This window comes from Zobellella aerophila (genome assembly GCF_039539325.1).
GTDB classification, from domain to species: Bacteria; Pseudomonadota; Gammaproteobacteria; order Enterobacterales; family Aeromonadaceae; genus Oceanimonas; species Oceanimonas aerophila.
This window is the reverse complement of the sequence record NZ_BAABCX010000008.1, coordinates 57,062-114,732: the sequence shown is the minus strand read 5'-3', so window position 1 is coordinate 114,732 and position 57,671 is coordinate 57,062. Positions and strand designations below refer to the sequence as shown.

Genomic DNA, 57,671 nt, shown 5'->3' with positions numbered 1-57,671 from the left:
CGATAGAGGGCACCTGGCCCTTGATGGTGGGCAGGATGGCCTTGTTGGGGTGGCTCAGGCGGGGGATGGCCGCCAGCAGCCCCCGGGTATAGGGGTGCAGGGGGCGTTCAAAAATATCATAGACACCGGCCTGCTCGGCACTGCGCCCGGCATACATCACCAGTACCTGGTCGCACACCTGGGCAACGACCCCCAGATCATGGGTAATAAAGATCACCGCCATACCGGTTTTTTCCTGCAGCGCTTTAATGAGATGGAGGATCTGTGCCTGAATGGTGACATCCAGCGCCGTGGTAGGTTCATCGCAGATCAGTAAGTCCGGCTCACAGGCGAGGGCCATGGCAATCATCACCCGCTGCCGCATGCCCCCGGACAACTGGTGAGGATAGGACTTCAGCCGGGCCTCGGCCTCCGGCAGCCCCACCTGCTGCAGCATCGCCAGGGCCGCCCGTTTTTGCGCCGCCTTGCCGAGCTCGGGCCTGTGCAATCGATATACCTCCATCAGCTGCCGCCCCACCGTATGCACCGGGTTCAGTGCCGTCATCGGCTCCTGAAAGATCATGGCTATCTTGTTGCCACGGATGTGATAGCGCCGTTCGGCACTCAGCGCCAGCAGATCCTGCCCCTGGAACAGGGCTCGCCCGGCCACCACCCGCCCCGCCGGCCTGGGCAGCAACCCCAACAGGCTGAGGGCGGTCACGCTCTTACCGCAACCGGACTCCCCCACCAGCCCCAGGGTCTGCCCCGGCAATACCGAGAAGCTGACGTCATCAACCACCCGAAAGGCCCCTTCTTCGGTGGTAAAGCTGACCGCCAGGTGTTCAACCGTTAACAGCGGGCCCATCAGGACTCCTTACGCCGCCAGGTTTCAACCACCTCCAGCACCGACTCATATTGCTTGCCGCCAGCCTTGAGCTCGTCCTGCAGCTTCGTATCAATCCAGAATAGTCCCCCAGTGCTGTAGGGATAGCCTTCCATCGGCCAAAACAAGGAGGGGGATTGCTTGGTTCCTTTCGAATCTGGCAACTTGACATAACGCCAGTAGGCTTCACGGGTATAGGGCACCTGATAGCCGGGGATAAAAATCGCCAGCTCATCTACCCGTCGCTGGATTTGCCGGGAAATCTTGGCCTTATCCTGTAACTCGAAGGTGATCCTGTAACTCTCAACCAGCTGATCCAGCAGGGGATCACTGATATTGAAAAGGTTGTTGGTCTGGGGCTTGTCGGCATTGACCGAATGAAAAAACTCCCAGTACTGGGGATAGAGGCCGCCGCCGCCCCAGCCCAACCAGGCGGCTTCATGATTTTTCTCCAGCATCACCTTGAAGCCAGTCGCCCCGTCCACCAGGTTCAGCTGCAGATCCAACCCCGCCTTGCGCGCCTCTTCCCGCAGTATCGCCAGCCGGGATGTGTGTTCCTGGGTGGTATAGGTCAGGGCCAGGCTCAGCCTGTCACCCTCGCCATTCATCAGGATGCCGCCGGGCCCCTGGCGGTCGTAGCCGGCGTCGGCAAACAGGGCTCGGGCCTTGGTGATATCGAACTCCCGGGCACGAATATCATAGTCGATAAAATCACCGTAGCCGGTGCCGAAGGTATGCATCCGCTCATAGTCCCCCCGCAAGATGGTGTCCAGCATGCGCTGCATGTTGATGGCATGGGCGATGCCCTGCCGCACCCGGATATCCCGCAGCCTGGGATGAGAGGTATTCAGGTGAATGCCCTGGGGACCTTGCTGTATATCGTTATAGAACCAGATACGGTTGATCAGGCCATTGCGATATTCCGGGGTGTCCGTCTTATCATGCCACCATTCGGGCAACACCAGGCCGAAGGTATCCACCTCGCCGCGCAGGAAATGGCGATAGGCAATGTTGAGATCCCGCACCACGGTCAGGCGAATCTCATCGACATTGAAGCGGTGCTGATAATAGGTCAGTTCATTACCCCACCAGTCATCCAGTCGCTTGAAGCCGATCAAGCGGCCACGTTTCACCTCATCGATGACATAGGCGCCGGTGACCGGCACCACGGCCCAGTTGTATTTGCGCACCCAATCGTCGCTCATTTCATAATAATGCCTGGGCTGAGGAGTCAGGCCGACGGTATTGAGCAACTCCTGCCGGCTCTTGGGCGAGCCCGCGGTCACCGAAATGGTGTGCTCGTCATATTTAGTGATATCAACGATTTCTTCGGTGTAGTAGTTGTTATACCAGGGCGCCCGTATTACCTCCGAGCGCATGAATTCCAGGGCAAATAGAAAGTCATCGGCGGTCACCGGCTGGCCATCGGACCAGCGCGCCCTAGGATTCAACTTGAAATACATGGTCTTGTGATCATCGCCGAAGGCCCAGTGGGTGGCCAGTGCCGGAATCGGCCTATCGGTATCCGGGTGCATACTGTACAGGCCCAGCTGGTTTTCCAGCACAAAAGAACGGAAGCCGCCGTTGGAGTCCGGCCCCACAGTGCGGAACGTCAGCGGGAAGCTGGTCATCATCATGTTGAACACCCCCCCCCGCTTAGCCTCGGGAGAGGCGAAGATGGGATCCTCATTATTGGTTTCCCATTGCAGGCCGGCCGGCAGTTCCGCGGCCAGCAGACCGAAGGCACAGCACCACACTGTGATTATCGACATGAGCTTTTTCATCATCTTCCCTGCCTATTCATAACGCGAAAAATGTTTGGGATCGAAGGCTTCCCGGATAGCCTCCCCGATAAAAGACACGGTAATCAACACCAAGGACACGGCGGTCACCACAGAGGCCACTATCCAGGGTGCATCCAGGTTATTCACCCCCTGGCGCAGCAACTCCCCCCAACTGGGGGTCGGCGGCGCCAGACCAAAGCCCAGATAGTCCAGCGCCGTCAGCAAAGAAATATTGGCCACCACGGTAAAAGGCGCCAGGGTGACTATCATCACCAGGGTATTGGGCAGGATGTGGTGAACGATGATACGGAGCAGTCCGGCGCCCTGGGCCCGGGCGGCAAGGATATAGTCCCGGGCTTTTTCCTTGTAGGTCAGGGTTCGCATATACCAGGTGATGCCCATCCAGCCGAACAGCACGTTGATGGCTACGAACAGGGTGAAGTTGGGTTGGGTCAGGGACACCAGTATCATGATCACGTATAAAAAGGGTACCTGTGACCAGATTTCGATAAACCTTTGAAAGATAAGATCAAACTTACCACCCAAAAATCCCATCAGGCAACCGATGATGACCCCTATGGTGTAGCTGGCGGTCAGGGCGATAAAGGCGAAGCCGACCGCGGTACGAAAACCGTAGACCAGGCGGGCCAATATGTCCCTCCCCGAATTGTCGGTGCCGAGGAAATGCCGGCTCTCCAGGCTGGGGGCATTGGGTGGAAAGCTGCCGGTGCTGTAATCCTGCTCATAGGGGCTCCAGGGCACAGGGGGCAGCAGCACCCAGTCGTCGGGCCGTTCGGCCAGCACCTTTTTCAGCTCCCGGTAGTTGGTTTCGTAGCGATAGCCGAGGCCAAAGGTATCGCCGGTGATCACAGCGCCATAAGTAGGGAAATAGATCCGGCCCTCGTACTTGACCAGCAGCGCCCGGTTGTTGGCCCACAGCTCGGCACAGAGCGCCAGCAGCACCATCAGGGCAAACAGGCAAAAGGCATAATAGCCCCGCTTGATAGCCCGGAAACGGCGTAGTTTCTTGCGGGTGAGTTCCGAGATCAAGCTAGCCATCGAAGCGCACCCGCGGATCCACCAGCGCCACACACATATCCGACAAGATATTGCCCACTAGCATCAGCAGCGAGGTGATCGCCAGTATGCCCATCACCACCGGATAATCCCGTTCCACCACGGCCTCGTAGCCCAGCAGACCCAGGCCGTCGATATTAAAGATCACCTCGATCAGAAAAGAACCGGCGAAAAACACCGAGATCACATTGCCGAAATGACTGGCGATGGGGATCAGGCTGTTGCGCAGGGCATGGCCGGTGACCGCCTTGTGAAACGGCAGCCCCTTGGCCACGGCGGTGCGTACATAATCGGCGGACAGATTTTCCAGCAGGCTGTTCTTCATGGTCATGGTAAGCACGGCAAAGTCCCCGATGGCATAGGCGATCAACGGCAGCAGGGCATGATGGAACAGGTTGAACGTCTTGGGCCAGAAGCCGTCCAGATAATCAAAATCATCACCGACAAAACCGCCCATCGGGAACCACCCCAGCTGGAAGGCGAACACCGTCAGCAGGAAGATGCCCACCACGTAGGCCGGCAGCGCATAACCGGCGTAGATCAGCATGGAGCTGATGCTGTCGAAACGGCTGTTATGTTTGAGCGCCTTGAGGATACCCAGCGGGATGGACACCAGATAGCTGAGGATAAAGGTGCTGATCCCGAAGAAAGCCGACACCGGCAGTCGTTCCTTGATCAACTCCCAGACCGGATCATAGTAGCGGGTCGAATGGCCCAGATCGAACCGTACCAGCTTGTTGAGCCACTCCCAGTAGGACTCAAATACCGGCTTGTCCAGACCGTAAAACTCCTTGAGTTCTTCGATTTGCTCTTCCGACAATACCTGGCCGCCACGGCTGGAGGAATACTGACTGGTTTCGCTGCCCGCCAGCTGCGACTGCATCAGCATGCGTTCGACCGGACCTCCGGGGACAAAACGGGTGATGGCGAACACCACCAGGGTAATGCCAATAAAGGTAGGTATCAGTAACAATAACCGGCGCAGAAAGTACTGGCCCATAGGTATCCTTATATGCCGAAAACATCCATGCCAGCCGGCTGCGGCTCAGGCGCCTGCCTCAAGACAGCCCGAGTCGAACACGCACCCATCTGGATCTTTGGCGAGCTGCAACTTCAGGCTACCAGCCGAACCTGGAGACCTAAGCCTACCCTATCTCATTAGGAATAAAGATAGCAAGATACGCACCAGCCTGATACGGCCGATGGCAGGCAGGGAAATTTACATTGACTCAGACGTCCAGACGGCTTAGCATCCACTGTTATTCGTTATGCTTGCATGACGTGTCTCTACTCTCATCTGTTATAGCAGTGAATAACAAGGCCGGAAGGGTTTACCTCCGATGATAAAACTAAGCGGTATCAGTAAAAAATATGGCGACGGTGACCAGGCCGTCTATGCCCTGAAAACGGTCGATCTGGAGATCGAAGCCGGCCAGATCATGGGCGTAATCGGTGAGTCGGGGGCGGGTAAAAGCACCCTGATCCGTTGCGTCAATATGCTGGAGCGCCCGACGCAGGGCTCTGTGGTGGTCGACGGTCAGGAGCTGACCGGCATGGACAACCGTGCCCTGGCCCGGAGCCGTCGTAAGATCGGCATGATCTTCCAGCATTTCAACCTGTTGTCTTCCCGCACCGTATTCGCCAATGTGGCCCTGCCCCTAGAGCTGGCGGGCATGGACAAGGCGGCCATCAAACAGCGGGTGGATGAACTGCTGGAGCTGGTCGGCCTGAGCCACAGAGCCAATGCCTACCCCAATGCCCTGTCCGGCGGCCAGAAGCAGCGGGTGGCGATCGCCCGGGCACTGGCTCCCAAACCCAAGGTATTGCTCTGTGACGAAGCCACCTCGGCGCTGGATCCTCAGACCACCCAGTCCATCCTTACCCTGCTCAAGGATATCAACCGCAAGCTGGGCCTGACCATCTTGCTGATCACCCATGAAATGCAGGTGGTCAAAAGCATCTGCGATCGGGTCGCCATCATCAACGACGGCGAGCTGATCGAACAGGGCGAGGTATCCTGGTTTTTTGCCAATGCCAAAACCGAGCTGGCCCGGCGCTTTATCGCCTCCACCATCCATCTGGAAATACCCGATGAATATCAGCAACGGCTGACGACGGAGCCGGCAGCAAATACTTTGCCCCTGGTACGCCTGGGCTTTACCGGTGAAACCGTCGACTCGCCGCTGATTTCCATATTAAGCCGCAGCTTCGAGGTGGATGTGACTATCCTCAGCGCCGATATCGAATATGCCGGTGGGGTCAAATTCGGCTTTATGCTGGCCGAGCTGGCCGGCGAGGCAGAACAGACCCAGGCGGCCATCGCCTATCTTCAAGAACATAAAATTCAGGTGGAGTTACTCGGTTATGTCCGATGCCATGATTAATCTGCTGTTGTCAGCCTTATGGGAAACCCTGATCATGACCTTCGGCTCGGGCGCCATCGCCTGTGTCCTGGGCATCCCCCTGGGTATCGCCCTGCATGTCACCAAAGACGGGCAGATTTGGGAAAACAAGGCCCTCAACAAGGTGCTGGGTACCATCATCAACATTGGCCGCTCCATTCCCTTCATCATCCTGTTGGTGGCCATCATTCCCTTTACCCGCCTGGTGGTCGGCACCAGTATCGGCACGGTCGCGGCCATAGTTCCACTGACCGTCGCCGCCATTCCCTTCGTCGCCCGCCTGGTGGAAGGGGCGCTGATGGAAGTGCCTAACGGCCTGGTCGAGGCGGCCCAGGCCATGGGCGCCAAGCGCAGCCAGATCATCACCAAGGTGTTGTTGGCCGAGGCCCTGCCCGGCATGCTCAACGGTATCATCATCACCCTGGTTACCCTGGTCAACTACTCCGCCATGGCCGGCGCCATCGGCGGCGGCGGCCTGGGGGACGTGGGCATCCGTTACGGTTATCAGCGTTTCGATCCGCAAATCATGCTGATCACCGTGGTGATGCTGGTGGTTCTGGTACAAATCATTCAAAGTATCGGCGAACGACTGGTCACCCATGTCGATCATCGCTAAATCATCTTAAGGAGCTCTGTCATGAAGTTGGGATTTAAATCATTGGCCACCGTCGGTGTACTGGCCTCCGCCCTGGCCCTCGCCGGCTGTGGAGAAGAAACCAAGGAAACCGCCAAGGAAGAAGCGGCCAAGCCGCTGCGCCTGGGGGTGATTGCCGGCTCCGAAGAACAGGTGGCCGAAATCGCCGTGCGCGTCGCCAAAGAGCAATACGACCTGGACGTAGAGCTGGTGTCATTCAGCGACTATGTCACCCCCAATGTGGCGCTAAACGACGGCAACCTGGATATCAACGCCTTCCAGCACAAGCCTTACCTGGACAAGCAGATCGCCGACCGGGGCTACACCCTGGTGCCCGTGGGCAACACCTTTGTTTATCCCATCGCCGGCTACTCGAAACAGATCCAGTCGCTGGATGAACTGGCGGACGGCGCTAAAGTCGCCGTACCCAACGACCCGACCAACCTGGGCCGTACCCTGCTGTTGCTGGAACAACAGGGCCTGATCGAAGTGCGTGACGAAGCCGGTCTGGAAGCTACCACCCTGGACATCACGGCCAACCCCAAAAACCTGCAGATCATCGAGCTGGAAGCACCTCAGCTGCCCCGCTCGCTGGAAGATGTCGCGCTGGCGGTGATCAATACCACCTATGCTTCGCAAATCGATCTGCTGCCTTCCCGTGACGGCCTGTTCGTGGAAGACAAGGAGTCGCCCTACGTCAACCTGATCGTATCCCGGGAAGACAACCAGGACGACGAGCGGATCAAAACCTTTGTCAAAGCCTATCAAAGCGAAGAAGTCTATCAGGCCGCACTGGAGCTGTTTAAAGGCGGCGTAGTCAAAGGCTGGTAAGCCAACACTATTGCAGCAAGGGTCACGCAAACTGGGAGTGGCCAAAGCCAAGCTGATGGTTGGTAGGCCATCTCGCACTATTACAGCAAGGTCACGGCAAGCCGTGGCCTTTTTTGTTTCTGCTGTCATAATTACCGTTTAATCTGCAAGCCAGGGGATTCTATGGAGAAGTGGTATCTGGCCCATTGCCGGCCCCGGGAGGAAGAAAGGGCGCAGCAAAACCTGAACAATCAGGGCGTTGAAGCCTACTACCCTCATGTGGAAATCGAGAAACTGGTTCGGGGAAAACGGGTGCAGCGCATTGAAGCCCTGTTTCCCGGCTATATCTTTCTCCGTACCGATCTGGAAATTACCAGTTCCGCCACCATCGGCTCGACCCGGGGCATACGCACCCTGGTGCGCTTCGGCACCTATCCCTGCGAGGTTCCGGGTCAACTGGTGTATGAACTGATGGCCCGGGCCGACAGCGACGAACTGCGGGGGGTGATGTCCACCCTGCCAAAAACAGGCGACAAAGTGGTGATCAGCCAGGGGCCCTTCCGCGGCCTGGAGGCCATCTATCAGGAGCCCGACGGCGAACAGCGCGCCATCCTGCTGCTGACCCTGCTGCACAAGGAAACCAAGGCCAGCATCGCCAATACCGACTACCAGGCCTCATAGGCCGCCTGTTCCAGAACCATCACACTGTGATGGCGCAGGGGTTGATAGTTCAGCAAGCCCAGGTCCGGCCGCCTGGGCCAGAACCAGCCGCCGGAGAGACTCAAGGGCAATTCGATCCCCAGCTTGACCCTGGACTCGTATTGCCGCTGGTTGTTACTCCTGAGGTCGGTCTGTATACGGAACCGTTGCCAGGGGGAATAGCTCAACGACCACTGGTGCGCCGCACTGGCCCGGTCATTGTCGCCACTACCCTGCAGGCTGAGGCGATGGCCCTGCCATTGATAGCGACTGACCGCCATGGTCAATCCCGACACAAACGGCATTCGTCCCTCTCCGAACCAGAGCAGGCCGGAAGCCGGCCTCTCCCATCCGTCCGGCCCATGGCGCCAGCCGGAAAACCGCCGGTAACGGCTGATACCCATGCGCCAATCGGGATGAGCCAATGCCAAAGTCACACCTGCCCGTCGGTGTTCGTACTCATCCTGATAGTCCACTACGGGGGCGACTTGAGCATGCCAAGCCCCGAGCAACGGCTGGCGGTAATTCAGCCCCAATTGATAGGTCAGCCGCTCTAACCGATAATCCACCCCCATTTCACCTTTCCAGCGACCTGATAACGGCAACGCCATCCGGCTGTTGAAGCGCAGGTCTTTATCGAACAGCGGCAGCTGATAATCCCAGCCCCAGGCTTCGGGCGAGATCCAGGGCAGGGCCGACAGCTGACGGGTCCCGAATAACAGGGTTTCATCGGTCAGGCTGCTGGTCTCCCGCTCCACAAACATATCCAGCCGATCTTCCGCAGCAGCCTTCATGGCTCCGGCCAGGGTCAGCATCATTTTTTCGTTTGCGGGCTGCTGGGGAGCAGACAGGGAAACGAGGGGAGGAAAAAGAGCTGGTGCCACCGCCGGGCCTGGCACTCGGATCCAGTCCCCTTGAACCAGCTCGGCCGTGCTTAGCTCGGCATTATAATCATCGCGTAACTGCTGTTCGCTCAGCCCATGGCGGCTGGCCAGCAAGACCCAGTCCTCGCCCTCGACAACCTGATACATCACCACAGGGAGCTCGAGCGGCCAGAGCGGGGGGCTCATCAACAACGACAGTGCAAAGAGGATACAGCGCATGTTTTTGCTTCCGTGGCTAACAGGCTTCATCCGATCGGGCTGCTGCACCGCTGGCTATCCCTGCAAGCCACACAGCAGCCGGTATTCTTCCAAAACATAAGTGTCGGTCATGCCACTCACGAAATCCAGCAACAGCCTGACCCGGAAATACCACTCTCGCTCCTGATCATTGTCAAAGCCTGGCGCCTGTCCGGCATTCCGCCGGTAGGCAGCCAGATGGCGGGGCGGTAATCGGTGATAGAGCCGCCGAAACACCAACCCCTTGGCATCCTGGCGTTGCCCCAAGCTGGTAAATTCGTCCGCCGACAGTGCCAGCAAGGGGGCAAAGGCATTCAGCACCCCCTTCAACGCCGCAAATCCGGCCAGCTCCAGGGCTTCGACCTCCCGTCGGTTGAAGACTCGCCGATGGGCGAAATCCTTTAGCCAGTGCAGCGCTTCGGCGGCCGGTCGCGCTACCGCCAGCAGCGGCTGAGCATGCGTGCCCTGCAGGATCGCCTGATGATGCAGCAGGTACTGCTCACTCACCAGGGGCAGTAAATCACGATTGAGGGCATGGCGGAAACGACCGAAGAAACCCGGCTCCCCCACCCTGGCCTGTTGCCATCGACGCACCAGATAAGCATTAGCTTCTCCATTAAGCGCTTGTTCCAGCTCGGCCAGGCTGAGTACCCCCCTGTCCACCGCGTCCTCCAGATCGGCGATGCCATAGGCCATATCGTCGGCCGCTTCCAGCAGATAGGTCAGGGGAAAGCGCCCGCCGGCCGTGGATGGAAATGATTGGTGCAGCTTGTGGACCAGCAGCCGTTCACTGAAGAAGTGCCCGGGTTTCTGCTGCCAGGACCCGGTCGTCCTGGGCTGATAGGCCCCGCGCGCGTATTTTTGCAGGGCGGCCAGCTGACTTAGTGTAAGGTTGAGTCCCTGTAGGCTGTGCAACAGCCGCAGGCTTTGGGCATTGCCCTCGAAGTGACATAAATCGGCCAGCAAGGCCGGCCACTGCAACGAAGGCGAGCCCACCGCCTGTTGGAACAACGGGGATAACTGACTGCCCAGCCAATCGATAATCACCGACTCACCGAAATGGCCAAACGGTGGATTGCCCACATCATGCAGCAGGCAGGCCATCTCCACCAGACTGATAAAAGCCTCCCGATCGACTTCAACAGGTATCTCCTGCAATACCTGCCGCGCCAGCTGCCGGCCAGTTTCTTTCACCTCCAGAGAATGGGTCAGCCGGCTGCGGACCGAGGCCTTGACGTCCAGGGGAAACACCTGGGTTTTCTGCTGCAGGCGCCGTACCGGCGAGCACTGTACTATGCGGCTGCGATCCTCCTCGATGGCCGCCAGCGCCGAACTGGTCGCACCATCCTCGGTATAGAAACGTTCGGCCAGGAACAGGTTGTGATAAGGATTCATTCTTTGCTCTCCAGCCATTGTCGCAGCGCAAGTAAATCCGGCGGCAGCTGGGTCTTCATGCTCTGGATCCAGCCCTCGACCTGCTCCCACCAGGCCGGCAATTCCGGACTCTGGATCTGTTGCGCCAGCTGCTGTATCCGTCTCAGGCCGATGGAACCCGCCGCCCCCTTGATCTTATGGGCTTCATCGACGATGCCGTCCTGCTCCCGTTCGGCCATAAAGGCATCCAGCCTGGCCAGATAATCCCCCGACATCTGCTCAAACAGGGTAACGCTGGACAGCAGCACGGCGGCGCCCACGGTCTCGGCATAATCATTGAGGAAGGCCAGATCCAGAACCTCGCCGCCGGCCGTCTCGGTGGCGGCCGGAGCGAGCCACTGTTTATGGCCGAAAAAACGGGCTAGGCAGGCCTTCAGGGCCTTGGAGGACAGCGGCTTGCTGATCGCATCATCCATGCCCTTGGCCAGGTACTCGCCTTTATCGCTGATCACATTGGCGGTCAGTGCCACCACAGGCGGCAGGGGTTCAGTCGCTTCGCTCCTGAGCCTAGCCGCAATATCAAAGCCGGTCATGTCCGGCAACTGGATATCGAGGAAGATCAGGTCGAAGCGCTGCCCCGCCAGGAAGGCAAAGGCTTCGGCACCATCCCGGGCTACCGTCACCCTATGGCCCAGCTTCTCCAGCAAGGCGCAGGCAACGGTAATATTCAGCTCCACATCCTCCACCAGCAGGACAGAAAGCGAAGGAATACCGGCCAGGCAAGGATCGTCCACCGGCGCCTGGGCCAGCGGCACACTGATAGTGATGCTGAAACAGGAGCCTTCGTCCGGCTCGCTGTCCAGCTCTATGGTACCGTGCATGGCCTCGACCAGCTGCTGGGAGACGGCCAGGCCGATACCGGTTCCGGTTGCATGCTTCTTGCCCTCCACCTGGAAGTACAGGCCGAAGATCTTCTGCTGCAACTCGACCGGAATACCGATGCCGGTATCCTCAATATCGAAACGCAGGGTGACTTCTCCCGGCTCCAGTTCGTCGGCCATGCAGCGGATGGTCACCCCTCCTTCATCGGTAAATTTCACCGCATTACCGACCAGGTTCCACAGCACCTGGCGCAACCGGGTACCGTCCGCCAGGATCCACTCGGGCATGTCACCATCCCGATCGAAATGCAAATACAGGCCTTTTTGTTCGGCCTGCAGCCGAGCCAAGCTTTCCAGATCATCGAGGAAGCCGGGGAAATCCATGGGCTCGGGCGCCAGTTCCAACCGGCTGCGATCCAGCTTATCCATATCGATAATATCGTTGAAGATATTACCCAAGGTCACGGCGCTGAAGTGGATGGTCTTGAGGTGTTGTCTCTGCTCTTGGCTGAGTTCGGAAGCCAACAGGATGCGGCTCAGGCCCACGATGCCGTTGAGCGGGGTACGCAGCTCATGGCTAATGGTGGATATGAAGGTGGTTTTATCCCGGCTCGCTTTTTCCAGCTCCTCCTGATATTGCTTACGTTCGGTAATATCCCGGCCAAACCCCAGCAGACCCAAGCGCTTGCCGCTGCGATCGAAGAAAGGCACCTTGCGCAACTCAAAACAGGCGGGCCGACCGTCCGGATAGACCAACCATTGTTCGTAGGTCTGGCTTTCATTACGGGCAAAGATCACCTTGTCGGTTTCCACCACCTTTTTGGCAACATCTTCCGGATAAACATCATAGGGAGTAAGGCCGATCAGCTCCCGCTCCTCCCGTCCAAGCAGGTTTTCCATGGCCCGGTTACAGCCGGAGAACTCCTCCTGTTCGTTACGGTAATAGACCAGATCCGGCGAGGTATCGATAAAGGAACGCAGTAATGCGGAGCGCTCCTGCAGCTCGACCTGAGCTCTTTCCCTTTGATATACCTCGTTTTCCATGTCCTCGATCGCCTGCTGCCGGGCGGCTTCGGCCTTATTGGTTTCCTCGATCTGGCGGTTGAGCAACAGGATTTTTTCCTGCAATTCATTGTTCAGTTCCAGATCCCGCTCCCGCATCTGCTGTAGGCGCTGAACCAGACGACTGAGGCGCTGCCGGGAGTCTTCCAGCTGATCCACAACCACCGACAGGAAGTAGACTGCCCAGGGGGTAACCAGGAGTCCAAAGAAAATGGAACGGACCAGATCCACACTCTCGACCGTACCTTTAAGAAACAGGGTGACAGCAACCTGGATAAAGACCGCCAGTAAGATAATGCAGGCAGCTAGCAGTACGCTGAAGCGCACAATGCCAAGCTTGGTCATTAAATCAACATAATATTGGGCCCAGGTTTTAATGGGTTTCATCTAGCAATCCTGTCTTAAAGGGCATGATGGCAGCATACCGGCTCCACTCCGGACTGTCATGTTGATGATAACGCGGGTGATGTCGATACCGGCAACATTAAATACTAGCTTGGCAGCAATAGACGTAACTTTGTCTCAGCTTATGTAAACAGCGCTCAAAAAAGGCTAGAAAAGAGAAGATATGCAGTTATAATGCATTTGTAATCACATGCTGACTAAAGCCCCTTCCTCGTGGTTGCACCTCCTTGGTGCAACCACGATACGGAAAAGTGTGAGATGGCTCGAAATCCAGACATGAAATGTTGTAATTTTACAACATAAAACCGTCAAATTTACATTATGCTGAGATTTCAACACCAACAAACAAATGAACCGCAAAAGCAATAAATTATAAGATTTATAACCAAACGAATCGGTTTTTCATTGAAATATTCTGCTTTGGACGTCAAAAGATCGGCCACCACACATTAGTTTCTTTAATTGACGTCACAAAAAAATCTCTATATTTTGGTAAATTAGCCACCAGTGGCAACGGACGCTTCAGAGCATGTCGTGCTGACAAAAGTAGTCGCTCGGCCCCAAGGCTAGAGCAATGGAGGAATGCAATGTCTCTTTATGACCCTACGCTTGAGAAGGATAACTGTGGATTCGGTTTAATCGCCCACACAGAAGGCGAAACCAGTCACAAACTTGTCCGACTCGCGATTTCGGCGTTGGATCGCATGCAGCACAGAGGCGGGATTGCCGCCGATGGCAAGACCGGTGACGGTTGCGGCTTGTTGATGCAAAAGCCAGATAGTTTTTTTCGCGCCGTCGCGGAAGATAAAGGATGGAACCTGGGTCGCCAGTATGCCGTAGGCATGCTGTTCCTGAATCCGGACCCCATTATCGCCGAACAGATCCGCCAGATCACCAATGAAGAACTGGAAAAAGAAACCCTCAGCCTGGTCGGCTGGCGGGAAGTTCCGGTAAACCCCAATGTGCTGGGAGAAATCGCTAAGGCCTCCCTGCCGCGCATCGAGCAGGTGTTCGTCAATGCCCCGACCGGCTGGTCGAGCAATGATCTGGAGCGACGCCTCTATATAGTGCGCCGCCGTATCGAAAAGCGAGTCAACGACGAATACTTCTATGTGGTCAGCCTGTCCAACCTGGTGATGACCTACAAGGGCCTGTGCATGCCCGCCGACCTGCCCCGGTTCTACCTGGATCTGGCGGATATCCGCATGCAATCGGCCATCTGTGTGTTCCACCAGCGCTTCTCGACCAATACCCAGCCGCGCTGGCCGCTGGCCCAGCCGTTCCGCTTCCTGGCACATAACGGTGAAATCAACACCATAGGCGGCAACCGTCAGTGGGCCCAGGCACGATCCTACAAGTTTGTATCGCCCCTGCTGCCCGACCTGAAAGAAGCGGCCCCCTATGTCAACACCCAGGGTTCCGACTCCTCCAGCCTGGATAACATGCTTGAGCTGTTCCTGGCTGGCGGCATGGACCTGTTCCGTGCCATGCGCCTGCTGATCCCGCCCGCCTGGCAGAAAAACCCGGCGATGGACGAAGATCTGCGCGCCTTCTACGACTTCAATTCCATGCACATGGAGCCCTGGGACGGCCCGGCCGGCATCGTGATGTCCGATGGCCGCTTCGCCGCCTGTGCCCTGGACCGTAATGGTCTGCGCCCGGCCCGCTTCGTGCGCACCAAAGATGGCTTTATCACCCTGGCCTCGGAAATCGGGATCTGGGACTACACCCCCGACGAAGTGCTGGAAAAAGGCCGGGTCGGCCCGGGTGAACTCTTTGTGGTCGATACCACTTCCGGCAAGACCTGGACCAGTTTCGAAATCGACGACGATCTCAAGACCCGCCATCCCTACAAGGAGTGGATGACCAAGCACAAGCGCCGTCTGACCCGTTTCGAAGATCTGCCTGACGACCAAGCCGGACAGGCAGAAATGGACGAAGTGACTCTGCGTACCTATCAGAAACAGTTCGGCTATTCGATGGAAGAGCTGGATCAAGTGATCCGGGTAATGGGTGAAAACGGCCAGGAAGCTGTCGGCTCCATGGGTGACGATGCCCCCATGGCGGTACTCTCCAGCCGTGCCCGCTCCGTTTATGACTATTTCCGGCAGATGTTTGCCCAGGTGACCAACCCGCCGATCGATCCGCTGCGGGAAAATCACGTCATGTCGCTGGCCACCATGATCGGCCGCGAGCAAAACGTCTTTAACGAGACCCATGGCCATGCCCACCGGGTGCAGTTTGATTCCCCCATACTACTGTACTCCGACTTCCATCAGCTGCTGGGACTGGAACAGACCCACTACAAACACAGCGTACTCGATCTGAACTATGCTGCCGAAGAAGGGCTGGAAGCGGCCATCCGCCGTCTGTGCGCCGAGGCCGTTGCCGAAGTGCGCGACGGCACCGTGCTGCTGGTGCTGTCCGATCGCAACATCGCCAAGGACAAACTGCCTATCCCGGCGGCCATGGCGGTGGGTGCCGTGCAGCGCACCCTGGTGGACAACGATCTGCGCTGCGACTCCAACATTATCGTGGAAACCGCCAGCACCCGGGATCCGCACCAGTTCGCCGTGCTGCTCGGCTTTGGCGCCACCGCCATCTATCCCTACCTGGCCTACGAAACCCTGGGCCGCATGGTCACCGATGGTGTGCTGAAAATGCCGCTGCGCGAAGCCCTGCTGAATTTCCGCAACAGCATCGACAAAGGCCTGTACAAGGTGATGTCCAAGATGGGCATCAGCACCGTCGCCTCCTACCGTTGTTCCCAGCTGTTCGAAGCCATCGGCCTCCATCAGGATGTGGTCGAGCTGTGCTTCAAGGGCGTATCCAGCCGGGTGCAGGGCGCCAGCTTCGAAGACTTCCAGCAGGACCTGTTCAACCTGAGCCGCGTCGCCTGGATTGCCCGCAAGCCCCTCAACCAGGGCGGCCTGCTCAAGTATGTACATGACGGCGAATACCACAGCTATAACCCGGATGTGGTCAACAGCCTGCAACAAGCGGTGCGCTCCGGCAGCTATGAGGATTACCGGACCTACGCCAAGCTGGTGAACGAACGTCCGGTCGCCATGCTGCGCGATTTGCTGCAGGTAAAAACCAGCGGCCAGGCCAGCCTGTCGCTGGATCAGGTTGAGCCGGCTTCGGATCTGTTCCCCCGCTTCGACAGCGCCGCCATGTCCATCGGCGCCCTGGGTCCGGAAGCTCACGAATCCCTGGCCATCGCCATGAACCGCCTCGGCGGCCAGAGCAACTCGGGTGAGGGCGGCGAGGATCCCCGCCGCTTCAACAGCCTGAGAAACTCCAAGATCAAGCAGGTGGCTTCCGGCCGCTTCGGCGTTACTCCCCATTACCTGATGAATGCCGAAGTCATTCAGATCAAGGTAGCCCAGGGTGCCAAGCCCGGTGAGGGCGGCCAGCTGCCCGGCCACAAGGTGACCGCCGAAATCGCCAAGCTGCGTTATGCGGTACCCGGCGTGACCCTGATTTCACCGCCGCCGCACCATGATATTTACTCCATCGAGGATTTGGCTCAGCTGATCTTCGATATCAAGCAGATCAACCCCAGCTGCCTGGTATCGGTCAAGCTGGTCTCCGAACCCGGTGTCGGTACCATCGCCACCGGTGTGGCCAAGGCCTATGCGGACCTGATCACCATCTCCGGCTACGACGGCGGTACCGGTGCCAGTCCCTTGTCGTCGGTGAAATACGCCGGCTCGCCCTGGGAGCTGGGTCTGGCCGAGACTCAACAGGCGCTGGTGGCCAACGGCCTGCGTCACAAGGTCCGGTTGCAGGTCGACGGTGGCCTGAAAACCGGCCTGGATATCGTCAAGGCCGCTATCCTCGGCGCCGAGAGCTTCGGCTTCGGCACCGGCCCCATGGTGGCCCTGGGCTGTAAATACCTGCGCATTTGTCATCTGAACAACTGCGCCACCGGGGTGGCCACCCAGGATGACAAGCTGCGCAAGGAGCACTTCCTTGGCCTGCCGGAAATGGTCGAGAACTACTTCAAGTTCATCGCCGAGGAAACCCGTGAGCTGATGGCCCAACTGGGGGTCGCCAAGCTGACCGACCTGATCGGCCGCACCGATCTGCTCGACATCATGCCCGGCCTGACCGCCAAGCAACAGAAGCTGGATCTGTCCGGCATCATTGTCAAACCCGAGCCCAAGCCGGGCCTGGGTGTGTTCTGCCAGGAAAGCAACCCCGGCTTCGACAAGGGCCCGCTCAACCTCAAGATCGTCGAGGATACCCTGGCCGCGGTCGAGAACAGTGCCGGTGGTGATTACTATTACGCCATCCGCAACACCGATCGCTCCGTGGGCGCCCGCCTGTCTGGTGAAATCGCCAAGCGCCACGGCAACCAGGGCATGGCCGCCGATCCGATACGGATCCACCTGGACGGTACCGCCGGACAGAGCTTTGGGGTATGGAACGCCGGCGGCCTGGAGCTGATCCTTACCGGCGATGCCAACGACTATGTGGGCAAGGGGATGACCGGCGGCAAGCTGGTCGTCAGATCTCATGTGGGTGTGTCTTTCCGCTCCCATGAAGCCACCTTGGTCGGCAACACCTGCCTGTACGGTGCCACCGGTGGTCACCTGTACGTCGCGGGCCGGGCCGGCGAACGCTTCGCGGTGCGCAACTCGGGTGCCATCGCCGTGGTCGAAGGCCTGGGCGATAACGGTTGTGAATACATGACCAGCGGCATAGTGACAGTACTGGGTCGCACCGGGGTGAACTTCGCCGCCGGTATGACGGGCGGTTTTGCCTATGTACTGGATGAAGACGATGACTTCCACCTCAGGACCAACTATGAACTGGTCGAGTTGCTGGGTCTCGACGAGCTGGTGATCCATCAGGAGCACCTGCGCGGCATCATCACCCAACATCTGCAGGAAACAGGCAGCGAACGGGCACAGCATATCTTGGCCAAATTTGACCAATATCTGCCCAAGTTCAAGCTGGTCAAGCCTAAATCCAGCGATGTTAAATCCCTGTTGGGCCACCAGAGCCGCTCTACCGCAGAGCTGCGGGTCCATGCGCAGTAAAGGAAAATAGTGATGAGCCAGAACGTATTTCAGTTTATAGACGTACAACGTGTCGACCCGCCCAAGAAGGCGATCGGCACCCGTAAAATCGAGTTCGTGGAGATCTACGAACCCTTTTCCGACAGCCAGGCCCAGATGCAGGCCGATCGCTGCCTGGATTGCGGGAACCCTTACTGCGAATGGAAATGTCCGGTACATAACTACATTCCCAACTGGCTGAAGCTGGCCAACGAGGGACGCATCTTCGAGGCAGCGGATCTGTGCCACCAGACCAACAGCCTACCCGAGGTCTGTGGCCGGGTCTGCCCCCAGGACCGGCTGTGTGAAGGCTCCTGTACCCTCAACGATCAGTTCGGCGCCGTGACTATCGGTAATATCGAAAAATATATTACCGACAAGGCGTTCGAGATGGGCTGGCGGCCGGACATGTCCCATGTGGTGAAGAATGACAAGAAGGTCGCGGTGATCGGCGCCGGCCCGGCCGGCCTGGCCTGTGCCGATATCCTGGTACGCAACGGTGTCACCCCCGTGGTGTTCGATCGCTACCCGGAAATCGGTGGCCTGCTGACCTTCGGTATCCCCTCCTTCAAGCTGGAGAAATCGGTGATGTCCCGTCGCCGGGAAATCTTCGAGGAAATGGGCATAGAGTTCCGCCTGGAAACCGAAATCGGCAAGGATGTCAGCTTCCAGTCGCTGCTGGACGACTATGACGCCGTGTTCCTGGGTGTCGGCACCTATAAGTACATGCGGGCAGGCCTGGCTAATGAGGATGCGAACGGCGTGTTCGATGCCCTGCCGTTCCTGATCTCCAACGCCAACCGGGTGCTGGGTTTCGAGAAACAGGCATCCGACTATATCGATATGAGCGGCAAGCGGGTGGTGGTACTGGGTGGCGGCGACACCGCCATGGACTGCGTGCGTACCTCTATCCGCCAGAATGCGGCCAACGTGGTCTGTGCCTATCGTCGGGACGAGGCCAACATGCCCGGTTCCCGTCGTGAGGTGCAGAATGCCCGGGAAGAAGGGGTGAACTTCATGTTCAACCTGCAGCCCACCGGCATTCAGGTGGATGCCGACGGCAAGGTCACCGGCGTGGAAGTGGTCACCACCCAGCTGGGTGAACCTGATGCCAACGGCCGCCGTCGTCCCGAGCCGGTCGCCGGCTCCGAGCAGGTGCTGCCCGCCGATGCGGTGATCATGGCGTTCGGTTTCCAGCCCCATGACCAGCCCTGGCTCAAGGACCATGATATCCAGGCAGACAGTTCCGGACGCATCGTCGCCCCCGAACAGGCCGACTTTGCCTATCAGACCAGCAACCCGAAAATCTTCGCCGGCGGCGACGCCGTGCGCGGTTCGGATCTGGTGGTCACCGCCATCGCCGAAGGCCGCAAGGCCGCCGAAGGCATCATGGACTATATCGGGGTGTAAGCGCGCTTCATCTCAGTAGCAAAGGCCGCTCATCGAGTGGCCTTTTTTTATGATGACTGCAAAATAGCCCTCACCAAAGCAGCCGGACAAAGGGCCCGCTCCGCCGACCCGCCGTGAATCCACCCATGGAGGCTCGGCCGCGCCATCCATGGCGCGGATGGTCGGCTGAGCAGATCCCTTTATCCTCCTGGGAGCACCGGCGTCGCCTGTGGGCACCGTCTCTGGACAACTCAGAGCCCAGAAAGAAGCAACAGAGAACGGCTCCCACAACCGTGACATACCAGGGCCGAAAAGTACTCCTGCCGTTCCGGCATTACCGCCATCCCTAGCGGTCAGATGTCATGTGCTGAGCGTACATGGGGCGAGCTTGCTTGCCGTGACGAGTTGTTTCAGCCTGACCGAACATCCAGTGAATATTCGCAGCAGGATGAAACGAAGAGTGTCATTAATCTGGGGCCGGTCGATGGAGCTGGCCCTTTGTCCGACGTTTACACAGTAATGAAATAAATCATCTTTTGTGTTCTTGGTATCAACACATGCTCAGATGTTTACTCAGATTGATATGAGAAGAGTGCCTTCAAATCGAACTCAGATCGGCCTTTTGTGTCTATGGTGGTAAACTCCCCATTATTTTCTTTGTGGGAGAATCCCTTATGACTATCGGCATTATTGGCGCCATGGAACAGGAAGTGGCCGAACTAAGAACCCAGCTGGGCAACCCCAATACCGTCACCGTCGCCGGCTGCGAGTTTTACCAGGGTAACCTAGCGGGCAAAGAGGTGGTGATCACCCGCTCCGGCATCGGCAAGGTCGCCGCCAGCATGGCCACCACCCTGCTGCTGGAACGCTTTCAGCCCGACTGCGTGATCAACACCGGTTCCGCCGGCGGCTTCGATCCCATCCTCCATGTGGGCGACGTGGTGGTATCCAGCGAAGTACGCTTCCATGACGTGGACGTCACCGCCTTTGGTTATGAAGCCGGGCAAATGGCCCAGCAGCCGGCCGCCTTTGTCGCCGATCAGGCGCTGATCGATCTGGCGAAACAGTGCCTGGCAGAACAGGCAGAGATCAACTCGGCGGTGGGCCTTATCTGCACCGGCGATCAATTTATGCACCGGGAAGATCAGCTGCAGAAGGCCGTTACCCAGTTCCCCACCATGAAGGCCTGCGAAATGGAGGCCGCGGCCATCGCCCAGGTCTGCCATCAATTCAACGTGCCTTTCGTGGTGGTCCGCGCCCTGTCGGACATCGCCGGCAAGGAACAGGCCGAATCCTTCGAAGCCTTTTTAGCAGTGGCCGCCCGCCATTCCTCAAAAATGGTGCTGGCCATGCTGGCCCGACTAGAAGGCTGAGCCGGATGCGCCTGGTCAAACCGGGGCCGGTCAACCGGCTGCTTGTCGCACTGCTGCTGCCTGTCCAGCCGGTTGCGGCGGAGGAAGCCAGGCGTATTGTCAGCCTGACGCCCCATATCACCGAGATGCTCTATGCGATAGGGGCCGGCGAGCAGGTAGTGGCGACAGACGAAGCCAGCGACTACCCGGCCGAAGCCCGTGCCCTGCCCAAGGTGGCCAACTACCGCTCCCTGAACCTGGAACAGATCCTGGCCCTGCGGCCGGATCTGGTGGTTGCCTGGCAAAGCGCCCAGGCCCTGCAGGTTCAGCCACTGGAAAAACTGGGCATCCCCGTTGCCTTCTCCGAGCCGAAAAACCTGCTGAGCCTGGCCGATGAGCTGGAATATCTGGGCGAGCTCACCGGTCACCGGGAGCAGGCCCGGGAAGTGGCCCTCGACTACCGTCAACAGCTGGCACAACTCGAAGCCGAGTATAGTCATAAGATGCCGGTCTCCGTGTTTTATCAGCTCGGCTCTCCCCCCTTGATGTCGGTCAACGCCAGCACCTGGATGGGCCAGGCGGTGAAGCTCTGCGGCGGCACCAATATCCTGGCTGATAGCCCGATCCCCTATCCCCAGGTCGGTACCGAATTTGTGCTGATGCAGGATCCCCAGGTGATATTGGGAGAAAGTACCGACCAGCTGCTGAGCCTGTGGCAGCAATGGCCGGAGCTGCAGGCGGTGCGTCATGGTCAGTTGTGGCCGGTGGATACGGTGCGACTGCACCGCTTTACCCCGCGTACGCCGACGGGCATCCGAGACTTGTGCGAAAAGCTCGAGCTGGCAAGACAACACCCCGTCTCGCCACCATGACATGATGGTGCCTCCCCTCAGTCCTCACATACAAGGGCGCACCTATTTTTTGAGGTAAAGACAATTGCCACCGCTGGTTGATTCCGTGTTCTACTGGAGTGATTTATTCGGCACCGCCGTATTCGCCTTCTCGGGCGTGCTGGTGGCGGGCCGGCTGCGCATGGACGGCTTTGGGGTAATTGTGCTGGCGGCGGTCACCGCCATCGGCGGCGGCACCATCAGGGATCTGATTATCGGCGCCGAACAGGTGTTCTGGGTAGCCGACTCCGTCTATCTGTGGGTGATACTGGTCACCGCCTTGCTGGGGCAGTATATCGCCCGGCTGCCCCGGCGCCTGCCCTGGTATATGTTACCCCTGGCCGATGCCTTCGGGCTGGCGCTGTTTACCATTATCGGTACCGAGAAGGCCCTGTCCCACGGCACCTCGGAAATGGTGGCGGTGGTGATGGGAGTAATGACCGGGGTCGCCGGCGGCATGATCCGGGATGTGCTGGCACGGGAAGTGCCTATGGTGCTACAGCGGGAAATCTACGCCACCGCCTGTATTCTCGGCGGCATCCTCTACACAGGCGCCCTGGCCCTGAACCTGGCGCCGCTGCTAGCCACCCTGGCAGGCATGATCGGCACCTTTGCGCTGCGGGTGGCGGCCATTCGCTGGCACCTGTCCCTGCCGGCCTTTTCCCTGCATAGATAAAAAAGGCCTCTAAGAGGCCTTTCATGATATTAAGCGACCGTCACCCGGGCAAACTTGCGCTTACCGACCTGATAGACCGCCTGGCCGGCGCTCACCACCAGCTTGCCGTCCTCCAGCTTTTCGCCGTCCTGCTTGACCGCCCCCTGCTTGATCATGCGCAGGGCTTCGGAGGTCGAGCCCACCAGCCCCGCATCTTTCAAGAGGTTGGCGATGGCGATGCCTTCCTCCCCGGCCGTCAGGGTCACCTCGGCGATATCCTCGGGGATGGCATTTTTCTGGAAACGCAGCACAAAATCCTGATGGGCCTGCTCGGCGGCGGCCTCGTCGTGATAGCGGCTGATGATTTCCTTGGCCAGCAGGATCTTGATATCTCGCGGGTTGACGCCCTCGGCCACCTGATCCCGCAGGCTGGCCAGTTCGTCCAGGCTGCGGCGGGAAAGCAGCTCGAAGTAGCGCCACATCAGCTCATCGGACAGCGACATGATTTTGCCGAACATCTGTTCCGGAGCCTCGTCCACGCCGATATAGTTACCGGCGGACTTGGACATCTTTTTCACCCCGTCCAGACCTTCCAGCAGCGGCATGGTCAATACCACCTGAGCCGGCTGCCCCGCCTCCTTCTGCAGCTCACGACCCATTAGCAGGTTGAATTTCTGATCCGTACCGCCCAGTTCCACATCGGCCTTCAAGGCCACCGAATCATAGCCCTGCAGCAACGGATACATAAATTCATGAATGGCGATAGACTGACCCGAAGCATAGCGCTTTTTAAAATCATCCCGCTCCAGCATGCGGGCGACCGTCAGCTTGGAGGCCAGCTTGATCATCCCGGTGGCACCCAGTTCGGCCAGCCAGCTGGAGTTATAGACGATCTGGGTTTTATTGGGATCAAGCACTTTAAAAGCTTGTTCGGCATAGGTTTTGGCATTGTCGGCCACCTGTTCGGCGGTCAGTGGCGGACGGGTGCTGTTCTTGCCGGAAGGATCACCCACCTGGGCGGTAAAATCCCCGATCAGCAGCAATACCTCATGGCCCAGATCCTGGAACTGGCGCAGCTTGTTGAGGATGACCGTATGACCCAGGTGAATATCCGGCGCCGTGGGATCCATGCCCAGCTTGATCCGTAACGGGCGGCCTTCCTTCAATTTGGCGATCAGCTCTTCTTCGACCAGTATCTCTTCGGCACCACGTTTAATTTCCGCTAATGCCGCTGCCAGCTGGGACATGACGGTTTTACTCCTATGCTAAAAATTGGGCAAATCAAAGAGGCATATTACTGGAATGGCGGATAAATTGGAAAGCCTGTAAACTTCCCGCAAGATTCAGGGAAGCATTCTCAGTGGCTGTGACCAAACTATTTCAATTACTGCCCAAAGGGCACAAGATAGCTATCGGTATCGTAAGCGGCCTTATGGGGCTGTTGCTGTTGCTTCCAGATGAGGCAGACTCCATCCGCCAGGGCAGCACGACCGCACACTCCCCCCAAATTCGGCAGCCGACACCAACGCCTGCCCCCCAGCCGGCAGAGCGACCGGCAAACACCCGGGAGATCTCGATCACCATTGCCCCAGGCGATAATCTTTCGACTATTTTTGCCCGACAGGGACTGCCTTCCGGCCTGCTGCATGAAATTGACTTGCTGGGCGAGCCTGGAGACAACCTGAAAAAGATCCACCCCGGCGAACAGATCACCCTGGTGTATGATGCCGACGATCGGTTCGCAGCGCTGATATATCCGGTTGATGTCGCCCAGACCCTGGAAATACGTCAGACCCCCCAAGGCCTGCAAAGCAATATGCTCACCAACGAACTGGAACAACGCATCCAGCACACCCAGGCTGAGGTCAGCTCGAACTTCTGGAACGCCGCCGCCGGGGCCGGTTTAAATCCCACCCAGATACTGCATCTGGCGGCCATGTTTGCCTGGGATCTGGATTTTGCCTTGGATATTCGCACCGGCGACCGTTTTGCCGTGCTCTTTGAGCGGAGCTACAAGGAGGGCGAAGCTGTTGCCGATGGCCCTATCCTCGCCGCCGAATTTGTTAACCAGGAGCGTATTTACCAGGCGGTTCGCCATACGGATGGCAACTACTACTCCCCCGAAGGACGCGCCATGCGCAAAAGCTTTTTACGGGCTCCGGTTAACTTTACCCATATCAGCTCCAACTTTAATCCCCGCCGCCTGCATCCGGTCACCGGCCAGATCCGAGCCCACAACGGTATCGACTATGCGGCCCGCACCGGCACCCCCGTGATGGCGGCCGGCAACGGCGTGGTGCTGGAATCCGGCTACAGCCAGTTCAACGGCAACTATGTGGTTATCCGTCATGACGGCACCTACCTGACCAAATACCTTCATCTGCATAAGCGCATGGTAAAAAAAGGCCAGAGGGTGAAACAGGAAGAGCAGATAGGCACGGTCGGTGCCACCGGCCGGGTAACCGGCCCCCACTTGCACTACGAATTCCTGGTAAATGGGGTGCACAAGGATCCCAAAACCGTGATCCTGCCCCATGCTCCAGTGCTCCCCCATGCCGAGCTGGTCAAGTTCAGGCCTCAAGCCCAACGGCTACTGGCCCGGCTCACTCAGGCAAGCGACACCATGCTGGTCAGCAACAGGCCATCCGAGTGAGTGCCGTTCATGACCGAGGAAGCTGGGACTGGTGGTTAGCCAAGGCGAAAGTCAGCCAGCGCCGCCAGCCAGCTCTGCCACCGGCCGGCTGTTTGCGCTAACTCGGCGTCGGTATAGGGCAGGGCCGGATGCTGGCCCCAGACCGGGCCCGGCCAGGCCGCATCCGAGCGAAAACGGGCGACATGGTGCAGATGCAGCTGAGGCACCACATTCCCCAGGGCTGCGACATTAATCTTGTCGGGGGTGAGATATTGCTCCATCAGCCCACCAATGGCGCTGGATTCTTTGATCAGCTGCCCCTGCTCTGCCGCCGTCAACCAGTGGATCTCCCTGATACCGTTCCGTTTAGGTACCAGGATCAACCAGGGATAGCGGCTGTCCCTGGCCAGCAGTACCCGACTTAGCGGCAGATCGCCCAATACCAGGGTATCGGCCTGCAATTGCGGATGCAGCACAAACTCGGCCATGGACTCAGGCTCCGAAGCGGGTGTTCAGATAAGCGATAATGTCCATCGACTCATACAACCAGTGATAGTTGCCCTGCTCATCTTCTATACGTAGGCAAGGCACCATACGCTGACCACCACCGGCCAGCAGGCTCTGCAGGTGCTCGGACTCATTGGTATCGAATTCCTGCAGCTCAAGACCCAGATTGGCCATCGCCGCCTTGACCCGCTGGCAATAGGGACACCAGGGCTTTTGATAAAGGGCCAGCTGCCCGGCATCGGCAACCCGGGGCAAGCTGCCACCGGCATTGGCATCGCCCTTAAACCAATCGAACAAAGACATAAGTCGCCTTAGACAGAGAACGAGGAACCACAACCGCAGGTACTGGTTGCGTTGGGGTTGGTCACTAGGAAGCGGGAGCCCTCCAGGCCTTCAATATAATCGACGGTACCGCCCACCAGGTACTGCAGGCTCATTGCATCCACCACCATGATAACGCCGTTTTTTTCGACTATGGTATCGCCGTCGTTGGTTTTCTCATCGAAGGTGAAGCCATACTGAAAGCCGGAACAGCCCCCACCGGTAATATAGACCCGGAGCTTGAGTTCGGGATTCTCTTCCTCAAGGATCAGGGCCTTGATCTTGTTTGCTGCCGAATCACTCATCTGGATCGGCAAGGGTACTGCATCGCTCATCACAACCTCGTTTATATGGTGTCGACCAAAATTATCTAATACCCGAGTAATCAGTTCAAGTATTGCCCGGCCATGCCAGCCTGAATGTTTTATTGCCCCGGCCATCCAGCTCCAGCAATAGCTCAAGCTGTCGTCCCTCGGCATCCGCCGGTAGCTGCAGGTTGCCGGTCAGGATCTGAAAATACTGGAAGTCCAGCAGCAGCGGCGCCAACCCCAGAGCTTGTTCACTCAGAGCCACTATCTCACCTTGCTGCCTCGCTTGCACCCTGATCCTGGCCCGGCCGGTGATCCTGCCCCCCTTTCCCTCCGGCTGCAACAGCACCAGACGGAACAGGAACTTGCCCGTATCCGGCAGGGACGTAATCTCGCCCTCGGTCAGCATCAGCTCTTGTGCCCCGCCCGGTGCCAGCACCTGTCGATATAACACCAACTGCTGGGCCTGTTCGGCGAGCAGCTTGTCCTGCTCCAGCAACCGGGCTTGCAGGCTGCCCTGGGCGCTCAGCAAGGCCTGATACTCGACTTGGCCCTGCAGCAAGGCCTGCCGGGTGCCGGCCTCCTGCCGTTGTACTGCCGACAGGGCTTGCCCTCTATCCTGATAGCGCAACCAGAGGTAGCCTGCGGCTATGGCTAATAACAGGTTCGCCAGCAATGAATAGGTCAGCCATCTGGCCAACATATTGTTTTTCATCGAGCCCCTTCCCCACAACATATGAAGCCACATTGTGCCAAATTAGCCATAGCCACTACCAGCCTGATGGTCGGATTCTAGTATGAGCCGCTTTTTGTTATAGTCCTGACACCCGGCAGCTGACCTGCCTTCAGTCTGTACCCTATTACAAAGGATGTCTTGAAATGTCCAAGTCTGACGATTTATTTGCCAAAGCACAGCGACTGATCCCCGGTGGCGTTAACTCACCGGTACGTGCCTTTAGCGGTGTCGGCGGCACCCCCCTCTTTATCGAGCGGGCCGACGGCGCCTACCTATATGATGTGGACGGCCGGTCCTATGTAGACTACGTGGGCTCCTGGGGCCCCATGATCCTTGGTCATAACAGCCCGGTGGTGCGCCAGGCGGTTATCGATGCCGCCGAACGCGGCCTGAGCTATGGCGCCCCGACCGGCGTTGAAGTGGACATGGCCGAGCTGGTGTCACGCCTGGTGCCCTCGATGGAACAGGTACGCATGGTCAACTCAGGAACAGAAGCCACCATGAGCGCCATCCGTCTGGCCCGCGGTTTTACCGGCCGCGACAAGATCGTCAAATTTGAGGGCTGTTACCACGGCCATGCGGATTGCCTGCTGGTCAAGGCCGGCTCCGGTGCCCTCACCCTGGGCCAGCCCAATTCCCCCGGGGTACCGGCCGATTTCGCCAAGCACACCCTGACCTGCACTTTTAACGATTTGGGCTCGGTCAGGGCCGCCTTCGCCGCCGCCCCCCGGGAGATCGCCTGTATCATAGTCGAGCCGGTGGCCGGCAATATGAACTGTATTCCGCCCGAGCCCGGCTTCCTGCAAGGCCTGCGGGAGATCTGCGATCAATACGGCGCCCTGCTGATATTTGATGAAGTAATGTGTGGTTTCCGCGCGTCGCTGGGGGGGGCCCAGGCCCACTACGACGTCAAACCGGACCTGACGACCCTCGGCAAGGTGATCGGTGGTGGCATGCCGGTCGGGGCCTTCGGTGGCCGCAGAGAGGTGATGGAGCATATGGCACCGACCGGTCCCGTATACCAGGCCGGCACCCTGTCGGGCAACCCGGTTGCCATGGCTGCCGGCCTCGCCACCCTGGGTGAAATCACCAAGCCAGGCGTGTATGAAACCCTCAATACCAAAACCCAGGCACTGGTGGACGGCTTACAGGCCGCCGCCGACAAACATGGCATACCCTTTACCACCAACCGGGTCGGGGCCATGTTCGGCTTTTTCTTCACCGAAGAGAAAAGCATCAGCCGCTACGAGCAGGTCACCCGCTGCGATCTGGAGGCCTTCAAGCGTTTCTTCCATCTGATGCTGGAGCAAGGCGTTTATCTGGCACCCAGTGCCTTTGAGGCCGGCTTTATGTCCCTCGCCCATGGCGAGCAGGAGCTCGCCCATACCCTGGCCGCCGCCGACAAGGCGTTTGCGGCCCTGAAGGGCTAAACTCACTCGGGCCGCTGGATTTCCACCAGCGGTCCTTCCAGCAACTCAACGCTGTTTCCGTCCGGATCCAGAATAAACACATAGCGGCTACAGGTTTGTCCCTTTACCGGCGATGGCTTGTCGACCAGCATCCCCGTTCCGTACAGGGCGTCCAGCGCCTTGTCCAGATCATCCACCTGCAAGGCAAAATGCCTCAATCCCAGCCGGAAGCCACTGGCCCAGGGAGGAACCGACAACTCGGGCTCATCTTCGGGCCGGAAACAATACAGCTCCAGCAAGGCCTGCCCCAGACGCAGATGGCAGATCTGCAAACTGCCGGCCTCGTCCTGCCAGCGGTATACCGGCTCAAAGCCCAACCCCTTGTAGAACCCTTCGGCAACCGACAGGTCACGCACACTCAGGGTCACATGATGAAAGTAAAACATGACACATCCTCCATGTTCCTATTCATCAGCATATACAGAGTTTGGCTATTTAACCTCGATTGAGCCGATAAAGAGGGCGAACGGAAGAGAACAGGATACAAAAGGATCTCATTGCCGGTATCCAGACGGTACCCTGTGAACCGGCGGAGGAAAACATGCTGGGGTGAGTATCACCATGCCCTTCCGACGGTAGCAGACCGATCCGAAGAGCATGATGAAGAGGGGTTAACGGGCGAAATTAAAGATATCCCTTAACCAATCGCTGACCGGCTGCTCGAATGTCCCCTGTTGAATGGGGCTTTGTTGGTAACAATCCCGCACTCCCGACAGGCGCGCCGCTTCGGCCGGTAACAACCGGGTTTGCTCACAGCGGGGATCCGCCGGCACCCCATCCTGTACCGCAAAGTTAACCTGATCGATGCCGGGCGGCACCGTCAGCTCGAGCGAATCGACGCCCCGCTCGTCCAGGTAGCGGCTATACACCCGCAGGGCGCCGCTGGAGCCGGTGAGTCCGGTAACGCCGTTATTGTCCCGGCCTATCCAGCTGGTCACCAGCTCTTCGTTGTCGAGCCCCGCATACCAGGTGTCACGCAGATCATTGGTGGTGCCTGTCTTGCCTGCCATCACCCGGTTGGGGAAGCGGGCCGCCAGATGAGCTGCGGTGCCATTGGCGACCACCTTGGTCATGCCATAGAGGGCCAGATAGCCGGCCTCCGGCTCCATTACCTGAGTGGCAGTCGGCGCATGCTGATAGATAAGCTCGCCCTGCTCGTCCTGTATCGCCCGGATGGAGGTCAACGGCTGGTACAGTCCCTGGTTGGCCAGGGTCAGGTACATCTGGTTGACTTCATAGGGCGTCAGCTCCAGGGTTCCCAGCATCAGGGAGGGATAGGCCTGGATCGGCTGCTGAACCCCCAGCCGCTTGAGGTTATCAACCACCTTGTCCAGCCCGATGGACATGCCCAGGTTCACCGTCGGCACGTTCAGCGACTTGGCCAGGGCATCGATCAGCATCACCTGGCCACGGAACTTGCGATCATAGTTATTGGGTTTCCATACCTGTCCGCCGTTGCTACGCAGGGTAATGGGCTCGTCCTTGATCGGGCTGGCCAGGGTATAGCCGTTGGCCAGCGCCGCCGCATAGACCGCCGGCTTGATCAGCGAGCCGATTTGACGCCGTGCCGCCAGCGCCCGGTTAAAGCCAGCAAAGCTGGGATCGGCCCCGCCGACCAGGGCACTGACCTCTCCCTTGCGCCAGTTGGATACTACCATCGCCGCTTCCAGATCGTCACGCCTGGTGTTAGCCTTCAGCCGCTTGACCTCCTCCTGCACCGCCTGCTCGGCCGCGTGCTGGGCGATGGGATCCAGGCTGCTGAATATTTTTATCCCCGACTGGCTGAGAAACTCGGCGCCGAAGCGCTCGCGTAATTCCTCGCGCAACAGCCCCATAAACGCCGGGGTGCGGCCATAGCCCATGCGGCCCCGCTCGATCGGCTGCAAGGCCGCGTCGCTGGCCTGCTCGTAGGTGTCACGGTCGATATGGCCCTCGTTGGCCAGCAGGCGCAGCACCAGATCACGACGTTCCTTGGCCCGCTCCGGATTACGCCAGGGATCGTAGAAAGAGGGTCCCTTGACCAGGGCCACCATCAGCGCCACCTGATCGGCGGTCAGCTCGCCCAGCGGCAGGCCAAAGTAGAAATAACTGGCCAGGCCAAAGCCATAGACGCCCTGGCTGCCATTCTGTCCCAGGTAGACTTCGTTCAGATAGGCTTCGAGGATTTCATCCTTGCTGTAGCGGAAATCGATGATCACCGCCATATAGGCTTCCTGGATCTTGCGCCAGATGCTGCGATCCTGGGTCAGGAAAAAGTTCTTGGCCAGCTGCTGGGTCAGGGTACTGCCCCCCTGTACGGTGCGGCCCGCCTTGATATTCACCACCAGGGCCCGCAGTATGGCCAGCGGCGACACCCCATCATGTTGGTAAAAGTCCTTGTCTTCCACCGTCAGCAGGGCGGTGATCAGCAAGGGCGGTACCTGTTCCAGCCGGACCAGCAGGCGATCTTCCCTTTTTTCTACATTCAGTCGGTCGAGCAGCACCGGATCCATGCGGGCATACCCCAGTTCGCGACCATTCTCTGCATTCTGCATCTTTTTCAGGCGTTGACCCTCAAAGGTCAATGCAATCGGGCGCGCCTCTTCCGGACCATCGGCGAAATTGAACGGCCGGCGATGGACTTCGATACGGTTGTTCGCGGCCGAATATTCACCGGGCCGGGTCGGATCGCCTACCTTGCGGTAATTCAGCATCTGCAATTCGCGCAGCATCTGCTGGTAAGACAGCTTTTGCCCGGGAAACAACTCCAGGGGACGGCTGTATACCAGTGCCGGCAAGGCCCATTTCTGGCCTTCGAAGCGACTCTTGACCTTGCCGTCCAGATAAATACCGAACACGCCCATCAACACCGCCCCTACCAGGCCGAGTTTGATGAATAATCCCCACCAGGAGCGGCGTTTCGCTACCGGCTTCTTGGTTGATTTTTTGGTTCTGCTCTGTTTTGCCATAATCAGTGTTTCATCTGTCTCTTGGTGTGCCGGGTCGGGGCGGTATTGGCCGGATCATCGGGCCATACATGCTTGGGATAGCGCCCCTTCATTTCCTTTTGAACTTCACGATAGGAGCCGGCCCAAAAGGCAGCCAGATCCCGGGTTATCTGTAACGGCCGGCGAGCCGGCGATAACAGCTCCAGCACCAGTTCCACCCGCCCCCTGGCCAACTCGGGGGTGCTGGACTGGCCGAACATTTCCTGTAACCGTACCGGTAGTACCGGTTCCTCCTGTTCCCGATAACGGATTTCGGCCCGGGTTCCCGTCGCCAGACTGAGGTGACTGGGTAGCAGGGTATCCAGCAATTGCCGTTGTGACCAGTCCAGCCGGCTTTTTAAGATCCCCGCCCAATCCAGCCGGGACAGCTCATCCCAGCGGCTCAGGCCCTGCAGATAAGGCCACAGCCAGCTTTCGGCCTCGGCCAGCCAGGTGTCTTCATCGCAGGGAGCGAAGCCTTGGTCGGCCAATTTCTGTCCGGCCAGCTTCAATCTGAACCAGACTTGCCGGGCAACCTCATCCAGCGGCAAGCCTTGCCAGCCGCGCCTGCGGATTTCAGCTAATAGGCACTCGGCTTTCTGCTCGGGGCTGATATCCGTCAGCGGGGTGCGCTGCAGGATCAACTGCCCCAGACACCGCTGCTTTTCGGCCCGCACCCGATTTGCCTCCGCATCCCAATGCAGCGCCTCCCGGGTGGTGAAGTGCTCCGGCAGACATTGCTGCAACGCCGCCAGCTCGACCGGCTCGGCCCCCTGGATAAACAGCCCCCGGGGAGACTGGCTGAGGGCCGCCACCGCCAGCATGGGCTTTCCCTGCAAGGTACTGCCCTGGGGCAGGTCGGCGCTCAGGCCGCCGGCCAGCTGGTAGCGCCGGTCCTGGCGCGCCTTGGCTATCCAGTCGGGTCTGGCACTGGCCAGCAGCAGCCCCATATACTGGCCGCTGGGCTGGCCGGGCGATGCCTGCAAACGTTTAAACCAACGCTCGGCCGCCCCCTTCAGCGCCCCCTTTCGGGCCAATACCTGGCCCGAAAGGGGGCCCGGCTGCAGCCTGCCTTCTTCCAGCAGGCAGGCCAGGTAGACCCCATCGGCCAGGGCACCGCTCCGCCCCTGCTGTTGCCATTGCCGGGCGCACAGCAACAAATGCCCCAGCCAGGGCTCGGCCCCCAACTGCCAGACCTGGCGTCCGAGCGCCGTCAGCTGGCCTTGCCCGGTGATCAGCGCCAGGGCGGTCAGCTGTTGTCTGGCTGCCGCCAGCAGGGGCTCCGGCGGTGGTGTCAACAGGGGTAATGCCCCGGGCTCGGCTCCCCAGGCGATGCACTCCAGCAAAAAACCGGCCAGATCGGCCTGCTCTATCTCCGCCGGGCGCCGGGAAGACAATCGTGCCTGTTGCTCCTGACTCCATAGCCGCAGGCAGACTCCCGCCTGTAGCCGGCCGGCCCGCCCGGCCCTCTGGGTTGCCGATGCCAGGCCGATTTGCCGGCTCAGCAAACGGCTCACCCCGCTTTGGGGGTCAAACTGGGCCCTGCGTTCCAGGCCCGAGTCCACCACCAGGCTGATGCCTTCGATGGTGAGCGAGGTTTCCGCCACATTGGTCGCCAGCACCACCTTGCGGCGGCCGGCCGCCGCCGGCACTATCGCCGCCTGCTGTTCGGACAGGGTCAGACGCCCGAACAGGGGCCTAAGTTCAATCGGATCTGAGATCCGCGGGGCCAGCCACTGCTCACAATCGCGGATCTCCCGTTCTCCGGGCAAAAATGCCAGCAGGCTGCCGCCATGCTGTTCCAGGGCGGTGAGGATGGCCCGGCCCATGCTTTCGGCCAGGGGCGACTGCTGGTTGCGGGGCAGGTACAGATAATCGACCGGGAAGCTGCGGCCTTCGCTTACCACCAGCCGGGCATCGGGCAGCAGGCGCTCCAGGGCCAGGCCATCCAGGGTGGCGGACATCACCATTATCTTCAGCTCATCCCGCAGCGCCTGGCACTCCAAGGCAAAGGCCAGGGCCAGATCCGCCTGCAGGCTGCGCTCATGGAACTCATCGAAGATCAGCATGGCCACCCCGGTCAGCTCGGGATCCGTCTGCAGCATGCGGGTCATCACCCCCTCGGTCACCACCTCCAGCCGGGTCTGGGCACCGCAGCGGCTTTCACCCCGCATCCGGTAACCGATACGCTGCCCCACTTCTTCACCCAGCTGGGCGGCGAGATAATGGGCTATGCTGCGTGCCGCCAACCGCCTGGGCTCCAGCATGATAATACGGCCCTCAAGTCCGGGCCGCTCCAGCATCCAGAGCGGCAGCCAGGTGGACTTACCGGCGCCGGGCGGCGCTTCGACTATGATTTGGGATGCCTCCAGGGCTTTCTCCAACTGGGGCAGGGCGGCGATGATGGGTAGCTGACTCACAAGGTTACCTGCATGGGTAAAGACGACTATATTGTGCCAAAAGCACCGCCAAAGGACTATCCGGATGCCGAAATCTACACAGCGCTTGTTTCTGGCCTTCCCGGCCGACCAGCTGAGACGGCCTCTGCTCAAGCTGCAAGACCGCCTGGCCCTGCCCGGACGTCGCATCCCGCCTGAACAGTTCCACCTGACTTTACGCTTCCTGGGCGAACTGGGCGCCGCGCAACAGGCGCAGGTGGAGCAGATGGTGGACCGCCTGCCCCTCGTCGCCTTCAGCCTGGAGCTGGACAAGCTGGGCTGCTTTGGCCGGGCCAAGGTGCTCTGGCTCGGTCCAACCCAAATCCCCGAGCCGCTGATTACCCTGGCCGGGCAGGCGGAACTGGGCATTCAGGAACTGGGACTGGACGCCTCCCGCACAGGCTTTCACCCCCATATCAGCCTGTTCCGTCACACCTCGTCGGCCAGCCGCCTGCCCGCCCTCCCCCCCATCCATTACCAACCGGACCGGCTTGTCCTCTACGCCTCCCAGACAACCAGAGAAGGTCCAAGTTATGAGTCTGTACACAGCTGGAAGCTGGCCACCCGCTAGAGAGTGAATGGCAGCGGCCGTACCAGGCGCATGCCCCGGGGGCTGATCTCCGCCTGCCAGGCCAGGCATTCCACCCCGGCCGCCACCGCCCGGGACAGCAAGGCCGCATAGTCCGGATCCAGATGCGTCGCCGGGCTGACCCGCTCAATGCCCGTATGTAACACGCAAAACAGGATCGCCGCCCGGTATCCCGCCTGCCGGCAGGCGATCAGTTCCCGCACATGCTTCTGCGCCCGCACACTGACGGTGTCGGGAAAATAACCCCGGTCCTGCCCTTCCAGCAGGGTCACACTTTTCACTTCTATATAGCAATCGGGCTTGCTCCCGGCCGACAGCAAGAAATCTATGCGACTCCCCTCCTGACCATAACGCACTTCCGGCTGTATCTGATGGTAGCCGGCAAACTCGGGGATATCGCCGCCGGCCAGGGCTTCCGCCGCCAGCTCATTGGCCCGCGCGGTATTGACACAGATAAAGTCGCCCGCCGCCGTCTTGGTCAACTCCCAAGTATGGGCATATTTACGCTTGGCATTATTCGATGTCGAGAAGTAAATCAGGCTGTCCGGCTCGGCACAACCGGTCATTTTTCCGGTATTGGGGCAATGCAGGGTCAGGGTATTTCCCTGCACGGTCACGTCGGCCAGGAAGCGTTTATATCTGTGGATCAGCCGGGCTGGCTGTAAAGAAGAGGAAAACTGCACAATTGTACCTATAGTTCATTAATAGACTGCCATGGTAACCAGTATTTATTCATGGCAACCAGTGCTTGAAAGGCGAAACCGTCGCCCCCATATGGAGGTCTTACTAAAAAGGTGCCAAGGTACCGGCCTCAGGTTCCGGACCCAAGAAGCGGCGAATGTCGTATTTAACGACGGCCGATGACAGAAATCACATTGCAAAATTGCCTTGTTAACATGCTTTCTGGTATAGATAGCCGCTTCTTAAATTTGGTTGGCGCAACATTGCATAGTTAGGAGATACGGAATGCCAGTAGTCGAAACCAAAAAATCTCTGGGTATTCTGGCGATCGCCGGCGTCGAGCCTTATCAGCCCAAGCCCGACGAAGAATACATGAATGAGGTGCAGAAGACGCACTTCCGTAAAATTCTGGGTGCCTGGCGCAATCAGCTGCGTGAAGAAGTTGATCGCACCGTTGGCCATATGAAAGATGAGGCCGCCAATTTCCCCGACCCGGTAGACAGAGCTGCCCAGGAAGAGGAATTCGCCCTTGAACTGCGGGCCCGGGACCGGGAACGTAAACTGATCAAGAAGATCGAGAAAACTCTGCAGAAGATCGACGATGACGATTTTGGTTTCTGTGAGCACTGCGGCGTGGAAATCGGCATCCGCCGACTGGAAGCCAGGCCGACCGCCGATCTGTGTATCGATTGCAAAACCCTGGCCGAAATCAAGGAAAAGCAGATGGCCGGCTACTAAACCGGCCTGACCCACTATGACAGCATCCACGCCCAACCGCTATACAGGGCGTTTTGCTCCTTCCCCTAGCGGTCCCCTCCATTTCGGCTCCCTGGTTGCGGCCCTCGGCAGTTATCTGCAGGCCAAAGCCCACCAGGGGCGGTGGCTGCTGCGTATCGAAGATCTGGATCCACCGCGGGAAGTACCGGGTGCCGCCGATGCCATCCTGCGCACCCTGGATGACTTCGGCCTGCACTGGGATGGCCCCCCTGTCTATCAAAGCCGGCGTTATCAATATTACCAGGCGGTACTGGATGACTGGGCCAGCCGGGGGTTAACCTATTGCTGCCACTGCAGCCGCAAATCGATCAGCGAGGCCGGGGGCTTCTACCCGGGCCATTGCCGGACCCGCCATCGCCCACCCAAAGGCGCCGCCATTCGCCTGAAGATGGACAATCCTGTCTATGGCTTCGATGATCGGCTGCAGGGTCATATCCAGGTGCCCGGGCCGCTGGCAGAAGAAGACTTCACCGTTCGCCGTCGGGACGGTTTATATGCCTACAACCTGGCGGTGGTGATCGACGACCGGGATGCGGGCGTCACCGAAGTGGTGCGCGGTGCCGACCTGCTGGAGCCCACGGTGCGCCAGATAGCCCTTTACCGGCTGTTGCAGGCTCCCGAGCCCGGCTGGCTGCATTTGCCGCTGGCGGTGACCGCCGGCCATAAATTATCCAAGCAGAACCATGCACCCGGCCTGGATAGCAAGCGTGCCGGGGCCCAGCTGTGGCAGGCTCTGCACTTTCTTGGCCAGCAACCGCCGCCCGGGCTCAAGGGGGCCGAGCCCGGCCTCCTGCTCGACTGGGGCCTGGCTCATTGGAACCAAGCCGCCATCCCGGTGCAGGCCAAGATAGAACTGAATCGTGCGGATATTTCGCATTTTTAGCGCCCTGCGCTATTATAGGGCGCCGATTTTTTAGCTTAAGGCCTTGCGAGGTGTCCTATTTTTTCCCAGATTGCCAGCTTTTGTAAAAAGCTGCTGACCCGACAACAGGAGGCGTTGCCTTTGCAACCCGTGGTACTGACGCGCGCCGAACATAATATTTCGCGCCAACAAATCAGTGAGAACGCCCTCAAGGTACTCTATCGCCTGAACAAGGCGGGCTATGACGCCTATCTGGTCGGGGGCGGTGTGCGAGATCTGCTGCTGGGCCGTTCGCCCAAGGATTTTGATGTCGCCACCAGCGCCACTCCCGAGCAGGTCAAGCACTTATTCAGCAACTGCCGTCTGGTCGGTCGCCGCTTTCGCCTGGCCCATGTGCTGTTCGGCCGGGAGGTGATTGAAGTCGCCACCTTTCGCGGCCATCACCACCAGGTCAACACCAATAAACATATCTCTGCCCAGTCTGCCGAAGGCATGCTGCTGCGCGATAATGTCTACGGCACCATAGAGGAAGACGCCGAACGGCGGGACTTTACCGTCAACGCCCTCTATTACAACATCGCCGATTTCAGCGTGCTCGGCTTTGCCGGCGGCCTGCAAGACCTTGATGCCCGCCGGCTGGAGCTGATCGGCGACCCCGAAACCCGCTACCGGGAAGACCCGGTGCGGATGATCAGGGCCGTGCGTTTTTCGGCCAAGCTCGGGCTCAGCATCAGCCCGCGCACCGAAGCACCGATCAAGACCCTGGCGCCGTTGCTCGCCGATATTCCCCCCGCCCGGCTGTTTGAAGAAACCCTCAAGCTGTTCCTCGCCGGCCAAGGCCTGGAAACCTATAAGCAGTTGCACCATTACGGCCTGTTTGCCCCACTGTTCCCGGAAACCGCCGAGGTCATGGGCAAGGGCAACAACCGCTATGGCCGCTTTATCGAACTGGCCCTGGCCAATACCGATGAACGTATCGCCCAGGATCTGCGGGTCACGCCTGCCTTCCTGTATGCCGCCCTGTTATGGGGGCCGGTAGAAACCCGCACCCAGGAGTTTGTCAACGACGGCGGCCTGGGTTACTACGATGCCTTTATGCTGGCCTGCGACGATGTCATCGGCCGTCAGGTGAAAACAGTGGCCATCCCCCGGCGCTTCAGCTCCGTGGTGCGGGATATCTGGCAATTGCAGGAGCGCCTGCCCAAACGGGCCGGCAAGCGTCCCCACCGGTTGCTGGAACATCCCAAGTTCCGCGCCGGCTACGACTTCCTGCTGCTGCGGGCAGAGCTGGATCCCCGACTCAAGGAGCTGGCCGAATGGTGGACCGACTTCCAGCAGGACAACCCGGTCAAGCCGCAGCCACGGCATGCGGATCTATCCGACCATCAGGCCGTATCCGACCATGAACCGGCCAAGCCCAAACCCAAACGCCGCCGGCCCCGCCGCCATCCTCGCCGGAGAAAAGAAGCGTGACCCGGGTGTTCGTGGCCCTGGGCGCCAATCTCGGCGACCCACTGGCCCAGATAAGGGCGGCACAGACGGCACTGGATACGCTGGCCGAACCCGGCAGCCTGCGCCATTCGCCCCTCTATCAAAGCCGCCCGATGGGGCCGCAGGATCAGCCACCCTATGTCAATGGCGTCTCGACCTTTAACACCCGGCTGGAGCCCCATCGGCTGCTCGATGCCTTGCAGGCCATCGAGCTGGAACATGGGCGAGAACGCAAGGATGAGCGCTGGGGTCCCCGAACCCTGGATCTGGACATCCTGCTGTACGGCGATCTGGTGCTGACCGATGAGCGCCTGACCCTGCCTCATTACGGTATGAAAACCCGGGAGTTCGTGCTCTATCCCCTGGCCGATCTGGCCCCGGATCTGGTACTGCCCTGCGGTACCGCCCTGAGCCAATTATTATTGACCTGCCCAGCCAATGATATGACCTGCCTGCAAGGGCAGTAACAGGAAAGCAAGATGAGCAAGATAACCACAGCCCGGCTGCTGGCCATGAAACAGGCCGGTCACAAAATCGCCATGATCACCGCCTATGATGCGACTTTTGCCAAGTTATTCGAACAGGCGGGCGTACATGCCATCCTGGTCGGCGATTCCCTCGGCATGGTGCTGCAGGGCGAGACTAATACTCTCAAGGTCAGCGTGGACGATATCGCCTACCATACACGCTGTGTTGCTAACGGTAGTGAAAAAATGTTCATCGTCGCCGATATGCCATTTATGAGCTATAGCACACCGGAGCAGGCCTGCGCCGGTGCGGCCACCCTGATGCGCGCCGGCGCCCATATGGTCAAGCTGGAAGGCGGCGAATGGCTGGCGGAAACCGTCACCCAGCTGACCCGCCAGGGCATCCCCGTCTGCGGCCATCTGGGGCTGACGCCCCAGTCGGTGCATGTCTTCGGCGGCTTCAAGCTGCAGGGGCGCAAGGCGGAGCAGGCCGAGCAGATCAAGCGCCAGGCCGTGGCCCTGGAAGCGGCCGGCATCCAGCTGCTGGTGCTGGAATGCGTGCCCAGCCAACTGGCCGCCGAGGTCAGCCGGCTGTTGCATATCCCGGTAATCGGCATCGGCGCCGGCCCCGATACCGACGGCCAAGTGCTAGTGATGCAGGACGCCCTGGGACTCACCTCCGGCTATGTGCCGAAATTCACCAAAAATTTTCTGGCCGAAAGCGGCAACGTCAAGGCGGCGATTGAAGCTTACGTAGCCGAGGTGGCCGACGGCCGTTTCCCCGGCCCCGAGCACAGCTTTAGTTAAGGAACCAAGATGCAGCTGGTCAATACCATCGCCGAGTTGAGACAAATCATCGGCCAATACCGCCGCCAAGGCGAACGCATCGGCTTTGTGCCCACCATGGGCAACCTGCACCAGGGGCATATCGAGCTGGTTAAGCAGGCGCGCGCGCGTTGCGAGCGGGTGGTGGTCAGTATTTTTGTCAATCCGCTGCAATTTGACCGGGCCGCCGATCTGGCCGCCTATCCCCGTACCCTAGAGCAGGATTGCCAACGGCTCACCGGGCTGGCCGATCTGGTGTTCACCCCTACCCCCGAGCTGATGTATCCCCAAGGCCAGGCCCAGCAGACGACCGTGAATGTGCCCTGCATCGCCGATGTACTTGAAGGCGCCCTCAGGCCCGGGCACTTCAGGGGGGTAGCGACCGTGGTCTGCAAGCTGTTCAACCTGGTTCAGCCGGATCTGGCCTGTTTTGGCGAAAAAGACTACCAGCAGCTGGCCTTGATCCGTAAAATGACCGCAGATTTGAATCTGCCGCTGGAGATCCTAGGGGTCCCTACGGTCAGGGCCGAAGACGGCCTAGCCCTGAGCTCGCGTAACGGTTACCTGAGCGATCAGGAGCGAAGCCAGGCGCCCGAGCTGGCCGCCACCATGCGCCGGCTGGCGGAGCGGATCCAGGCCGGCGAACGGGATTTCGCGACCTTGGTCGCGGCCGCCAGTCTGCATTTGGATCAGGCGGGTTTCCATACCGACGGCATAGACATCGTCGATGCGGATACCCTGAATCCCATCACGGAGCGAAGCCGGGCCGTGGTGATTTTAATGGCCGCCTATCTGGGCAAGGCCAGATTGATAGATAACCAGGTAGTGCCCCTATAAGGGCTTTTGCAATACGGAGAAGTAAGATGGATATGCAACGCATTATGCTCAGGGGCAAACTGCATCAGGCCCGCGTCACCCACGCCGAGCTGAACTACGAAGGCTCATGTGCCATCGATCAGGACCTGCTGGATGCGGCCGGTATCCGCGAATACGAGCAGATCGACATCTATAACATCGAGAATGGCGAGCGCTTCCATACCTACGCCATCGTTGGCGAACGAGGCTCCAAGATGATCTCCTTGAACGGCGCCGCCGCCCGCAAGGCCGCCGTCGGCGATCGCATCATCATCTGCGCCTACGCCCCCATGACAGAACAGCAGATTGCCGGCTACAAGCCGAGCCTGGTGTATCTGGACGCGGAAAACAACATAGTGCGCACCAGCAAGGATATCCCCCTGCAGCTGGCCTGATTGCCCCTTCCCCACGGGAAAAGGACAAAGGCAGCCAGATGGCTGCCTTTTTGTTAATGGTATCCCGTCCTGAATAAGGTTTACACCTTTACAGGACTAGACACGGACGGCTCTATGGATACCGACAAAAGGGTTAGCCTCCGCCGGCTCGCCGTGAATACCTCCCTGTAGGCTCAGCCGCGCCGTCCCTGGCGCGGATGGCCGGCTGAGCCTAATCCCTTTTCCCGCCTGAAGACTTATGGCCGCCGGTTGACGTCATATAGACAACTCTTATGCCAATGGGAGGCCAAAGAGATCTGCTCCGCCGACCCTCTGCGCCATGGATGACGCAGCGGAGCCCCCAGGGAGGGGTTTACGGCGTGTCGGCAGAGTAGTGCCCTTTGGCCGATTTTCAGCGGCATTAACAACCAAAAAGGCAGCCAACTGGCTGCCTTTTTCACTCAGTGGCGCAGTCCCTGCCCGGTATGTATCAGGTACCAGGCGGCACCGTAGAACAGGGCGATAAAGCCGATGATGATGCCGTAGGCAGTAGCCAGCGGCACGTCGCTGATACCCAGGAAACCATAGCGGAAGGCGTTCACCATATAGAGCACCGGGTTGGCATGGGACACCGTCTGCCAGAACCCGGGTAGCAGGTTGATGGAGTAGAACACCCCGCCCAGATAGGTCAGCGGCGTCAGCACAAAAGTGGGAATAATGCTGATATCATCGAAGGTGCGGGCGAAAATGGCATTGAGCAGCCCGGCCAGCGAAAACAGGATGGCGGTCAGCAACACGGTAAACACTATGCTGAACAGATGACTCACCGGCAGCTGCACGAAGAACAACGACACCAGGCTGACGATCAGCCCCACCGCCAGGCCCCGGACCACGCCGCCGCCCACATAGCCGGCGATGATCACATAGGTGGGCACCGGGGCCACCAGCAGTTCTTCCACGTTACGCTGAAACTTGCTGCTGAAGAAAGAAGAAGCCACGTTGGAGTAGGAATTGGTGATCACCGACATCATGATCAGGCCGGGCACGATAAAAGCCATATAGGAATAACCGCCCATCTCGCCGATCCGCGAACCTATCAGGTTGCCGAAGATCACAAAATACAGGGTCATGGTGATGGCTGGCGGCACCAGGGTCTGTACCCAGATACGCATGAAGCGCACGATTTCCCGGTGGAGTATGCTGTTAAAGGCGATGTAATAACGTTGACCGCTCATGCTGTCGTTCTCCCCTGCTCCACCAGTGTGACGAATAACTCTTCCAGGCGGTTGGCCTTGTTGCGCATGCTCAGTACCGGAATACCCTGTTCGTTGAGCTGGGCAAAGACACCGTTCAGCCCCTGTTCTTTCTTCACCTCGACCTCCAGGGTGTGATCGTCCAGCAGCTGCCAGTTGAAGCCGGACAGGAAGGGTTCACGACTGTCGGGCGCCAGATCCAGGATAAAGGTTTCCACATTCAGCTTGCCGAGCAGGCCTTTCATGCTGGTATTTTCCACCAGCCGGCCCTTGTCGATGATACCGATGTTGCGACACAGCATCTCCGCCTCTTCAAGATAGTGGGTGGTCAGGATAATGGTGATACCCTGCTCGTTGATTTCCTTGAGAAAATCCCACATGGCCCGGCGGATCTCGATATCCACCCCGGCGGTAGGCTCATCCAGGATCAACAGCTTGGGTTCATGCATCAAGGCCCGGGCTATCATCAGCCGCCGTTTCATGCCGCCGGACAGGGTGCGGGCGGGCATATCCCGCTTTTCCCACAAATCCAGCTGTTTCAGGTAGCGCTCGGCACGTGCCTTGGCTTCTTTACGCTCGACCCCATACAGGCCGGCCTGGTTGATCACTATCTGGCCCACTTTTTCAAACTGGTTGAAATTGAACTCCTGGGGCACCAGGCCGATCTGGGTCTTTGCCTGCTCCAGCTGGGTGTCGATATCGAAGCCGAACACCCTGACCTTGCCGGCCGTCTTGTTCACCAGGGAGGAAATAATCCCTATGGTGGTGGATTTACCCGCCCCGTTGGGACCGAGCAGGGCATAGAAGTCGCCCTGGTTGACTGCCAGATCTATGCCTTTCAAAGCTTCCACGCCACCGGCGTAGGTCTTGCGCAGGCCATTGATCTCCAGTGCTTTGGTCATTATTGGCTCCATGGAATAAAAACAAATGCCCAGAGCGGTACCCGGGCAAATAACAGACAGAGCTCCGGACGCGGGGCATCAGGATTAACTCATAGAAACAAGAAACTGGCTCACTCCAGGGGGATCACCTTACCGATATAAGGCAGGTTGCGGTAACGCTGGGCATAATCGATGCCATAACCCACAACAAACTCGTCGGGAATGGTGAAGCCAACCCAGTCGACCGGCACCTCGGCCTCCCGTCGTTCGGGCTTGTCGAGCAGGGTACAGATGGTCAGCGAAGCCGGGCCGCGCAGGGAGAGGATTTCCTTCACCTTGCTGAGGGTATTGCCGGTATCTATGATGTCTTCGACGATCAACACATGCTTGCCCTGAATATCGTCATCCAGGTCTTTGAGGATACGCACGTCCCGGTTGCTTTCCATACTGCTGCCGTAGCTGGAGGCGGTCATAAAGTCCAGCCGCACCGGCAACTCGATCTGACGGCACAGGTCGGCCAGGAAAACACAGGACCCCCGTAACAGGCCCACCATCACCAGTTCTTCCGCATCCTGGAAATGGGCATTAATCGCCTGGCCCAACGCCTTGATCCTGGCATCGACCTGTTCGGTACTGATCAGGACCTCAACTGTGTGCTTCATTTGCTTACTCCCCCAGATCCAAAGGACCCTGTTTAATTCAAAAGCGTATTTTACAGAAAATAGCGGTTAACGGCACTTGGGCTTGCCATAACCCCAGCGCTCGGTCAGCGACTGCTCTATGCCCAGATGATCCAGGATACGCGCCACCATGAAGTGCACCAAATCCTCGATGCTCTGAGGCTGATGATAGAAGCCCGGCGCCGCCGGCATTATGGTCACCCCCAGGTTCGCGAGCTTAAGCAGATTCTCCAGGTGCAGGGCGGACAATGGGGTTTCTCTCGGCACCAGGATCAGTTGACCCTTTTCTTTCAGCACCACATCGGCGGCCCGTTCAATCAGGTTGTCCGAGGCACCCTGGGCGATGGCGGCCACAGTGCCCATGGAGCAGGGGCAGACCACCATGCGTTTGGGCGCCCCCGAGCCGGAAGCCACCGGCGAAAACCACTCTTCCCTGCCATAGACCCGGACCTGTCTGGGCTCGGCATCATAGGCCTCGGTCAGATATTCGGCCAGGGCATCAGCCTTGGCCGGCCACTGCTCCCCCTGCTCGGTAGCCAGCACCACCCGGGCGGCACTGGATACCAGCAGATGCACCTGCATGCCGGCCGCCAGCAGCTGACGTAGTAGGGCCAAGGCATAGGGGGCGCCGGAGGCGCCGGTCAGCGCCAGAGTGACCTGTTGTTCACGCGGGTACATGGGCTGCCCTCAATGCCAGCAACAGACGCTCATGGATACCGCCAAAGCCGCCATTGCTCATGATCAGTACCTGGTCGCCGGCCCGCGCCGAGTCCACCAGCACGGCAATCAGTTCGTCCAGCTGCCGGAACAAGCGGCCCTCGGGACAGGCAGCCGCCACCGCCGCCAGATCCCACTCCAGCCCGGGAGGCTGGAACAGATAAGTCTGATCGGCCTCGGCCAGGGAGTCCACCAGCTCCTGCTGATGTATTCCCAGTTTCATGGTGTTGGATCTGGGTTCCAGCACCGCCAAGATCCGGCCGCTGGCCGTGCTGGCTTTCAGCCCGCCCAGGGTGGTGGCGATGGCGGTCGGATGATGGGCGAAGTCATCCCATACCCGAATGCCCGCCACCTCACCCTTCAGCTCCATACGCCGCTTCGGCGAACGAAACCGATTAAGGGCGGCGATGGCCTCGACCACCGGAACCCCCGCATGGCGTGCTGCCGCCAGCGCCATCAGGCCGTTATGGACATTATGCTGGCCGATACAGGACCAATTCACCTCGCCGACCCTGTTGCCGTCGAGCCAGACCGCAAAGCGGCTGCCGTCCGGCCCCAGCGGCTCGGCCTGCCACTGGCCGTCGGCCCCCACATATTCCAGCTCGCTCCAGCAGCCCATGGACTTCACCGTTTCCAGGGACTCGGTATGGGTCGGCACCAGGATACGGCCATGGCCCGGCACCATTCGCACCAGATGATGGAATTGCCGCTGTATCGCCGCAAGATCGGGAAAGATATCCGCATGATCAAACTCAAGGTTGTTGAGGATCAGGGTGCTGGGCCTATAGTGGACAAACTTGGAACGCTTGTCGAAAAAGGCGCAGTCGTATTCATCGGCCTCAATCACGAAGAAAGGCGCATCCCCCAAACGGGCGGAGACGGCGAAGTTGCCGGGCACACCACCGATCAGAAAGCCGGGCTCGAGGCCGCAATCTTCCAGGATCCAGGCCAGCATGCTGGCTGTGGTGGTCTTACCGTGGGTACCGGCCACCGCCAATACCCAGCGCTCCTGCAACACATGGTCCAGCAGCCACTGGGGCCCCGAGGTATAAGGGATACGGCGATTGAGCATCGCCTCCACACAGGGGTTGCCCCGGCTCATGGCGTTGCCGACCACCACCAGATCCGGCGCCGGCTCGAGCTGAGCCGGATCATAACCCTCGGTAAGCTCGATACCCTGCTGCTGCAGCTGCGTGCTCATCGGCGGATAGACATTGGCGTCACTGCCGGTGACCCGATAACCCAATTGCTGCGCCAGTACCGCCAGGCCGCCCATGAAGGTGCCGCAGATGCCCAGTATATGAATATGCATAGAGTGCCCTTGATGCTGTATTGCGCACATTCTAACAATCCATCATCACTTTGGGCAGCCGTCTGGCGATCTGTGCGACAGCGGTTATAATGTGCCGCCTAAATCACCGTTACCCATTTGTATAACAGATGTCTCCCGGTAACGGTGGTAAACTCAGTTATTCAGCCAATAACGGACAACACTGAAGGAAACGTCATGAGCCTGAACCAGGTACCGGCCGGAAAAAGCCTGCCCGAAGATATCTATGTAGTGATCGAAATTCCCCAGAACGCAGATCCGATTAAGTATGAAATCGACAAGGACACGGGCGCCGTCTTCGTCGACCGCTTTATGGCCACCCCCATGTTCTATCCTTGCAACTACGGCTATGTAAACCAGACCCTGTCCCTGGACGGCGACCCCGTGGATGTGCTGGTCCCTACTCCCCATCCCCTGGTGCCTGGCTCGGTGATCCGCTGCCGCCCCGTCGGCGTGCTGAAGATGACCGACGAGTCCGGTGAAGACGCCAAGGTGGTAGCCGTACCCCACAGCAAGCTGACCAAGGAATACGACCATATCCAGGACGTCAACGACCTGCCCGAACTGCTGAAGGCCCAGATCAAGCATTTCTTCGAGCGTTATAAAGAGCTGGAAGCCGGTAAATGGGTGAAGGTAGACGGCTGGGAAGACAAGGCCGCCGCCGAAGCCGAAATCCTGGCCTCTGTCGAGCGTTACCAGCAGGCCTAAGATCAGGCCCACAAATTGCGCAACAAAAAGAGCACCCCGGGTGCTCTTTTTGTGCTTATGATGCTGACAGATTAAAAACGGCGGGCCGGGCTCGCCGTCGTATCGGGTCAGGCTATCATGGTGGCCAGTATCCCGAGACTCGAGATATAACCGACGAAGAGAAGCAACCAGATCATTCTGGGCTTACTTTTGTGCATCCGGCGCTCCCGTTGTGAATTTGGTAGCCCATTTTAACACCAATGAAACATGATTAACAATTGGCATGCGGTCGAAAGAGTGCGGTTTTTCCTTTCCAGTTCCGTTCGCCCCCCGTGCTGGACGCCGCCAAGCCGCGACCGTAAAACCGCCGGACACATCATTCATATTCTTTGATGGAATAAAAAATCATCTTTTATTCTTTATTGTTTTCCGTTGACCTGGCTTAAGCTATCCGCTATCTGGAAAAGTGGAAGGCACAGTCATGCTTTTAAAGGAACTCGCGGCGGCAGCCAGCCCGCTCAACGAACAACAAGTACACAAGCTCACTCAGGTGGCTGCCGAACTGAGTGCCACCCAGCTGGCCTGGGTCAGCGGCTATTTTTACGGCATCAGTCAGCAGTCCCAGGGTGTGGCCGTGGCTCCGGCCGCCGCCGTCCAGCCCGCCGCCACGCTGACCATCCTCTATGCGTCCCAAACCGGCAACGCCAAGGGCGTGGCGGAAGCGCTCAAGGCGCAGGCCGATGCCGCCGGTATTCAGGCTGGGCTGTTCAATGTGGCCGACTTCAAGGTCAAGCAGCTGAAGAAAGAAACCCACCTGCTGATCGTCACCAGCACCAATGGCGAGGGCGAGCCGCCCGATGACGCCATCGAATTCCATAAGCAGCTGAAGGCCGGCAAGGTCGGCAAGCTCGATGGCCTGCATTATGCCGTGCTGGGGCTGGGGGATTCTTCCTATGAATTCTTCTGCCAGACGGCCAAGGACTTTGACGAATACCTGGCCAATGCGGGTGGCAAACGCCTGCTGGACCGGATCGATTGCGATGTGGATTACGACGCTGCGGCCGAGTCCTGGAGCAAGTCGGCCATCAGCCTGCTGGAAGATGCCCTCAAGGTCGAGCAAGCCGCCGCCAACGGCGCCGTGGTCAGCCTGCCCCAGACCGCCGGTGTCTATAGCAAGAAAAAACCTTATCAGGCCGAACTGATCACCAACCAGAAGATCACCGGCCGGGATTCAGACAAGGATATCCGCCATATCGAAATCTCCCTGGAGGGCTCCGGCCTGAGTTACCAGCCCGGCGATGCCCTGGGTGTCTGGTTCGATAACGATCCGGCCCTGGTGGACGCGCTGCTGGCCCAGGTAGGGGTGGCCGCCGATGCCAAGGTCAAGGTGGATGACGAGGTGCTGTCCATCCGCGAGGCACTGATCCGTCACTACGAGCTGACCCAGGGCTACGCCAGCTTCGTGCAGGCCTATGCCGAACTGTCCGGCGCCAAGAAATTGCTGAAGCTGGTGGAAGACAAGGCTGCGTTGCGCGAATACTGCGCCGAACATCAGATCCTGGATATCGCCCGGGAGAAGAAAACCAAGCTGACCGTCGAACAGCTGCAGGCCGCCCTGCGCCGCCTGACACCGCGGCTGTACTCCATCGCCTCTTCCCAGGCGGAAGTGGAAGAAGAAGTACACCTGACCCTGGGCGTGGTGCGTTTCGAACAGAAAGGCGAAGAACGCAGCGGCGGGGCCTCTTCCTTCCTGGCCGATCGGGTGGCCGAAGGCGGCCAGGTGCGGGTGTTTGTCGAGCACAACGACAACTTCCGCCTGCCGGCCAACGGCGACACCCCGGTGATCATGGTGGGCCCCGGCACCGGTATCGCGCCTTTCCGGGCCTTTATGCAAGAGCGGGAAGCCCAGGATGCGGCTGGTCAGAACTGGCTGTTTTTCGGCAACCCCCATTTCACCCAGGATTTCCTCTACCAGATCGAATGGCAGCGCTACGTCAAGTCCGGCCTGCTGAACAAGGTCTCCCTGGCCTTCAGCCGGGACCAGGCCGAGAAAGTCTACGTGCAGCACAAGCTGCGTGAGCAGGGCGCCGAAGTCTATGCCTGGCTGGAACAGGGCGCCCACTTCTATGTGTGCGGTGATGCCAACCAGATGGCCAAAGACGTGCACGAGGCCCTGATCGAGCTGGTGGCCGAGCATGGCGGCCAGAGCCGTGAACAGGCCGAAGAATATGTAGATGCGCTGCGCAGCGCCAAGCGTTACCAAAGGGATGTTTACTGATGAGCGAACAAAAACTGTCCGACAACGAGCGCCTCAAGCGCGAGAGCAACTTCCTGCGCGGCACCATAGAGCAGGATTTACAGGACCCGCTTACCGGCGGCTTTAACGGCGACAACTTCCAGATGATCCGCTTCCACGGCATGTATCAGCAGGACGACCGCGATATCCGCAACGAGCGCACCGCCCAGAAGCTGGAGCCCCTGCACAATGTGATGCTGCGCGCCCGCCTGCCCGGCGGCATCATCACCCCCAAGCAGTGGCTGGTGATCGACAAGTTTGCCGAAGAAAGCAGCATCTACGGCAGCATCCGGCTGACCACCCGCCAGACCTTCCAGTTCCACGGCGTGCTCAAACGCGATATCAAGCACATGCACCAGGTGCTGAACAGCACCGGCATCGACTCCATCGCTACCGCCGGCGACGTCAACCGCAACGTGCTGTGCACCAGCAATCCGGTCGAGTCCGAGCTGCATCAGGAGGCCTATGAGTGGGCCAAGAAAATCTCCGAGCACCTGCTGCCCAAGACCCGCGCCTATGTGGAGATCTGGCTGGACGGTGAACGACTGGACACCCCGGACGAAGAACCTATCCTGGGCCCCACCTATCTGCCGCGCAAGTTCAAGACCACTGTGGTGATCCCGCCGCAGAACGATGTCGATGTGCATGCCAACGACCTCAACTTCGTGGCCATTGCCGAAAACGGCAAGCTGGTGGGCTTCAACGTGCTGGTGGGCGGAGGCCTGGCCATGACCCATGGCGATACCGCCACCTATCCGCGCAAGGCCACCGATTTCGGTTTTATTCCCCTGTCCCACACCCTGGAGGTGGCCGCCGCCGTGGTCACCACCCAGCGGGATCTGGGCAACCGTTCCGAGCGCAAGAACGCCAAAACCAAATATACCCTGGAGCGGGTCGGTATCGAGGTGTTCAAGGCCGAGGTCGAGAAGCGCGCCGGCATCCAGTTTGCCGACAGCCGCCCCTATGAATTCACCGGCCGCGGCGATCGCTTCGGCTGGGTCAAGGGCATAGACGGCAAGCATCACCTGACCCTGTTTATCGAAAACGGCCGCATCCTGGACTTCCCCGGCAAGCCGCTGAAAACCGGTATGCAGGAAATCGCCAAGGTGCACAAGGGCGATTTCCGCCTGACCGCCAACCAGAACCTGATCATCGCCGGCGTCGCCACCAAGGACAAGCCCAAGATAGAGAAGCTGGCGCGCGCCCACGGCCTGCTCGAAGACAATGTCACCGAGCAGCGCAAGAGTTCCATGGCCTGTGTCGCCCTGCCCACCTGCCCGCTGGCGATGGCCGAGGCGGAGCGCATGCTGCCCGCCTTTGTCACCGACATCGAAGGACTGCTGGCCAAGCACAAGGTTGCCGACGACGCCATCATCTTCCGGGTCACCGGCTGCCCCAACGGCTGTGGCCGCGCCATGTTGGCCGAGATTGGCCTGGTCGGCAAGGCCCCCGGCCGTTACAACCTGCACCTGGGCGGCAACCGGGAAGGCACGCGCATCCCGCGCATGTACCGGGAAAACATCACCGATGCCCAGATCCTGCAGGAAATTGACGTGCTGATCGGCCGCTGGGCCGCCGAGCGTGAACCCGGTGAAGGCTTCGGTGATTTTGTTATCCGCGCCAAGGTGATTGCCCCGGTCGTGGATTCTGCGAGGGACTTCTATGCTAGCTACTATGACATCTAGTCTGCTGCCCAGCCTGGACGAGCTGAACAACTTGTCCCGGGCGGAACAACAAGAAGCATTGGCCCCCTTGAACCAACAGCTGGCGGCCATGACGGCCGCCGAGCGGGTGCGCTGGGCACTGGAGAACCTGGAAGGAGAGCCGGTGCTCTCCTCCAGCTTCGGTATCCAGGGAGCGCTGATGCTGCACCTGGTGACCCGGGAAAAGCCGAATATCCCGGTGATCCTCACCGACACCGGCTATCTGTTTCCGGAAACCTATCGATTCATCGATGAGTTGACCGAGCGGCTCGGGCTGAATCTCAAGGTCTATCGGGCGCAAACGTCTGCCGCCTGGCAGGAGGCCAGCTACGGCAAGCTGTGGGAGCAAGGGCTGGAAGGCATCACCCGTTACAACCGGCTGAACAAGGTCGAGCCGATGCAGCGCGCCCTGCGCGAGCTGAATGCCGGCACCTGGTTTTCCGGCCTGCGCCGCAGCCAGTCCGATAGCCGAGAGGGTCTGCAGGTGCTCGGGCTGCAAAACGGCCTGTTCAAGTTTCTGCCGGTGATCGACTGGAGCAACAAGGATGTACACTACTACCTGCAGGAACACGAACTGCCCTACCATCCCCTGTGGGAGCAGGGCTATGTCTCGGTAGGCGATGTGCATACCACCACCAAATGGGAGCCGGGCATGAGCGAAGCCGATACCCGCTTCCATGGCATGAAGCGTGAGTGCGGCCTGCATGAGCAGCAGGAACTGGACGGCAGCGGTATTTAAGCTGCCTCCCGCTACCTTACCGCCAACATAAACAGCCTTGGCCCCGGGCGCCGCTACGCCAGTAACCACCAATGGGATCCAGAGTGTGTCCCGATACCGTTCATGATTTCGTCGCCCTCCCAACAGGGCGCGACCACGGCAGCAGGCGCAACGCATAGTGGACCGCCTGCTAACACAGAGCCCGCCCTGTTGGGCCGCGACCCGCAGGGCTGAGGCTGTGCCGCTCCGTTGACGCGTGACTTACCGCTGATTTGGGCCCACCAAACTGCGCGGTGCGCGCCCTGCCTCGCAGCGGTACAGTGTCAGCGACATTAATGCACAGTAACGGGACACACCCTAACCTCTCTTCTTGATCTTCGGATTGCCGGCAGGAACTTGCGCGAGAGCCAGCAATGACTCAGCTGCGCCTGACGGGCTTAGATGCCTTTAAAATACCAAAAAAGAATAAAAAATTATTTTTTAGTATTTTGAGGGATAAGTGTTTCTGCCTATAGTCTAGTTATCTTATCAATCGGCGGGACCAGTCATGGCACATCTACCTCTTTTTATTAAAATAGAACAGCGCCCTTGCCTGGTGGTCGGGGGCGGTTCGGTGGCGGCCCGTAAAGTCAGGCTGCTGCTGGCCCGGGGAGCCCGAGTCACCCTGGTATCCCCCACCCTTGCCGATGAGCTGCAGGCCATTCAGGATCAGTTCACCTGGCTGGCCATGCCCTTTGCCGAAGCCCACCTGGATGGCCAATTCCTGGTGATCGCCGCCACCGACGACCTGGAAGTCAATGCCCGGGTCTATCAGCTGGCCAATCAGCGGGGCCTGCTGGTCAACAAGGCAGATGACAGCAAACGCTCCGCCGTGATTTTCCCCTCCATCGTCGAACGACCGCCGATACAGGTCGCCTTCAGCACCGGCGGTGGCGCCCCCTCGCTGGCCCGGCTGTTGCGCGCCCGCCTGGATGCCCTGCTGCCCAGGCACCTCGGCGAACTGGCCACCCTCTCGGGCCGCCTGCGACAGGCGGTAAAACAGTGCTTTGCCGACAGTGAGCAGCGGCGTCGGTTCTGGGCCCGGACCCAGGACGATCAGACCCTGAATGCCCTGCTGAAACAGGGCAACCTGGCCGCCGCCGAAATCTGGCTACAGCAGGAGATGCAGGCGCCGCAGACCGGTGAAGTCATACTGGTGGGCGCGGGTCCGGGAGACCCCGATTTACTGACCATCAAGGCATTGAACGAGCTGCAAAAAGCCGATGTGGTCTTGTTTGACCAGCTGGTCTCCGACGACATCCTGGCGCTGATCCGCCCCGAAGCGGAGCGGATTTCCGTGGGCAAGAAGGCCGGCCATCACAGTGTGCCCCAGGAGCAAATCAACGATTTGCTGGTTAAGCATGCCAGTGCCGGCAAACGGGTGGTACGCCTGAAGGGCGGCGATCCCTTCATGTTCGGCCGCGGCGCCGAAGAGCTGCAAACCCTGCGCGAGGCCGGCATCCGCTATCAGGTGGTGCCCGGTATTACCGCCGCCGCCGGGGCCACCGCCTATGCGGGCATCCCCCTGACCCACAGGGATCATGCCCAAAGCGCGGTGTTTATCACCGGCCACTGCAAGAAGGACGGCATCGAACCGGACTGGACCTCGCTAGCGGCCGGTAACCAGACCCTGGTGATCTACATGGGGCTGATGCGTTCGGCGCATATCCAACAACGGCTGGTTGAACATGGCCGAGCCGGGGATACCCCCATCGCCCTGATCGAACGCGGCACCACCCAGGCCCAGCGGGTGGTACGCGGACGCCTGGAGCAGCTGGCCGAGCTGGCCACCCGGGTGGAAAGCCCGGCGCTGATCGTGATCGGTGAAGTGACGACCCTGGCTGACTCCCTCGCCTGGTTCAAGAGCGCAGACATCCCGCCGGCAGCAGGGCACTGCGCCTGACACCCATCACATTAGACAATCGATTTATATCAACCCCGGACAAGGGTCCGTCCCTCCAACCCGCCGTAAATACATCCTTGTAGGCTCAGCCGCGCCATCCGTGGCGCGGCTCCCTTTGTCCTCACGAATGCTCCGGTGTTGCCTGTTGGCGCAGTCTGCGGACAGCTCGGTGTTCAAGAAGAGGCAACAGAGAACGCCTTTCACGACCGTGACCATGCCGGGGACGGGTCCGAGCCTTTACGGCGTGTCGTGAGAGGTGGCTGTGTTGCCTCTGGTGGCTGAATCCAAATGCTAATCAAACCCTTACTGGAATTGGTATTAATGAAATTGGGATGAGCATTCCACCTTAGATGTCTGACACACAATAAAAAAGGGCCCCCTTGCGGGAGCCCTTGTCTTATCAGCGAGTCGAGATATTACTTATTCTTCATTGCTACCGGCAGCGTTGAGCAGGTCGGCCAGACTTTGCTCGGCTTCATCCGCCGAAATCTGTACCGGCTGCTCCGGCTGACGTTTGGCCTGACGGCCCTGATGGTAGGCGAAACCGGTACCGGCAGGTACCAGACGGCCCACGATCACGTTCTCTTTCAAGCCACGCAGATCGTCTACCTTACCGGAAACGGCGGCTTCGGTCAGTACGCGGGTGGTTTCCTGGAAAGACGCCGCAGAGATAAAGGACTCGGTGCTCAAGGAAGCCTTGGTAATACCCATCAGCACGTGACGGTAGCTGATCGGGCGCTTGCCCTCGGCTTCCAGTACACGGTTGGCCTGACGGATACGTACCACTTCACCCTGTTCGCCATTGATAAAGTCGGAATCACCGGCATCCAGGATCTCGGCACGACGCAGCATCTGACGCACTATGGTCTCGATGTGCTTGTCGTTGATCTTAACACCCTGCAGGCGGTAAACCTCCTGCACCTCGTTGGCGATATAGTTCGCCACCGGGCTGATGCCACGCAGGCGCAGGATATCGTGGGGAGACTCCGGGCCATCGGCCAGGACTTCACCCTTCTCAACCTTTTCACCTTCGAACACGTTCAAGTGACGCCATTTGGGGATCATCTCTTCGTAGGCGTCGCCGCCTTCGATCGGGGTGATCACCAGGCGACGCTTGCCTTTGGTCTCTTTACCGAAGGAAATGGTACCCGAGATCTCGGCCAGTATGGCCGGTTCTTTCGGTTGACGGGCTTCGAACAAGTCGGCAACCCGCGGCAGACCACCGGTGATGTCCTTGGTACCGCCGGATTCCTGCGGGATACGCGCCAGGGCGTCACCCACGTTGAGCTGGGCGCCATCTTCCAGGCTGACGATCGCACGACCGGGCAGGAAGTACAGGGCGGCCAGGTCGGTACCCGGGATAAAGACGTCTTTACCGGCTTCATCCACCAGTTTCACGGTCGGACGCAGCTCTTTACCGGCGCTCGGACGTTCGTTGACATCCATCACCACTATGCTGGACAAACCGGTCAGCTCGTCGGTCTGACGGCTGATGGTCACGCCGTCGATCATATCGATAAACTTGATACGACCGGCTACCTCGGTAACGATCGGGTGGGTATGCGGATCCCAGTTGGCCACAACTTGGCCGGCCTGCACGGTTTCGCCGTCGGCTTTTTCCAGCAGGGCGCCGTAGGGCAGCTTGTGGTTCTCACGGGTCTGACCCATCTCGTCGATAATGGTCAACTCGGAAGAACGCGACACGATCACCGTCTTGCCGTCGCTGTTGGTAACATACTTGGCGTTCTGCAGCTTGACGGTACCGGCGTTTTTCACCTGGATACTGTTTTCCGCCGCCGCCCGCGATGCCGCACCACCGATGTGGAAGGTACGCATGGTGAGCTGGGTACCCGGCTCACCGATGGACTGGGCGGCGATAACACCGACCGCTTCGCCCTGGTTGACCAGGTGGCCACGGGCCAGATCACGGCCGTAACAGTGAGCGCAGACACCATGGTCGTTGTCACAGGTGATAACGGAGCGCACCTTGACCCGGTCGACGGAGTTGGCCTCCAGCTCGTCACACCACTTCTCATCGAGCAGGGTGTTACGGGCAACCAGTATCTCCTCTTCGGTACCGGGGCGCACCACGTCTTCGGCGACCACCCGGCCCAGCACCCGCTCGCGCAGAGGCTCGACCACGTCACCGCCTTCGATCAGCGGGGTCATCCACAAGCCTTCATGGGTACCGCAGTCGTCGGAGGTGATCACCAAATCCTGGGCCACGTCGACCAGACGACGGGTCAGGTAACCGGAGTTCGCCGTCTTCAGTGCCGTATCCGCCAGACCCTTACGGGCACCGTGGGTCGAGATGAAGTACTGCAGTACGTTCAGACCTTCGCGGAAGTTGGCGATGATCGGCGTTTCGATGATGGAGCCGTCCGGCTTCGCCATCAGGCCACGCATCCCCGCCAGCTGACGGATCTGGGCGGCACTACCCCGGGCGCCGGAATCGGCCATCATAAAGATGCTGTTGAAAGAGGATTGCAGCTCTTCCTCGCCGTCGCGGTTGATAACGGTGTCTTTCGACAGGTTATCCATCATCGCCTTGGACACCCGCTCGTTGGCGCTGGCCCAGATATCGATAACCTTGTTGTAGCGCTCGCCGGCGGTCACCAGACCAGACTGGAACTGTTCCTGAATCTCGGTGACTTCCGCTTCGGCTTCACTGATGATGTCTTTCTTGGCATCCGGGATCACCATGTCGTTGATGCCCACGGACACCCCAGACAGGGTGGCGTAATGGAAACCGGTGTACATCAGCTGGTCGGCGAAGATAACCGAATCTTTCAGACCCAGACGACGGTAACAACCGTTCAGCAGCTTGGAGATCTGCTTCTTACCCATCGCTTGATCGATCATCTCGAAGGGCAGCCCCTTGGGTACGATCAACGACAGGATGGCACGGCCGATAGTGGTATCGCGAATGGCGGTTTTTTCCACCACGCTGCCGTCTTCCATTTTCTCGAAGTCGGTGATCCGCACCTTGACCCGGGCATGCAGCTCGGCATGACCCGCACGATAGACCTTCTCGGCCTCTTTCGCGCTGGTCAGCAACATGCCTTCACCCTTGCCGTTGATCTTGTCCCGGGTCATGTAATACAGACCCAGTACCACGTCCTGGGACGGAACTATGATGGGTTCGCCGTTGGCCGGTGACAGTATGTTGTTGGTGGACATCATCAGTGCACGGGCTTCGAGCTGGGCTTCCAGGGTCAACGGTACGTGTACCGCCATCTGGTCACCGTCGAAGTCGGCGTTATAGGCCGCACACACCAGGGGGTGCAGCTGGATCGCCTTGCCTTCGATCAGTACCGGCTCGAACGCCTGGATGCCCAGACGGTGCAGGGTCGGTGCCCGGTTCAGCAGTACCGGATGCTCGCGGATCACGTCATCCAGGATATCCCAGACCACGGCTTCTTCCCGCTCGACCATCTTCTTCGCGGCCTTGATGGTGGTCGCCAGGCCACGGGCTTCCAGCTTGCCGTAGATGAAGGGCTTGAACAGCTCGAGCGCCATCTTCTTGGGCAGGCCGCACTGATGCAGACGCAGGGTCGGGCCCACGGTAATAACGGAACGACCGGAATAGTCGACCCGCTTACCCAGCAGGTTCTGACGAAAGCGACCCTGTTTACCCTTGATCATATCGGCCAGGGATTTCAGCGGACGCTTGTTGGAACCGGTGATGGCCCGGCCACGACGGCCGTTGTCCAGCAGGGCGTCAACGGATTCCTGTAGCATGCGCTTCTCGTTGCGCACGATGATGTCGGGCGCGGCCAGATCCAGCAGACGCTTGAGGCGGTTGTTACGGTTGATCACCCGGCGATACAGATCGTTCAGATCGGAAGTCGCGAAGCGGCCGCCGTCCAGAGGTACCAACGGACGCAGATCCGGCGGCAACACGGGCAGCACCGTCATCACCATCCACTCGGGCTTGTTGCCGGAGAAATGGAAGGCTTCCATCAGCTTGAGGCGCTTGGTGATCTTCTTGCGCTTGGTTTCGGAGTTGGTCTGATCCAGCTCCTCACGCATGGTCTTGATTTCATTTTCCAGCTCGATGGCACGCAGCAGAGACAGTACCGCCTCGGCGCCCATCTTGGCGTCAAACTCGTCACCCCACTCTTCGAGCGCATCCAGATATTGCTCTTCTGAGAGCATCTGGCTGCGTTCCAGGTTGGTCATCCCCGGCTCGATCACCACGTAGGATTCGAAGTACAGCACCCGCTCGATATCGCGCAGGGTCATGTCCATCAGCAAGCCGATGCGGCTCGGCAGGGATTTCAAAAACCAGATATGGGCAACCGGGCTGGCCAGCTCGATGTGGCCCATGCGCTCACGGCGCACCTTGGTCTGGGTAACTTCAACGCCGCATTTCTCACAGATCACACCGCGATGCTTGAGGCGCTTGTATTTACCGCACAGACACTCATAGTCCTTGACCGGTCCGAAGATCCGGGCACAGAAAAGGCCGTCACGCTCCGGCTTGAAGGTACGGTAGTTGATGGTCTCAGGCTTTTTGACTTCGCCATAGGACCAAGAGCGGATCATGTCCGGGGAAGCCAGACCGATTTTGATACCGTCAAACTCTTCAGTCTTACTCTGCGCTTTCAAAAACTTAAGCAAGTCTTTCACGTTAGTCTCCTGTCAGGAGTTCTACCTGGGCGCCCCGAAGGGCGCCGTAATTTCGAGGCAGTCTCTCGCCT

General features: G+C 59.3%; 47 protein-coding genes (2 of these 47 running past the window's edge). 24 read left to right on the top strand and 23 right to left on the bottom strand.

Annotated features, from left to right (window positions below; genetic code table 11):
• The 4 genes in view from ABD806_RS17400 to ABD806_RS17385 are tightly spaced (at most 9 nt apart) and all read right to left on the bottom strand, a layout consistent with a single transcriptional unit that may run on beyond the window.
• Positions 1-844 carry the 5' portion of an ABC transporter ATP-binding protein gene (locus ABD806_RS17400; RefSeq protein WP_344960084.1) on the bottom strand. The gene continues 137 nt to the left of window position 1, outside the view, so only the first 844 of its 981 coding nucleotides appear in the window; its start codon is at positions 842-844; its stop codon lies off the left edge, out of view.
• Entirely contained in the window at positions 844-2,649 is a 1,806-nt protein-coding gene (locus ABD806_RS17395) for an extracellular solute-binding protein (protein WP_425583173.1), read from the bottom strand. The genes ABD806_RS17400 and ABD806_RS17395 overlap by 1 nt, the downstream gene beginning before the upstream one ends.
• Positions 2,650-2,658: 9 nt before the next feature.
• Entirely contained in the window at positions 2,659-3,705 is a 1,047-nt protein-coding gene (locus tag ABD806_RS17390; RefSeq protein ID WP_344960082.1) for an ABC transporter permease, read from the bottom strand.
• Positions 3,698-4,723: an ABC transporter permease subunit gene (locus ABD806_RS17385; protein ID WP_344960081.1), complete on the bottom strand. Its 1,026-nt coding sequence runs from the start codon at positions 4,721-4,723 to the stop codon at positions 3,698-3,700. Before ABD806_RS17385 ends, ABD806_RS17390 begins: the two co-directional genes overlap by 8 nt.
• A 340-nt stretch (positions 4,724-5,063) precedes the next feature.
• On the opposite strand from ABD806_RS17385, the gene metN reads away from it, so the two are divergent.
• The 4 genes from metN to rfaH all read left to right on the top strand — a co-directional run bounded on the left by metN (position 5,064) and on the right by rfaH (position 8,250).
• Positions 5,064-6,107: a methionine ABC transporter ATP-binding protein MetN gene (gene metN / locus ABD806_RS17380; RefSeq protein ID WP_344960079.1), complete on the top strand. Its 1,044-nt coding sequence runs from the start codon at positions 5,064-5,066 to the stop codon at positions 6,105-6,107.
• Positions 6,088-6,741: a methionine ABC transporter permease gene (locus ABD806_RS17375; protein ID WP_344960078.1), complete on the top strand. Its 654-nt coding sequence runs from the start codon at positions 6,088-6,090 to the stop codon at positions 6,739-6,741. The genes metN and ABD806_RS17375 overlap by 20 nt, the downstream gene beginning before the upstream one ends.
• Positions 6,742-6,762: 21 nt before the next feature.
• A complete protein-coding gene (locus ABD806_RS17370) occupies positions 6,763-7,590 on the top strand; it encodes a MetQ/NlpA family lipoprotein (RefSeq protein ID WP_344960077.1) in 828 nt (275 codons plus the stop codon).
• 162 nt (positions 7,591-7,752) lie between these two features.
• A complete protein-coding gene (rfaH, locus tag ABD806_RS17365; protein ID WP_344960076.1) occupies positions 7,753-8,250 on the top strand; it encodes a transcription/translation regulatory transformer protein RfaH in 498 nt (165 codons plus the stop codon).
• Here rfaH and ABD806_RS17360 read toward each other — a convergent pair.
• From ABD806_RS17360 to arcB, 3 genes are read right to left on the bottom strand one after another with little or no spacing between them, the layout of a single operon-like run.
• On the bottom strand, positions 8,235-9,371 hold the full coding sequence (locus ABD806_RS17360) for an inverse autotransporter beta domain-containing protein (protein WP_344960075.1): 1,137 nt from the start codon (positions 9,369-9,371) through the stop codon (positions 8,235-8,237). The genes rfaH and ABD806_RS17360 overlap by 16 nt on opposite strands.
• Before the next feature lie 54 nt (positions 9,372-9,425).
• The gene (gene dgt / locus ABD806_RS17355) at positions 9,426-10,784 is read right to left on the bottom strand and encodes a dGTPase (RefSeq protein ID WP_344960074.1); all 1,359 of its coding nucleotides are present in this window, start codon (positions 10,782-10,784) and stop codon (positions 9,426-9,428) included.
• A complete protein-coding gene (gene arcB / locus ABD806_RS17350; protein ID WP_344960072.1) occupies positions 10,781-13,093 on the bottom strand; it encodes an aerobic respiration two-component sensor histidine kinase ArcB in 2,313 nt (770 codons plus the stop codon). The genes dgt and arcB overlap by 4 nt, the downstream gene beginning before the upstream one ends.
• Before the next feature lie 605 nt (positions 13,094-13,698).
• On the opposite strand from arcB, the gene gltB reads away from it, so the two are divergent.
• The 5 genes from gltB to ABD806_RS17325 all read left to right on the top strand — a co-directional run bounded on the left by gltB (position 13,699) and on the right by ABD806_RS17325 (position 22,484).
• A complete protein-coding gene (gene gltB / locus ABD806_RS17345) occupies positions 13,699-18,159 on the top strand; it encodes a glutamate synthase large subunit (protein ID WP_344960071.1) in 4,461 nt (1,486 codons plus the stop codon).
• Between the two features lie 12 nt (positions 18,160-18,171).
• On the top strand, positions 18,172-19,587 hold the full coding sequence (locus tag ABD806_RS17340; protein WP_344960069.1) for an FAD-dependent oxidoreductase: 1,416 nt from the start codon (positions 18,172-18,174) through the stop codon (positions 19,585-19,587).
• A gap of 653 nt (positions 19,588-20,240) precedes the next feature.
• Positions 20,241-20,939: a 5'-methylthioadenosine/S-adenosylhomocysteine nucleosidase gene (gene mtnN, locus ABD806_RS17335; RefSeq protein ID WP_344960068.1), complete on the top strand. Its 699-nt coding sequence runs from the start codon at positions 20,241-20,243 to the stop codon at positions 20,937-20,939.
• A 5-nt stretch (positions 20,940-20,944) separates the two neighbouring features.
• On the top strand, positions 20,945-21,790 hold the full coding sequence (locus tag ABD806_RS17330; RefSeq protein WP_344960067.1) for a cobalamin-binding protein: 846 nt from the start codon (positions 20,945-20,947) through the stop codon (positions 21,788-21,790).
• Between the two features lie 64 nt (positions 21,791-21,854).
• Positions 21,855-22,484: a trimeric intracellular cation channel family protein gene (locus ABD806_RS17325; protein ID WP_344960066.1), complete on the top strand. Its 630-nt coding sequence runs from the start codon at positions 21,855-21,857 to the stop codon at positions 22,482-22,484.
• 29 nt (positions 22,485-22,513) lie between these two features.
• Here ABD806_RS17325 and tyrS read toward each other — a convergent pair whose 3' ends face one another.
• Positions 22,514-23,710, bottom strand: a complete 1,197-nt coding sequence (tyrS, locus tag ABD806_RS17320; RefSeq protein ID WP_344960065.1) for a tyrosine--tRNA ligase — start codon at positions 23,708-23,710, stop codon at positions 22,514-22,516.
• 119 nt (positions 23,711-23,829) lie between these two features.
• Between tyrS and ABD806_RS17315 the strand changes: the two genes are divergently transcribed.
• Entirely contained in the window at positions 23,830-25,116 is a 1,287-nt protein-coding gene (locus tag ABD806_RS17315) for a peptidoglycan DD-metalloendopeptidase family protein (RefSeq protein WP_344960064.1), read from the top strand.
• 35 nt (positions 25,117-25,151) lie between these two features.
• Here ABD806_RS17315 and ABD806_RS17310 read toward each other — a convergent pair whose 3' ends face one another.
• The 4 genes from ABD806_RS17310 to ABD806_RS17295 are packed head-to-tail and all read right to left on the bottom strand — an operon-like array spanning position 25,152 to position 26,946.
• A complete protein-coding gene (locus ABD806_RS17310) occupies positions 25,152-25,583 on the bottom strand; it encodes an HIT domain-containing protein (RefSeq protein ID WP_344960063.1) in 432 nt (143 codons plus the stop codon).
• 4 nt (positions 25,584-25,587) lie between these two features.
• Complete coding sequence (locus tag ABD806_RS17305) at positions 25,588-25,905, bottom strand: glutaredoxin family protein (RefSeq protein ID WP_344960062.1); 318 nt, start codon at positions 25,903-25,905, stop codon at positions 25,588-25,590.
• Positions 25,906-25,913: 8 nt separating this feature from the next.
• Positions 25,914-26,258, bottom strand: coding sequence for an iron-sulfur cluster insertion protein ErpA (erpA, locus tag ABD806_RS17300; RefSeq protein WP_344960061.1), 345 nt, complete (start codon positions 26,256-26,258; stop codon positions 25,914-25,916).
• A 55-nt stretch (positions 26,259-26,313) separates the two neighbouring features.
• Entirely contained in the window at positions 26,314-26,946 is a 633-nt protein-coding gene (locus ABD806_RS17295) for a DUF6776 family protein (protein WP_344960060.1), read from the bottom strand.
• 164 nt (positions 26,947-27,110) lie between these two features.
• Between ABD806_RS17295 and hemL the strand changes: the two genes are divergently transcribed.
• Complete coding sequence (gene hemL / locus ABD806_RS17290; RefSeq protein WP_344960059.1) at positions 27,111-28,397, top strand: glutamate-1-semialdehyde 2,1-aminomutase; 1,287 nt, start codon at positions 27,111-27,113, stop codon at positions 28,395-28,397.
• 2 nt (positions 28,398-28,399) lie between these two features.
• Here the strand turns inward: hemL and ABD806_RS17285 are convergent, their stop codons facing one another.
• The 3 genes from ABD806_RS17285 to hrpB all read right to left on the bottom strand — a co-directional run bounded on the left by ABD806_RS17285 (position 28,400) and on the right by hrpB (position 33,822).
• Positions 28,400-28,822: a VOC family protein gene (locus ABD806_RS17285; RefSeq protein WP_344960058.1), complete on the bottom strand. Its 423-nt coding sequence runs from the start codon at positions 28,820-28,822 to the stop codon at positions 28,400-28,402.
• Positions 28,823-29,047: 225 nt separating this feature from the next.
• A complete protein-coding gene (gene mrcB / locus ABD806_RS17280) occupies positions 29,048-31,384 on the bottom strand; it encodes a penicillin-binding protein 1B (protein WP_344960057.1) in 2,337 nt (778 codons plus the stop codon).
• Positions 31,385-31,386: 2 nt separating this feature from the next.
• Positions 31,387-33,822, bottom strand: a complete 2,436-nt coding sequence (gene hrpB / locus ABD806_RS17275; protein WP_344960056.1) for an ATP-dependent helicase HrpB — start codon at positions 33,820-33,822, stop codon at positions 31,387-31,389.
• A 64-nt stretch (positions 33,823-33,886) separates the two neighbouring features.
• Between hrpB and thpR the strand changes: the two genes are divergently transcribed.
• Complete coding sequence (gene thpR, locus ABD806_RS17270; protein WP_344960055.1) at positions 33,887-34,411, top strand: RNA 2',3'-cyclic phosphodiesterase; 525 nt, start codon at positions 33,887-33,889, stop codon at positions 34,409-34,411.
• Here the strand turns inward: thpR and sfsA are convergent.
• On the bottom strand, positions 34,408-35,112 hold the full coding sequence (gene sfsA / locus ABD806_RS17265) for a DNA/RNA nuclease SfsA (RefSeq protein WP_344960054.1): 705 nt from the start codon (positions 35,110-35,112) through the stop codon (positions 34,408-34,410). The genes thpR and sfsA overlap by 4 nt on opposite strands.
• A 283-nt stretch (positions 35,113-35,395) precedes the next feature.
• On the opposite strand from sfsA, the gene dksA reads away from it, so the two are divergent.
• The 7 genes from dksA to panD all read left to right on the top strand — a co-directional run bounded on the left by dksA (position 35,396) and on the right by panD (position 40,782).
• A complete protein-coding gene (gene dksA, locus ABD806_RS17260; protein ID WP_116475713.1) occupies positions 35,396-35,848 on the top strand; it encodes an RNA polymerase-binding protein DksA in 453 nt (150 codons plus the stop codon).
• A gap of 16 nt (positions 35,849-35,864) precedes the next feature.
• Positions 35,865-36,770, top strand: a complete 906-nt coding sequence (gene gluQRS, locus ABD806_RS17255) for a tRNA glutamyl-Q(34) synthetase GluQRS (protein WP_344960053.1) — start codon at positions 35,865-35,867, stop codon at positions 36,768-36,770.
• A 120-nt stretch (positions 36,771-36,890) separates the two neighbouring features.
• Entirely contained in the window at positions 36,891-38,222 is a 1,332-nt protein-coding gene (gene pcnB, locus ABD806_RS17250) for a polynucleotide adenylyltransferase PcnB (RefSeq protein WP_425583172.1), read from the top strand.
• A complete protein-coding gene (gene folK / locus ABD806_RS17245; protein ID WP_344960052.1) occupies positions 38,219-38,707 on the top strand; it encodes a 2-amino-4-hydroxy-6-hydroxymethyldihydropteridine diphosphokinase in 489 nt (162 codons plus the stop codon). Before pcnB ends, folK begins: the two co-directional genes overlap by 4 nt.
• Positions 38,708-38,719: 12 nt before the next feature.
• Entirely contained in the window at positions 38,720-39,514 is a 795-nt protein-coding gene (panB, locus tag ABD806_RS17240) for a 3-methyl-2-oxobutanoate hydroxymethyltransferase (protein ID WP_344960051.1), read from the top strand.
• A 9-nt stretch (positions 39,515-39,523) separates the two neighbouring features.
• Complete coding sequence (panC, locus tag ABD806_RS17235; protein ID WP_344960049.1) at positions 39,524-40,369, top strand: pantoate--beta-alanine ligase; 846 nt, start codon at positions 39,524-39,526, stop codon at positions 40,367-40,369.
• Between the two features lie 26 nt (positions 40,370-40,395).
• The gene (gene panD, locus ABD806_RS17230) at positions 40,396-40,782 is read left to right on the top strand and encodes an aspartate 1-decarboxylase (RefSeq protein WP_425583171.1); all 387 of its coding nucleotides are present in this window, start codon (positions 40,396-40,398) and stop codon (positions 40,780-40,782) included.
• 440 nt (positions 40,783-41,222) lie between these two features.
• Here the strand turns inward: panD and ABD806_RS17225 are convergent, their stop codons facing one another.
• The 5 genes from ABD806_RS17225 to mpl form a co-directional block, all read right to left on the bottom strand.
• On the bottom strand, positions 41,223-41,996 hold the full coding sequence (locus ABD806_RS17225; RefSeq protein ID WP_344960048.1) for an ABC transporter permease: 774 nt from the start codon (positions 41,994-41,996) through the stop codon (positions 41,223-41,225).
• Complete coding sequence (locus ABD806_RS17220) at positions 41,993-42,916, bottom strand: ABC transporter ATP-binding protein (RefSeq protein WP_344960047.1); 924 nt, start codon at positions 42,914-42,916, stop codon at positions 41,993-41,995. Before ABD806_RS17220 ends, ABD806_RS17225 begins: the two co-directional genes overlap by 4 nt.
• Before the next feature lie 110 nt (positions 42,917-43,026).
• Positions 43,027-43,557, bottom strand: a complete 531-nt coding sequence (gene hpt / locus ABD806_RS17215) for a hypoxanthine phosphoribosyltransferase (protein WP_344960046.1) — start codon at positions 43,555-43,557, stop codon at positions 43,027-43,029.
• A 66-nt stretch (positions 43,558-43,623) separates the two neighbouring features.
• A complete protein-coding gene (locus ABD806_RS17210; protein ID WP_344960045.1) occupies positions 43,624-44,253 on the bottom strand; it encodes a flavin prenyltransferase UbiX in 630 nt (209 codons plus the stop codon).
• Complete coding sequence (gene mpl, locus ABD806_RS17205) at positions 44,240-45,604, bottom strand: UDP-N-acetylmuramate:L-alanyl-gamma-D-glutamyl-meso-diaminopimelate ligase (RefSeq protein ID WP_344960044.1); 1,365 nt, start codon at positions 45,602-45,604, stop codon at positions 44,240-44,242. Before mpl ends, ABD806_RS17210 begins: the two co-directional genes overlap by 14 nt.
• A 195-nt stretch (positions 45,605-45,799) precedes the next feature.
• On the opposite strand from mpl, the gene ppa reads away from it, so the two are divergent.
• The 5 genes from ppa to cysG all read left to right on the top strand — a co-directional run bounded on the left by ppa (position 45,800) and on the right by cysG (position 52,968).
• Positions 45,800-46,330 (top strand): inorganic diphosphatase, encoded by a 531-nt coding sequence (ppa, locus tag ABD806_RS17200; protein WP_344960043.1) that lies wholly within the window; start codon positions 45,800-45,802, stop codon positions 46,328-46,330.
• A 460-nt stretch (positions 46,331-46,790) separates the two neighbouring features.
• The gene (locus tag ABD806_RS17195; RefSeq protein WP_344960042.1) at positions 46,791-48,587 is read left to right on the top strand and encodes an assimilatory sulfite reductase (NADPH) flavoprotein subunit; all 1,797 of its coding nucleotides are present in this window, start codon (positions 46,791-46,793) and stop codon (positions 48,585-48,587) included.
• On the top strand, positions 48,587-50,290 hold the full coding sequence (gene cysI / locus ABD806_RS17190; protein WP_344960040.1) for an assimilatory sulfite reductase (NADPH) hemoprotein subunit: 1,704 nt from the start codon (positions 48,587-48,589) through the stop codon (positions 50,288-50,290). Before ABD806_RS17195 ends, cysI begins: the two co-directional genes overlap by 1 nt.
• The gene (locus ABD806_RS17185; protein WP_344960038.1) at positions 50,280-51,047 is read left to right on the top strand and encodes a phosphoadenylyl-sulfate reductase; all 768 of its coding nucleotides are present in this window, start codon (positions 50,280-50,282) and stop codon (positions 51,045-51,047) included. The genes cysI and ABD806_RS17185 overlap by 11 nt, the downstream gene beginning before the upstream one ends.
• A gap of 526 nt (positions 51,048-51,573) precedes the next feature.
• Positions 51,574-52,968 carry a siroheme synthase CysG gene (gene cysG / locus ABD806_RS17180; protein ID WP_344960037.1) on the top strand — a complete coding sequence of 465 codons (1,395 nt, stop codon included), beginning with the start codon at positions 51,574-51,576 and terminating at the stop codon, positions 52,966-52,968.
• 420 nt (positions 52,969-53,388) lie between these two features.
• Here cysG and rpoC read toward each other — a convergent pair whose 3' ends face one another.
• The gene (gene rpoC / locus ABD806_RS17175) at positions 53,389-57,600 is read right to left on the bottom strand and encodes a DNA-directed RNA polymerase subunit beta' (protein WP_344960036.1); all 4,212 of its coding nucleotides are present in this window, start codon (positions 57,598-57,600) and stop codon (positions 53,389-53,391) included.
• A 70-nt stretch (positions 57,601-57,670) separates the two neighbouring features.
• Position 57,671: a 1-nt sliver of a DNA-directed RNA polymerase subunit beta gene (gene rpoB, locus ABD806_RS17170; RefSeq protein ID WP_344960034.1), read on the bottom strand. The gene runs 4,028 nt beyond the window's last position; just 1 of its 4,029 coding nucleotides falls inside the window; its start codon lies beyond the right edge, outside the window; its stop codon straddles the right edge of the window (only 1 of its three bases is visible, at position 57,671).

Bases quoted from the DNA above. Each gene is read 5' to 3' on its own strand.
- ABD806_RS17395 (WP_425583173.1), bottom strand. From the start codon at position 2,649: ATGATGAAAAAGCTCATGTCGATAATCACAGTGTGGTGCTGTGCCTTC.
- ABD806_RS17390 (WP_344960082.1), bottom strand. From the start codon at position 3,705: ATGGCTAGCTTGATCTCGGAACTCACCCGCAAGAAACTACGCCGTTTC.
- ABD806_RS17385 (WP_344960081.1), bottom strand. From the start codon at position 4,723: ATGGGCCAGTACTTTCTGCGCCGGTTATTGTTACTGATACCTACCTTT.
- metN (WP_344960079.1), top strand. From the start codon at position 5,064: ATGATAAAACTAAGCGGTATCAGTAAAAAATATGGCGACGGTGACCAG.
- ABD806_RS17375 (WP_344960078.1), top strand. From the start codon at position 6,088: ATGTCCGATGCCATGATTAATCTGCTGTTGTCAGCCTTATGGGAAACC.
- ABD806_RS17370 (WP_344960077.1), top strand. From the start codon at position 6,763: ATGAAGTTGGGATTTAAATCATTGGCCACCGTCGGTGTACTGGCCTCC.
- rfaH (WP_344960076.1), top strand. From the start codon at position 7,753: ATGGAGAAGTGGTATCTGGCCCATTGCCGGCCCCGGGAGGAAGAAAGG.
- ABD806_RS17360 (WP_344960075.1), bottom strand. From the start codon at position 9,371: ATGCGCTGTATCCTCTTTGCACTGTCGTTGTTGATGAGCCCCCCGCTC.
- dgt (WP_344960074.1), bottom strand. From the start codon at position 10,784: ATGAATCCTTATCACAACCTGTTCCTGGCCGAACGTTTCTATACCGAG.
- arcB (WP_344960072.1), bottom strand. From the start codon at position 13,093: ATGAAACCCATTAAAACCTGGGCCCAATATTATGTTGATTTAATGACC.
- gltB (WP_344960071.1), top strand. From the start codon at position 13,699: ATGTCTCTTTATGACCCTACGCTTGAGAAGGATAACTGTGGATTCGGT.
- ABD806_RS17340 (WP_344960069.1), top strand. From the start codon at position 18,172: ATGAGCCAGAACGTATTTCAGTTTATAGACGTACAACGTGTCGACCCG.
- mtnN (WP_344960068.1), top strand. From the start codon at position 20,241: ATGACTATCGGCATTATTGGCGCCATGGAACAGGAAGTGGCCGAACTA.
- ABD806_RS17330 (WP_344960067.1), top strand. From the start codon at position 20,945: ATGCGCCTGGTCAAACCGGGGCCGGTCAACCGGCTGCTTGTCGCACTG.
- tyrS (WP_344960065.1), bottom strand. From the start codon at position 23,710: ATGTCCCAGCTGGCAGCGGCATTAGCGGAAATTAAACGTGGTGCCGAA.
- ABD806_RS17310 (WP_344960063.1), bottom strand. From the start codon at position 25,583: ATGGCCGAGTTTGTGCTGCATCCGCAATTGCAGGCCGATACCCTGGTA.
- ABD806_RS17305 (WP_344960062.1), bottom strand. From the start codon at position 25,905: ATGTCTTTGTTCGATTGGTTTAAGGGCGATGCCAATGCCGGTGGCAGC.
- erpA (WP_344960061.1), bottom strand. From the start codon at position 26,258: ATGAGCGATGCAGTACCCTTGCCGATCCAGATGAGTGATTCGGCAGCA.
- ABD806_RS17295 (WP_344960060.1), bottom strand. From the start codon at position 26,946: ATGAAAAACAATATGTTGGCCAGATGGCTGACCTATTCATTGCTGGCG.
- hemL (WP_344960059.1), top strand. From the start codon at position 27,111: ATGTCCAAGTCTGACGATTTATTTGCCAAAGCACAGCGACTGATCCCC.
- ABD806_RS17285 (WP_344960058.1), bottom strand. From the start codon at position 28,822: ATGTTTTACTTTCATCATGTGACCCTGAGTGTGCGTGACCTGTCGGTT.
- mrcB (WP_344960057.1), bottom strand. From the start codon at position 31,384: ATGGCAAAACAGAGCAGAACCAAAAAATCAACCAAGAAGCCGGTAGCG.
- thpR (WP_344960055.1), top strand. From the start codon at position 33,887: ATGCCGAAATCTACACAGCGCTTGTTTCTGGCCTTCCCGGCCGACCAG.
- dksA (WP_116475713.1), top strand. From the start codon at position 35,396: ATGCCAGTAGTCGAAACCAAAAAATCTCTGGGTATTCTGGCGATCGCC.
- gluQRS (WP_344960053.1), top strand. From the start codon at position 35,865: ATGACAGCATCCACGCCCAACCGCTATACAGGGCGTTTTGCTCCTTCC.
- panB (WP_344960051.1), top strand. From the start codon at position 38,720: ATGAGCAAGATAACCACAGCCCGGCTGCTGGCCATGAAACAGGCCGGT.
- panC (WP_344960049.1), top strand. From the start codon at position 39,524: ATGCAGCTGGTCAATACCATCGCCGAGTTGAGACAAATCATCGGCCAA.
- panD (WP_425583171.1), top strand. From the start codon at position 40,396: ATGGATATGCAACGCATTATGCTCAGGGGCAAACTGCATCAGGCCCGC.
- ABD806_RS17225 (WP_344960048.1), bottom strand. From the start codon at position 41,996: ATGAGCGGTCAACGTTATTACATCGCCTTTAACAGCATACTCCACCGG.
- ABD806_RS17220 (WP_344960047.1), bottom strand. From the start codon at position 42,916: ATGACCAAAGCACTGGAGATCAATGGCCTGCGCAAGACCTACGCCGGT.
- hpt (WP_344960046.1), bottom strand. From the start codon at position 43,557: ATGAAGCACACAGTTGAGGTCCTGATCAGTACCGAACAGGTCGATGCC.
- ABD806_RS17210 (WP_344960045.1), bottom strand. From the start codon at position 44,253: ATGTACCCGCGTGAACAACAGGTCACTCTGGCGCTGACCGGCGCCTCC.
- mpl (WP_344960044.1), bottom strand. From the start codon at position 45,604: ATGCATATTCATATACTGGGCATCTGCGGCACCTTCATGGGCGGCCTG.
- ppa (WP_344960043.1), top strand. From the start codon at position 45,800: ATGAGCCTGAACCAGGTACCGGCCGGAAAAAGCCTGCCCGAAGATATC.
- ABD806_RS17195 (WP_344960042.1), top strand. From the start codon at position 46,791: ATGCTTTTAAAGGAACTCGCGGCGGCAGCCAGCCCGCTCAACGAACAA.
- cysI (WP_344960040.1), top strand. From the start codon at position 48,587: ATGAGCGAACAAAAACTGTCCGACAACGAGCGCCTCAAGCGCGAGAGC.
- ABD806_RS17185 (WP_344960038.1), top strand. From the start codon at position 50,280: ATGACATCTAGTCTGCTGCCCAGCCTGGACGAGCTGAACAACTTGTCC.
- cysG (WP_344960037.1), top strand. From the start codon at position 51,574: ATGGCACATCTACCTCTTTTTATTAAAATAGAACAGCGCCCTTGCCTG.